The organism is Streptomyces sp. ID05-39B (assembly GCF_033794725.1).
GTDB lineage: Bacteria > Actinomycetota > Actinomycetes > Streptomycetales > Streptomycetaceae > Streptomyces > Streptomyces bobili.
In genome coordinates this window covers 1-40,485 of sequence record NZ_JARGEF010000049.1, presented here as the reverse complement: position 1 = coordinate 40,485, position 40,485 = coordinate 1, and the positions used below count along the sequence as shown (strand labels likewise).

Genomic DNA, 40,485 nt, shown 5'->3' with positions numbered 1-40,485 from the left:
CTCCCCGCTTCCCCTCGTACACGCAAAGGACCCATCGCCATGCGCAAGTCATCCCTCCGCCGCGCCTGCGCGGCCCTCGCCGCCGTCACCTCCCTCGCGCTCGCCGCCACCGCCTGCGGCGGCACCACCAAGGAGGACGTGAAGAGCGAGAGCACCGGCGCCGCCGCCTCCGGCGGCAAGGCCGACCCGAACGCGGCCACCAAGAAGGGCCTGACCGTCGGCTTCCTGCCCAAGCAGGTCAACAACCCCTACTTCACCTCCGCCGACAAGGGTGGCGAGGCGGCCCTGAAGGAGCTGGGCTCCAGCTACAAGGAGGTCGGCCCGTCCAGCGCCACCGACACCTCCGGCCAGGTCAGCTACGTCAACACCCTGACCCAGCAGCAGGTCGACGCGATCGCCGTGTCCGCGCAGGACCCGGGCGCCCTGTGCACCGCGCTCAAGCAGGCCATGAGCAACGACATCAAGGTCGTCACCTACGACTCCGACACCAACCCCGAGTGCCGCAACGCCTTCGTCTCGCAGGCCTCCGCCGAGGACCTCGGCCGCACCGAGGTGCAGTTGCTCGCCGAACAGATCGGCTACAAGGGTGAGATCGCGATCCTGTCCGCCGCGCAGACCGCGACGAACCAGAACATCTGGATCGACTTCATGAAGGAAGAGCTGAAGGACCCCAAGTACAAGGACATCAAGCTGGTCAAGGTCGCCTACGGCAACGACGACGCCCAGCAGTCCTTCCAGCAGACCCAGGGCCTGCTCCAGGAGTACCCGAACCTGAAGGGGATCATCTCCCCGACCACCGTCGGCATCAAGGCCGCCGCCCAGTACCTGTCGGGCTCCAAGTACAAGGGCAAGGTCAAGCTGACCGGCCTCGGCACCCCGAACGACATGCGGGGCTACGTCAAGGACGGCACCGTCGAGGGCTTCGAGCTGTGGGACCCGTCCAAGCTCGGCGCGCTCGCCGCGCAGACCGCGGTGGCCCTGGTCTCCGGCCAGATCACCGGCGCGGAAGGTGAGACCTTCAAGGCCGGCGGCACCACCTACACCATCGGCAAGGACGGCGTGATCAGCCTCGGCAAGCCGACCGTGTTCGACGCCAAGAACATCGACCAGTTCAACTTCTGACCGTTCGACCACCGATGCGCCAAGGGGTGTTGATGCAACGCGTGTGCTTCCTGCTGAAGGTCCGGGCGGACCGCCTCGACGAGTACCGCGAGCGGCACGCCGCCGTCTGGCCGGAGATGCTCGACGCACTCTCGGCCACCGGCTGGCACAACTACTCGCTCTTCCTGCGCGAGGACGGACTGCTCGTCGGCTACCTGGAGACCGAGGACTTCGCCGCGGCCCAGGCCGGCATGGAGGCCACCGACATCAACGCCCGCTGGCAGGCGGACATGGCGCCGTTCTTCGAATCGCTGGACGGCGCCAGGCCCGACGAGGCCATGAAACCGCTCACCGAGGTCTTCCACCTCGCCTGAACCACCGTTTCCTCCCCACCCGTTCACCTCGTACGACAACGGAGTCCCCGAGATGAAAAGACGCACCCTGCTCGCCGCCGCCCTGGCCGGTGCCGTGGCCACCCCCGCCCTCGCCGCCGGCACCGCACGGGCCGCCGACCCCGGCCCCTCGGTGACGAGGACCGGCACCACCACGCTCGACAGCCAGGCACTCTTCTTCGTCTCCTACGACGGCCTGGTCAACAACAACTCGTTCCAGAAGAACGCCCTGCTGACCTACAAGGGCTACCAGTACGCCGTCTGGTACACCGCCGACCGCAACGCCGTCGTCGGCCGCCGCGTCCTCGGCTCCAGCACCTGGTCCACCGTGAAGGTCGGCCACACCCTGCGCTACAACGACTCCCACAACGTCATCTCCATGGGCCTGTCCAAGACCGACGGCCGCCTCCACCTCAACATGGACTCGCACAGCGACGGCTTCACCTACGTCAAGTCCGTCGCCGGCCTCATGGACGACCCCGCCGGGCTGAGCTGGACCACGAGCCGCTTCGGCGCCCCGCAGTCCACCCTCGACGGGCTGGCGCTCACCTCGCAGTTCACCTACCCGCAGTTCGTCTCGATGCCCGACGGCAAGCTCCAACTGAGCTACCGCGCCGGTATCTCCGGCAACGGCCGCAACGCCATCGCCGAGTACAACGGCACCTCCTGGACCAACCTCGGCGAGTGGACCAGCTCCACCGGCACGTACACCAGCGAGCACGGCTCCAGCACGGCCCGCAACATGTACCTGCACGGCATCGACTACGACAAGAACGGCCGACTGCACGCCTTCTTCACCTGGCGCGAGCAGAACGGCGCCGTCATGTGCAACGGCGGCGGCATCACCAACCACGACACCGGCTACGTCTACTCCGACGACCGCGGCCGCACCTGGCGCAACAACGCGGGCGCCGTCGTCGGCACCACCGGCGGTTCCGACCGGGTCTCCGTCACCGACGCCGGCCTCGTCGTGGACGCGCTCAACCCGGACCACTCCCTGATGAACCAGGAGAGCCAGTGGACCGACTCCGCCGGCCGACCGCACGCCATCATCAGCTACGTCCCCGGCCGCTTCGGCCAGTGCACGACGAACTACGTCGCCAACCGCACGGCCAACGGCCGCGCCTTCCTCGTCCGCAAGAGCTCCTCCGGATCCTGGGCGAAGACCGAGATACCGGTGCCGCTGAACTCCAGCCAGCGCACCAGGCTGGTCATGGACAAGTACGACAACGCCTACGCGATCTTCCCGTTCGGCCGGATCGCCGGTGCCTCGGTGGCCTCCGGACACACCGACTGGCAGATCCTTTTCGACGGCGCCGGGCTCAACGCCTTCGGCGAGGTCGTCATCGACGAGACCCGGATCGCGCAGGACGGCGTCCTGTCCGTCATGTATCAGGAGAAGTCGAGCGGAACCACCCCCTCGGCGCTGCGCGTCACCGAATTCCGGCTGCCCGCCTGACCGGTCCGAAGGGCGGCGGGATGGGGATAGTGTGAAGGCCCCCCGCCGCCCCTCGTCCCTGCTTCTCTGGAGGTCTCTGCCCGATGGCCCAGTCGGTGGGAATCAAGGACGTCGCCCGCGTCGCCGGAGTCTCGGTCGGCACGGTGTCCAACGTCATCAACCGCCCGGACTCCGTGGCCACGGAGACCCGCGCGCGCGTGCTGTCCGCGATCGACCGGCTGGGCTATGTCCGCAGTGAGTCCGCCCGCCAGCTGCGCGCGGGCCGCAGCCGGATCATGGGGCTGCTCGTCCTCGACATGGGCAACCCCTTCTTCGTGGACGTGGCCCGCGGCGCCGAGCGGGCCGCCCGGCAGGCCGGACTCGGTGTGATGGTCTGCAACAGCGCCGAGAGCGCCGGCGAGGAGGCCGAGTATTTGTCCCTCTTCGCCGAGCAGCGCGTGCGGGGCGTGCTGCTCACCCCGGCCGACGCCACCGGCCGCAACATCGCCGCGTTCCGCCGGCACGGCATACCGTTCGTGCTCGTCGACCGGGTCTCCGACGGCACCACCGAGTGCTCGGTCTCCGTCGACGACGTGGCCGGCGGCGCGCTCGCCGTACGCCATCTCCTCGACGCCGGACACCGCTCCGTCGCCTACGTCAGCGGCCCGTCCGGACTCACCCAGATCCGCGACCGCCGCACCGGCGCCCTGAGCGCCCTCGCCGAGGCCGGCCTCGGCCCCGACCGGCTGCGCGAACTGCCCACCGAGCGGCTCGACGTGGCCGCCGGCCGGGACGCGGGCGCCCGTCTCCTGGGCCTCGCCGACCGCCCGACCGCCGTGTTCTGCGCCAACGACCTGCTCGCCCTCGGCGTCCTGCAGGCCATGTACGCGGCCGGCGTCACCGTGCCCGACGACCTCGCCATCGTCGGCTACGACGACATCGAGTTCGCCGCCGCCGCGGCCGTACCCCTGACGTCCGTGCGCCAGCCGGCCGTCACCATGGGCGCGCTGGCCGCCGACATGCTCCTGGAGGAGACCGAGGAGGGACCCGGCGGCGGGACACGCGCGCACGAACACCGGCGGGTCGTGCTCCAGCCGGAACTGGTGGTGCGCAGGTCCAGCCTGTCCTCGCGCTGACCAGCCGTTCAGCCACGGTGACCGGCGGGAGCGCGGCGGCTTGACCGGCCGTTCAGTAGTGTTCATGATCCCCCGGGCTCCGCCGGCGCCCGGACATGTGCTGAACTGGGACGCGGCCCGCACACCGATCGTCACGGGAGCCCCCTTTGTCCGTCAGCTACCGCCAGCCCGGCGTCGTCCTCACCGACCGCCGCTTCACCGTGCCCCTCGACCACGCCGACCCGGCAGGGGAGATGGTCGAGTTGTACGCCCGCGAGGTCGTCGCGAGCGACAAGGCACGGCAGGACCTTCCCTGGCTGCTCCACCTCCAGGGCGGACCCGGCTTCGGCGCCCACCGGTTCGTCGGCCGGCAGGCCTGGCTCGACCGCGCCCTGAAGGAGTACCGCGTCCTCCTCCTCGACCAGCGCGGCACCGGCGCGTCCACGCCCGCCAACCGCCAGACGCTCCCGCTGCGTGGCGGCCCCGCCGAACAGGCCGACTACCTGGCCCGCTTCCGCGCCGACTCCATCGTCCGCGACTGCGAACTGGTGCGCCGCGAGGTCACCGGCGGCGCCCCCTGGACGGTCCTCGGCCAGAGCTTCGGCGGCTTCTGCACGGTCACCTACCTCTCCCTCGCCCCCGAAGGACTCGCCGCGGCCGTGATCACCGGCGGCCTGCCCTCCCTGGACGCCCACGCCGACGACGTCTACCGGGCCGCCTACCCGCGCATGGAACGCAAGACCGCCGCGCACTACCACCGTTACCCGCAGGACGTCGAGCGCGCCCGCCGGATCGCCGAGCACCTGCTCCGGCAGGAGGTGACCCTGCCGGGCGGCTACCGCCTGGGTGCCGAGGCCTTCCAGAGCCTCGGCATCCTCCTCGGCGGCGGCGAGGGCAGCCACCGGCTGCACTTCCTCCTCGAAGACGCCTTCGTACCCACCCCGCGCGGCCCCGCCCTCTCCGACGCCTTCCTGGAGGAGATCCAGGGCATCCTGTCGTACGCCGCGCACCCCCTCTACGCCCTCGTCCACGAGTCGATCTACGGCCAGGACGGCCGGCCCACCGCCTGGTCGGCCGAGCGGGTGCGCGCCGAATTCCCGCAGTTCGACGCGGCCAAGACCCTCGCGGGCGACGGCCCGCTGCTGCTGACCGGCGAGACCGTCCACCCCTGGACGTTCGACCGCGACCCCGCGCTGCGCCCGCTGCGCGAGACCGCCGCACTCCTCGCCGCCCGCACCGACTGGACCCCCCTGTACGACCCGGCCCGCCTCGCCGCCAACGAGGTCCCGGTCGCCGCCGCGATCTACCACGACGACCTCTACGTCGACACCGCGCACTCCCTGCATACCGCCCGCGCCATCCGCGGCCTGCGCACCTGGGTCACCGACGAGTACGAGCACGACGGCGTCCGCGCGGGCGGCCCCCGTGTCCTGGACCGTCTCCTGGCCCTCACCCGCGACGAGGCCTGACAGCGGACGGGGCGCCGTGGGGTACGGACCATGACCGAGCCGACGCCCCCCGGCGCACCCCCGTGCCCGAGGAGTGTGCCCGGGACCCGGTGGGTCCCACCGCCCGTCCTTCGGGCAGGAGTGCACCGCTGCCGCCTTCTCGTCGCCCCCTTCTCGCCTCCGCTCGCCCCATGGGAGCGCCCCGCACCGGTGTGCGGACCAGGACCGCAGGTCAGTAGGGTGGACGGAATGGGAGACGAGACGATGGACCGCGGCGACCTGCGCGGCGACTGCGGCAACTGCTTCGGACTGTGCTGCGTGGCCCTGCCCTTCGCCCGCTCCGCGGACTTCGCCCTCGACAAGGACGCCGGCAAGCCCTGCCCCAACCTGGCCGAGGACCACCGCTGCGGCATCCACACCCGGCTGCGGCAGAAGGGCTTCAACGGCTGCACGGTCTACGACTGCTTCGGCGCCGGCCAGAAGGTCTCGCAGCTCACCTTCGGCGGCCAGGACTGGCGCACGGCCCCCCGCGACCACACCCGCCGCATGATGGAGGTCTTCCCGGTCGTCCGGCACCTCCACGAACTGCTCTGGTACCTCACCGAGGCCCTCGCCCTGCCCGCGGCCCGCCCCATCCGTCCCGAGCTGCGCCGGGCCCTGGAGCGCACCGGCGAACTGACGCGGGGCACCCCGGAGGAACTCGCCGCGCTGGACGTGCCGGCCCACCGCGAGGACGTCAACGCCCTGCTGCTGCGGACCAGCGAACTGGCCCGCGCGGGCGGGTCCGGCCGCAGGAAGGAGCACCGCGGGGCCGACCTGATGGGAGCCCGCCTCAAGGGCGCCGACCTGCGCGGCGCGAACCTGCGCGGAGCCCTGCTCATCGCCGCCGACCTGACCGGCGCCGACCTGCGCGGTGCCGACCTCATCGGGGCCGACCTACGCGACACCGACCTCAGCGACGCCGATCTGAGCGGCGCGCTCTTCCTGACCCAGCCGCAGCTCACCGCGGCCCGGGGGAACGCGGGGACCAGGCTGCCGGGGTCAGTCGCCCGGCCCGCGCACTGGACAGCGGGGGACTGAGGCGGGCTCCTCCGTCTCCCGTTCCACCACCGTGGTTGCCGTCGGGGTGCGCCGCTCCAGCCGTAGCCGCAGCCCTTCCGGCATCAGCGTCAGCCGTTCGGCCACCCGCAGCCGGTAGCCGGGGTCGGGCAGCAGCTCGTAGCGGCGCAGCAGCAGGCCGAGCACCAGCGTGGCCTCGTGCAGCGCGAACTGCCGCCCGATGCAGGCCCGCGCCCCGGTGCCGAACGGCTTGTAGGTGTGCGGGGCACGCGCGCGGACCGCCCCCGCCTCGAAGCGGTCCGGGTCGAACTCCTCGGCGTCGGCGCCCCACACCTGCGGGTCGCGGTGCAGCATCGTCGTCAGCACCAGCGCCCAGGCGCCCCGCCGCATCGGATGCTCCCCGGCCAGCACGGTGTCCGTGCGGGCCTCACGGGCGAACGCGGGCGCCGTCGGCCACAGCCGCAGCGACTCGTCGAGGACCCGGCGCACGTAGCGCAGCTTGGCCACCTGCTCGTATCCCGGCACCGGGTCGTCGCCCCACACCCGGTCCACCTCGGCGCGGGCGCGGGCGGCCACGTCGGGGTGGAGGGACAGGTAGTGCAGGGCGAAGGAGAGCGCACCCGAGGTGGTCTCGTGGCCGGCGACCAGGAAGGTGATGACCTGGCGCCGCACGTTCCGCGCCGACAGCCGCTCCCCGGTCTCCGGGTGGGCCGTCTCCAGCATCCTGTCCAGGAGGTCGCCGTCGCCGCCGGGACCCGCCCGGCGGGTCCGCACCAGCTCGTCGACGGTGCGGTCGAGGTAGGCGATGTCGGCCTCGTTGCGGCGCGTGGCCCGCCACAACAGCCCGGGAGACGGCACGGTGTTGAGCCGCTGCGCGTAGCTGAGCGTGCCGACCATCGCCGTCACGAAGGGGTGCGGCCGGGACCGCTCGAACGAGCCGAAGTCATGCCCGAAACCGGTGCGCGCGATCGTCTCCAGCGTCAGTCTCGTCATGTCGCCGGGCACGTCCACACCGTCCCCCGAGGCCGCCGCGCGGTCCCAGCGACCGGTCAGCCGGTCCGCCACGTCCGCCATCATCGGGTGGTAGGTCTCCATGGCCTCCCGGCTGAACCCGGGCGCCAGCACGTCGTGCGCCAACTGCCAGTTGGGTTCGTGGTTGTACGCCGTGAACAGCGCGTCCCCGACCACCGGCCGCAGGTTCGCGACCCCGAGCCCCACGTGCTTGGCGAACCGCTTCTCGTCCGCCAGGTCGGCGGCGAGCCGCGCACCCCAGACGAAGACGAACTCCCGGCGAAAGACGCGCCGCCGGAAGATCGGTCCGAGCCGGCGGCCGTACGCCAGGGAGTCCTGCACCGGCGTCCGGCGGCTCGCGCCCAGCACGTCCCCGAGCAGCGGCAGCCGGTACGGCGGGTGCGGGATGCGTCCCAGCTCGGGCCACCCCAGCTCGGCACTGCGCAACCCCTTGGGCAGCGCGGCCCCCGTCTCGGTCCCGGCCCCGGTCGCGGCACCGGCCGTCGTCTCCGCCATGACGCGATCTCCCTTGACCCAGCGGCAGGTTGAGCGTGGTGAACATCGTGTTGTACGTGGGTTCAATAACGCGTCCAGTCTCGTCCCGGCGTCGAACCGGCGTCAAGTAAAGTGCCGCACATGGCCGCCAACCCGGGGGAGCGCGCGCGGCGCCGCCTCAGCACCGGAGAGCGCCGCGAGCAACTCCTGTCGGTGGGCGCGCGCCTGTTCTCGGAGAGCCCGTACGACGAGGTGTGGATCGAGCAGGTCGCCGAGATCGCCGGAGTCTCGCGGGGGTTGCTCTACCACTACTTCCCGACCAAGCGGGACTTCTTCGCGGCGGTCGTCGAGCGGGAGAGCGAGCGGATGCTGCGCCTGACGGCGGCCGTCCCCGGCATCCCCGTCCGCGAACAGCTCACCGCCGGCCTGGACACCTACCTGGAGTACGTCCGCGCCCACGCGCACGGCTATCGCGCCTTCCACCGGGCGGACGCGGCCGGTGACCAGGCCGTGCGACGCGTCTACCAGCGGGCGCTGGCCGCCCAGGAGCGCCAGATCCTCGCGGCGCTCGCCGCCGACCCCGAGTTCGGCCCGCTGTTCGGGGAGCGTGCCGAGGTGCGTCTCGCGGTGCGCGGCTGGCTGGCGTTCACCACGGCGGTCTGCCTGGAGTGGCTGCGCGGCTCCGACGACGCGCTGTCGCGCGAGCGGGTACGGGAGTTGTGTGCGCGGGCGCTGCTCGGGGTCATCGCCCGCTGACGGTGCCGCACGGGTCGGGTCCCTGGCCGGTGACTCCGGGCCGGTGGTCCTGGTTGGCGTACGCCCCGATCTCCGATAGGTTAGGCAAGGCTTACCTAAGGAGGTTCGGATGGGTGACAACGACGGCTGGGCGGCCGCGCCCGGCGTGGCGGAGCGGGCCCGGTCCGTGCTCGCCGCGTCGTGGTCCTGCGCGGTGACCGCGGACGGCGGGCGCGAGGAGTTCGTCGGCGCGCACACCGTCGGCGAGGACGGGCAGGTGTTCCTGCACGTGCCGCAGGACAGCGCGCTGCAGACGGCCGCGATCTTCGCGCCGCGCGGGGAGCCCTCCGCCGTGCTGGAGTTCGCCGACGTCGCACCCGTTCCGGTCCGGGGCCGCATCCGCGCGCGGCTCTGGCTGGCCGGCTGGTTCGTCCCCGAGGACGGCCACCTCGCCTTCCGCGCCACCCGCGTCGTGCTGAAGGAGCCCTCCGGGGCGGTCGTCGTCGCCCTCGACGAATTCGCCGCCGCCGAGCCCGACCCCCTCGCACTGGCCGAGGCGCAGCTGCTCACCCACCTCGCCGACGCGCACCCCGACGCGGTCGAACGGCTCACCCGGCTCGTCCGCACGGAGAACCTGCACGGCGCCGTCCGGGTCAGACCGCTCGCCGTCGACCGGCACGGACTGACGCTGCGCATCGAGCGGGCCCGCGCCCACGGCGACGTACGCCTGCCCTTCCACGCTCCGGCGGACGACGTCGGGCAGCTCACCGAGCGCATGCACGTCCTGCTCACGCAGGCCGCAGCGGCTTCCTGCCCCCGTGCCCTACAACGGCAGCGCACAGACGGCGACGGGTGACGCGAACGGCTCGCCCGCCCGCCGCAGGGCGCCGTCGCGGCCGTCCACGTGGAACACGCCGACGGTGCCGGAGCGCTGGTTCGCGGTGAACAGCAGGCCGCCGTCGGGGGAGAGGGCGAGCTGCCGGGGGAACTCCCCGCCGGACGGCACCGTGCCCAGCAGCCGCAGGCGCGCCCCGTCCGCCTCGACGGCGTAGCGCGCGATCGTGTCGTCGCCCCGGTTGGCGAGGAAGGCGTACGCGCCGTCCGGCGTGACCGCGAACTGCGCCGGGTAATTGGTGTCCGCCTTCGCTCCCGTCGACTGCGGCCGGCCGATCGTCAGGCGGCCGGACGAGGGGTCGTAGGAGCAGACCGAGACCGTGTCGTCGACCTCGCCGGCCAGGTACGCGTACCGGCCGCCGGGGTGGAACGTGAGGTGACGCGGACCCGCGCCCGGCCGGGTGTGCGCCCGCGCGACCTCGGTCAGCGTGCCTGCCCGCTGGTCCAGGCGGTACGAGTACACGGTGTCGGTGCCGAGGTCCACGGCGAGGACATGACCGCCGTCGGGTGTGGTGACGATCTGGTGCGCGTGCGGGCCCTCCTGCCCCGGTCCGGGCGCCGGACGGCTGTGGGCGACCAGGGCGGTGCGCTCGCCGAGCGCCCCCGAGGCGTCGATCGGGTGCACGGCGACCGTGCCCGAGCCGTAGTCGGCGCTCAGCAGCCAGCGCCCGCCCGGATGCACCGACAGCTGACAGGTGTGCGCCCCGCCCGTCGCCCGGCTCCCCAGCACCTTGCGGTCGGACGTGCGCACGGCGGTCACGGCCCCGCGCTCGCGCTCCTGGACGGCGTACAGCGTCCGGCCGTCCGGGTGCACGGCGAGATACGACGGGTCCGGGACGCCGGTGATCGTGCCGGAGCCCGTGGTCCGGCCCGACACGGGGTCGTACGCGGCGACGCCGATGCCCTCGCCGCCGCCCTCCACCGAGGTGTAGGTGCCGAGGTAGAGCGCCCGGGGGCCGGACGGCTGCTTCGCGGCCGGGGCGGAGGCGGAGGCGGAGGCGCCGGCCGCGGTGGAGGCGGAGGGCCGGGCACGGGTGCCGCCCGCCGTCCCGCCGTCCCCGCAGCCCGACAGGACCGAGGCCCCCGCAGCCGCGCCGAGCGCCCCGACGAAACGCCGCCTGCTCCAGCCACTGTCCATGTGCCGCACCTCGGGTCCTCGTCCGTCGCCGTCGTGACAGCCACCCTGACCCGCGAGGACCGCCGAACGCAAAACCGAACGCGAGGCCGGGCGCGAGGCCGCACGCGCACGTGAACGTGCGATCCGGCCCGCAACCTCCGCTCATGAGTCCCTTGAACGACGCTTGCCCGCACCCCTGCGGTTTCGCCGCAGCCGGTCGGGGACCCGCAGCCGCCGGTGGATGCTCTCGCGCAGGCGCGGCAGCCAGGGCAGCCGGTCGCCCTGCTCCCGCGTGGCCCGGTCCAGCTCCTCCAGAAGACGGCGCGAGCGGTGCTCGGTGTCCAGCTCGTCGAGCATGCGGTTGACCTCGGTCAGCACCGCGCCGTGCAGCTGCCACTGGCGGGCGTCGTGCTGGAGCTGCTCCAGCAGCAGCTGGGCGAGTTTGTCGCGGGTGGCCGCGGCCTGCCCCAGCTGGGAGGTGAGGCGCTCCTCGGCGGACTCGGCGTTCTCACTGACGTGCGTGGTGACCAGTACCGCGAAGCTGACCACGGCGTCGGCGATCTCCGACAGCAGCCGCTCCAGGGCGGCGCTGGTCTGCGCCGGGAACAGCGCCGCCGGCTCGCGCTCCTTCGTCAGGTCGGTGAGGGTGCGGGCGAGGACCCTCAGGACGACCGTGCAGATCTCCAGGGTGTCCAGACCGGTGCGCAGGACGACCCGGTGCAGCACGCCCTCGCGCACCCGGGGGTTGAGCCGCAGGCTGTCCTCCGCCTGCCGCAGCGCCGCGTCCACCTCGACGATGTCGTGGTCCAGGCGGCGCGCCTCGTGCAGCCGGGCGGCGGCCTGCTCGGAGGGCATGCGGCCGGCGGCCTCCTCGCCGATCCGCAGCATCAGCTGCCGCACCCGCCGGGCCAGCCCCTCGATGGACTCGCCGGCCTCCTCCACCCATACCGGGGGCGGCAGCAGCAGGTTGATGCTGAGCCCGACCACGGCCCCGATCAGGGTCTCCAGCACCCGCGCCCAGGCCGTGTTCCCGACGGTGGTGACGCCCAGCACCAGCATGGCGCTGATCGCCACCTCGGGCACGTACTCGTCGACCCGGACCAGATGGCCGACCGCCAGCGCGGCCATGATCAGCAGGCCCAGGCTCCACCAGGTCAGACCGACCAGCAGGCTGAAGGCGATGGCGACGAACACGCCCGCGACCACCGCGTTGACCCGTCGCACCCCGTTGGTCAGGGTCGCGTACAGGGTGACCTGGACGACCAGCAGCGCGGTCAGCGGCGCCGTGAGCGGGGCGGCCTCGGGGCTCAGGTGCAGCGCGACGACGTAGGCGATCGTCGCGGCCGCGGAGGATCGGAAGGCCTGGACGACTGCCGGTTCGCGGTGACGCCGCACGAACCGCAGGAGCGGTGCGGCACGCTCACGTACATCACGCATCCCTTGGCCAGTTCCCGTTCCTCACCTGCCTCGAACGTTTCTCCCGTCACCCACTTCGAACGGAGGCGCCGAACGGAGGCGCCGAACGGAGGCGCCGAACGGAGGCGCCCGCGTGAGCGGAGAGCCCCGGACCTACGCGAACAGCTTGTCGACGAAGGCGGACAGATTGCCCGTCGTCCGCGCGATCTGCTCCTCCAGGGTGAGGCTCTCCTCGAACCGGCTCCCCGACTCCGGCACCTTCCGGCCGCGCACATAGAGCGAACAGGCCAGGTCCGTGCACATGTACAGGCCCACCGAGTTGCCCTCCCGGCCCGCCGCGCCCGCCTTGCGTGCCGTCATCAGTGAGACGCCGCCGCCGGGATGGGTGGTCAGGCACAGCGAGCACATGCTGCGATGCAGAAAGCCGCGCTGCGAGGCCGGGAACCGCAGGGTCACCCCCACCGGGCGCCCGCCCCGCTCGGTCACCAGGTAGCTCCGGTCGGGCGCCCCCGGATCCCGCCACCCCAGAAAGTCGAGATCGCCCCAGGGCCGCGACTCCAGATCCCGGGGCACCGCCAACCGCTTCGCCTCCCCCTTGGAGCAGTTCACGAAAGAGTTACGGATGTCCTGCTCGGTGAGTGTTCTCATCGGGGAAGTCTCCTGGGTCACGCGGCCCGCGATGCTCGGCGGGCAGGTCGACCGTTTCCTTGGGGCTCTAGGTTATGGCCTAAGAGTAGAGGGTGCTGCCGAGAGAGAGCCAACTAATTACCATAAGGTGACGCCTCGCACCCCTCGGCTCCACGGCGTCACCCCCGCACCGGATGCGCCCCCTGCCAGGCCAGTCTTCGGTCCGCGTCCTCGCCGATGTGGGTGAGGACCTCGTCCAGGGCCAGGAACTCCTCCCAGGGCGGGTGGCCGCCGGCTCGGGAGAGGGCGGTCACCAGCAGGTCCTCCAGGTCCGGCACGCGTTTGTTCTTCCATGCCTTGTCGGCGAGGCTCACCAGGAGATCCTCGATGGCCGTCCCCGTGTCCCAGCCGGCGTGGCCGGCCGCGAAGCGGGCCAGGTCCGGAGGTATGCCGCGGGCCAGCAGGAGGTCGCGGCCGGCCTCCTCGTGCCGGGAGCCGGGGCCGGACAGTTCGGCGGGGTGCAGCGTCTTGCCCACGTCATGAGTGGCGGCGCCGAACAGCACCGCCGCGCCGTCCACCGCCAGCTCCGGGCGGTGCGCGCCGACCCACTCGAGGAGCTGCGCGGCGGCGTCGTGCACCGCCCGCAGGTGGGCCACCAGCCGGGGCGGCGCACCGACGTCCCTCAGCAGGCGGGCCACCGCTGCGGGCAGCGGCCGTAGCGGCGGATCGTGGGTTTCGTCCAGTGCGATCGACAGCGGGCTCGGGCCGGTGGTCATCGGGACAGGGTAGGCAGTCGGTACGGTCCGTTCGGCTCCGTCTCTTAGCTCACATCGTGAACTAAGGGTTGGGCGAATGTCGCGCGGACCCTGTCCGCACAGGTATGTTGCAGGTCGGGCAGGGTTCGAAGGGGGCCGACATGGCGGAGCGCAACGGGCGTACGGTACGCGATCTCAGGCGGGCCAACCGCACGGCGGTCCTGCAACGGCTCTACTTCGACGGCCCCCTCAGCCGCTTCGAGCTGGGCCCGGTCACCGGTCTCAGCTCCGGCTCGGTCAGCAATGTCGTCGCCGACCTGGTCGCCGACGGGCTCGTGGAGGAGGCCGGCAGCGTCGACTCCGACGGCGGCCGCCCCCGCACCCTGCTGCGCGTCGCGCCCGCCAGCGGCCACATGATCGGCGTGGACGTCGGCGAGACCCGCGTGCGCGTCGAGCTGTTCGACCTCACGCTCACCGAACTCGCCCGCGCCGAACGCCCCTTGGAGCAGCGCCGGTACGAGGTCGAGGGCATCGTCGGTCACATCCGCGACAGCATCGCCCAGGTGCTCGACGCCGCGGGCGTCGCCCCCGAGCGGCTGCTCGGCGTCGGCATCGGCGTGCCCGGCATCGTCGAGCGCGGCCCCGAGCACGGGGCCGTCGTGCACGGCCAGACGATCGGCTGGGACGCCGTCCCGCTGGAGGAACTGCTGCGGGCGGGCTCCCCGCTCCCCGAGAGCGTCCCGTACTTCATCGACAACGGCGCCAAGACCCTCGGCCAGGCCGAGATGTGGTTCGGCGGGGGCCGCGGGGCCCGCAACGCCTGCGTCGTCCTCTTCGGTTCGGGCGTCGGCGCCTGCCTCGTCACCCCCGACGTGGAGAACGGCCGGGCCGTCGAGTGGGGGCACCTCACCGTCCGGGTGCGCGGACGCCGCTGCCGCTGCGGGGCGCTCGGCTGCCTGGAGGCGTACGCGGGCGCCGAGGCGCTCCTCGACCGCTGGCGCGAGGAGGGCGGCGAGCCACCCCGGGACACCGACGAGGAGACCGCGCTCACCGCGATGCTCGCCGCCGCCTACCCGGCCGACGGCGCCGGAGCCGACCCGGTCGCCCTCGCCGTCCTGGAGGAGACCGCCGAGTACCTGGGCGCCGGGCTCTCCGACCTGATCAACCTCTTCCAGCCCGAGCGCATTCTCATCGGCGGCTGGGCCGGCCTCCAGCTCGGCAGCCGCTTCCTGCCCGCCGTACGCAGCCACGCCACCGCGTACGCGCTGCGCCACCCGGCCGAGAAGGTCACCGTCGAACTGGGCCGGCTCGGGCCGGACGCGGTCACCGTGGGCGCCGCGATCCTCCCGCTGGCCGACTTCTTCGCCCGGGGCGGCCGGCGCCCCGAGCCCCTCGCGGCGGGACCGGCGCCCGCCTGGCGCACTGCGCTGGAGGAACGCGCCCCGCACTGAGGTTTCGCCGGTCACCGCGGAGGTACTCGCGTCCGACCGCGTGCGACACGACCTCGAAGGGAGGACGTCGTGGTGGACCATCGCCTCGAAGGACCCGGAGAGAACGGCACGCCCGTCCCGCGCGACCTGCCCGACCAGCAGGCGGACGCCGGCGAGGACCCCTGGGAGGTCGCCCCCGCGAGGGCGGCGGAGAACCCCGGCAGGAAGGCCGGCTCCGCTGAACCGGACGACTCGTCCGATGCCGACGCCGACGCCCCTGACATGGACGTCCCCGACACGGACGAGGCGGGCACGGGCCGCCAGGGTGCACCCCGCCCGGCCACCGTCAACCCCGATCACCCCACCCCCGACGAGTCGACCGGCTGACCCCAGGCCCTGGAGGCCCTGGCGCTGACGGTCCGGCCTCCCCCGACCGTCCGGTGGTCCGGCCTCCCCGACCGTCCGGTTCGGTACCGCCCGTCTGACCGTCCGGTTCGGGTACCGTCCGTTGACCGTCCGGTTCGGGTACCGTCCGTCCGGTTTCGGCCGTCAGCCCACCTCGGCCGTCAGCCCACCTTGCGTCCGCGCAGCGGCGCCGTCCGGGAGCCCGCGCCGGCGCGCATCCCGTGCAGGAACTCCTCCAGCACCTCCGTCGCCGTACGCTGCGGGCGCCAGCCGAGTTCGACGCGGGCGCGGGTGCAGTCCAGCAGCGGGAGGCGCAGGACCGCGTCGAAGAGGTGCGGTGAGGCGGGCAGCAGGTGCAGGCGCCATGCGGCGGCGATCGCCGAGCGGGCCGCCGTCCGGGGCAGCCGCACCGGGCGGGCGTCGAACATCTTGGCGAGCAGCGACGCGTCGAGGGGCGGATCGGCCGCGAGGTTGAACGGCCCGCGCACCTCGGTCCGCACGGCGAGCCGGTAGGCCTGCGCCGCGTCCTCGGTGTGCAGCGCCTGCACCCGCAGCCCCGGCACGTCCGGCAGGAACGGCAGCAGTTCGGGCCGGGCTACCTGCCCCGGCAGGAACCGCCCGCCGAAGATACGGCGCTGCTCGCTCGCTGATTCCCGCTTGAAGAGGAACGCCGGACGCATCCGCACCACGCGGGTCCTCGGGTGATCGCGCTCGAAGGTGTCCAGGGCCCGCTCCAGATAGGCCTTCTCCCGGCAGTACGCGGCGTCCGGCCAGCCGTGCGTGGGCCACGACTCGTCCACCGCGCGCTCGCCCTCCGGCCCCGGCGAGTACGCGCCCACCGACGAGGCGTGCACGAGCGCCGGCACGTTCGCCGCGGCCACCGCCTCGAACACCCGCAGGCTGCCCAGCACATTGGTCCGCCAGGTCGTCGCGGGATCGTGCGTCGGCTGGAACGCCCACGCCAGATGCACCACCGCGTCCGCGCCCTCGAACACACCGGCGAGACCGGCCCCCTCGGCCCCCAGATCGACCGTCGACCACTCGGTGCCCGGCGGTGTCCGGTCCGGGAACCGCCGGGCCAGCCCCACCACCGACTCCACCTCGGGATCCTCCGCCAGCAGCCGCACCACACTCGTGCCGACATTGCCGGTCGCCCCGGTGACCACGACCCTCTTGCCCGACCCGCTGTTCACCTTCGACTCCTCTCACCGCCACCGGCTGGGGCGCGACGAGTACCCCCGTTCGGCGCGGGCCACGCGAACACCGGGGACGGGCCGAAGGGGTGCGGGACGATCACCGTATGACCGGGACAAAGAGGAAGCCCCGGCCGTGACGGGGGAATCACGGCCGGGGCGGTCCGGGTGTGGGTGCGGATGGCGGTCGCCTCTCGGCGAAAGGCTCCACAGGGCTTCAGCCGAACGATCGTCCCTGTGGGCAAAAGGTGAGGCCCGGGGACACTGTCCCATCCACACCCACGCTCTGTTCAACGGCGAACCATCAGTGGGTGTTCCCCGCTCCACCGCGGCCTCCGGTGATCTGTGTCACCGGAGGCCGCGGTCCGCCTCGCGGGCGGCGGGGAGGAGCTCGGCCCAGAGGTTCTCCGCCTGGAGCAGCAGCGTCCCCAGGACCGCCGTGTGCGCCGCGCCCCGTGCGGCGTGGTCGCGCAGGCTGTCGTGGAGGCGGTGCCGCAGTCCGTCCAGTTCCGTCGGCTCCGTCGGCCTTTCTGGGCGGTCCGTCGCGGCGCCCCGGAGCCGTTCCGCCTCGGCCCGGCAGGTGTCGCCGAGGAGTTCGAGCAGGCGGGCGTACGTCCGCAGGTCCGCCGCCTCGGGCGGAGCGGGCGTGCGGTCGCCGTCGGCCGCCACGGCGAGCGTGCGGGTCAGGGCCGCGACATGGGCGGTGACCCGGCCCCAGCGGCCGTCCTCCGACTCCGGCGGCACGTCCAAGGGGACCCGGTGCAACGCGCGCAACGGGCCCGAGGTCAGCCGCAGGCTCTCCCGGCTCCAGCCGCGGGCCGAACACAGCCCCTGCCGCCGCCGTTCCAGCCGGGCGGACGCCTGCGACCACCCGGCGGCCGTCGCCGCGTCCCACTCGCCCTCCCGCAGCCCGCCGGCGACCGCGTCCAGCGCCTCGCCCGTCTCCCGGGCGAGCGCCACCAGGTTCTCCCGTACGTCCCGCAGATGCACCGGCGGCAGCACCAGCGCGTTGACGGCGACCCCGATCACCGCACCGAGCGCCGCCTGCCCGACCCGGTGCCCGACCGCCGACGCCGACACCGCTCCCGAGGCGAGGGTGAACACCGCCGTGGTGGCCGCGTAGACGCCCTGGTCGCCGAACCGCGGCCAGTTCGCCAGCAGCATCAGCACCGGCAGGCACAGCGCGAGCGCGCCCAGGGTTTCCCCGGTGACGGCCTGCGCCCCGGAGGCCAGCAGCGTCCCCGCGCAGATCGCCGTCCACTGCTGGGCGGCCTGCCGCAGCGAGCCGTACACCGTGGCCTGTACGAGGACCAGCGCCACCCAGGGCGCCATCAGGGCCATCGGGTCGCCCAGCCAGCGGTCCGCCAGCAACCACGCCAGCAGGGCCGCCCCCGCCGCCTTCAGCGACTGCACGACCAGGTCCCGTTCCCTGCCGGGCCCGGCGCCGGCCGCCCGCGCGGCCCCGGCGACGGCACCCGCCTCCCGCCGTACCGCCTCCGTCACCCGTGTCCCGTCGCGGAGGCTCATGCCAGCGGGCTGTCCTCCAGGCCGGCCAGCAGGGCGGCCGGATCGGCGTAGACCGCCTGGGCGCCCGCCTCCTCCAGGTCGGCGCGCGCGATGCCGCCGCACAGCAGCGCCACGCACCGGACGCCGGCCCGGCGGCCCGCCCGCATGTCCCACACGGTGTCGCCGACGAACACGGCCCGCTCGGCGGGCACCCCGGCCAGCTCCAGGGCGTGTTCGACGGGCTCGGGGGCGGGCTTGCCCTCCTCGACGTCGTCCGCGCTCGCCGTGGCGGTGATCGCCTCGTCCGCGTCCAGGGCGCGCCGCAGCGCCGACAGCTCCGCACCGCTCGCCGAGGTCGCCAGTACCACCCGACGGCCGTCGCCGTGCAGCCGCCGCAGCAGCGCGCCGGCGTCCGCGAGCGCGGGCAGCCGGTCGAAGTACTGGCCGTACAGGGCCTTGTGCGCGGCGCTCAGCGCGGAGTCCTGGTCCTCGTCGCGGTCCTCGCCCAGCACGTGGGCGATCAGGTCGGTGGAACCGAGGCCGATCGCCCGGTGCACGGCGTGCATGGGCACGTGGTGGCCCGCCTGGCGGAAGGCCTCCCACCAGGTCACGACGTGCAGGTGGTTGGTGTCGACGAGGGTGCCGTCGACATCGAAAACGGCGGCGCGTTCCATCCGGGGTCCGTCCTTTCGTCGGCTCGCGTCGCAACTCTCGTGCGCGAGGCCCGCACCGAGTACCACGCCGGCCGCCCGTCACGCCGGTCACCCACGTCCGTACGCCACGCCGGTCACATCATGTCCGTCAACTCCACGCCGGTCACCCCACGCCGGCCGGTACCCGGCCCTCCCGCGTCCAGGCCAGCAGGTTCTCCAGCGGCCACGTGGTCACCACCCGCTCCGGCGGCACCCCGCACTCCTCCGCCCGCTCGCAGCCGAGGATCTGCCAGTCCAGCTGTCCGGGCGCGTGCGCGTCGGTGTCGAGGGAGAACAGCACGCCCGCCGCCACGGCCCGGCGCAGCAGCCGCCGGGGCGGGTCGAGCCGCTCGGGCCGGCTGTTGATCTCCACCGCCGTACCCGACTCGGCGCAGGCGGCGAACACCTCGTCCGCGTCGAACTGCGACTCCGGCCGCCCCCGCCCGGTCACCAGCCGCCCGGTGCAGTGGCCGAGCACGTCCGCGTGCGGATCGCGTACGGCGTTCACCATGCGGCGGGTCATCGCGCGGGCGTCCATGCGCAGCTTGGAGTGGACGGACACCACGACCACGTCGAGCCGTTCCAGCAGTTCGGGCTCCTGGTCGAGGGAGCCGTCGTCGAGGATGTCGCACTCGATGCCGGTCAGCAGCCGGAACGGCGCCCAGGTCGCGTTCAGCTCCGCCACCACGTCCAGTTGCCGGCGCAGCCGGTCCGGGGACAGTCCGCGGGCGACCGTCAGACGTGGTGAGTGGTCGGTCAGCGCCGCCCACTCGTGTCCCAGCGCCGCCGCCGCGAGGCCCATCTCCTCGATGGGGCTTCCGCCGTCCGACCAGTCGGAGTGCAGATGGCAGTCCCCGCGCAGCAGTGCCCGCAGTCGCGCGCCACCGCCGGTGAGCGGCTTGCCGGCCTCCTCCTCCAGCTTCTCCAGGTAGGCGGGGGTACCGTCGGCGAGCGCCTCGCGCACCACCTGCGCCGTCTTGGGGCCGACCCCCTTGAGGGACTCCAGCGTCCCGGCGTCCGCCCGCTCCCGGATCTGCCCGGCGGGCAGCCGCGCCAGCACCCTGGCCGCCGTACGGAAGGCGCGCACCCGGTAGGCCGGCGCCAGGGACCGCTCCAGCAGGAAGGCGATCCGCTCCAGGGCCTCGACGGGTTCCATCGCCACCTCCTGGCTCCAGGGTTCCCCACCCGGGCCGGGCCCGCACGACGGCGGCGCCGGTTTGTCCGGTACCCACCCGGGTACTGCGACGTCCCGTCGACCGCGTCGACCCCGCCGTTCCCGAGGAGGCCGCCGATGTCCGCCCCCACCGTGCCCCACCCCGAGGTGGCCCTGATCACCGGCGCCGACTCCGGCATCGGCCGCGCCACCGCCGTACGCCTCGCCGCAGCGGGGATGGACATCGGGATCACCTGGCACAGTGATCTGAAGGGGGCCGAGGAGACCGCCGAGGAGGTCCGCTCGCACGGCAGGCGGGCCGCCGTCGCCCAGCTCGACCTGACCCGGCTGCCCACCGCCGCCGACACCGTCGACGAGCTGTGCGACCGGCTCGGCCGCGTCGACGTCCTCGTCAACAACGCCGGTACGGGCACCATGACGCCCTTCCTCGACCTGGAGCCGGACGAGGTGCGACGGGTCCTGGACGTCGACCTGATCGGCCCGTTCCTGTGCGGGCAGAAGGCGGCCCGGCACATGATCCGGCAGGGCGACGGCGGCCGGATCGTCAACGTCACCTCCGTCCACGAGCACCAGCCGCGCGTGGGCGCCGCCCCGTACTGCGCCGCCAAGGGCGGCCTGGGCCTGCTCACGCAGGTCATGGCCCTCGAACTCGCCGAGCACGGCATCACCGTCAACGCCGTCGCGCCCGGCGAGATCGCCACCCCCATGACCGGACAGGAGGACATCGACCCGCACACCGAGAGCCGCCCCGGGATCCCGCTGGGCCGCCCCGGCGACGCCCGCGAGGTCGCCGCCGTCATCGCCTTCCTCGCCGGGCCGGACGCCGGTTACGTCACCGGCGCCTCCTGGAGCGTGGACGGCGGCATGCTCCGGATGGGCCCGCAGGCCGGATCGCACCTCACCGGCGACGACTGGCGCAGGCCATGAACGGCCGGCCATGAGACTGCGGACCAGTTCCTGCGACGGCCCCGGCCTCACCCGCCTGCGCCACGGCCGGGGATCCCGTTACCGCGACCAGTACGGCCAACCCCTCACCGACCCCGAGCAGCTCGCCAGGATCCGCGCCCTGACCATCCCGCCCGCCTGGCGCGACGTATGGATCTGCCCCTGGCCAAACGGCCACCTCCAGGCCGTCGGCACCGACGACGCGGGACGCCGCCAGTACCTCTACCACGAGCGCTTCCGCGCCCGGCAGGAGCAGGCCAAGCACGCGCACGTCCGCGAGGTCGCCCTCGCCCTGCCCGAACTGCGGGCGCGGGTGCGCGCCGACCTCGCCGGCCGCGGCCTGAACCGGAGCCGGGTCACCGCGTGCGCCGTACGCCTGCTGGACCTCGGCTTCTTCCGCATCGGCAGCGACCGGCACACCAGGGTGAGCGAGACCTACGGGCTGACGACGATGCTGCGCGAGCACGTCACGTGCGGGCGCGGCGAGCTGGCGTTCTGCTTCCCGGCCAAGGGCGGCACGGAGCTGGTCAGGGCACTCGTGGACGAGCAGGCCCATGCCGTGGTCCGCGCCCTGCTGCGGCGCCGCCGCGGCGGGGAACGACTGCTGGTCTGCTGGGAACGGGGTGCCTGGCACGACCTGCGCGGCGGCGACCTCAACGACGCGCTGCGCCGGCTGGCCGGGACCGAGGTCACCGCCAAGGACTTCCGCACCTGGCACGCCACCGTGCTTGCCGCGGTGGCCCTCGCCGTCACCACCAAGCAGGCCCGCGCCACCCCCGCCGCCCGGCGCCGGCAGGCCGCCCGCGCGGTGCGGGAGGTCAGCCGCTACCTCGGCAACACGCCCGCCGTGTGCCGGGCCTCCTACATCGATCCGCGCGTCTTCGAGCTGTTCGACCAGGGCCGGACGATCGCCCCCGCGCTCACCCGGCTGGGCGAACACGGGACGTTCGGGCGGCCGGCCACGCAGGGTGCCGTCGAGGCGGCAGTGCTGGACCTGCTCAACGGCGGGAGAGGACGAGCCGACGGCGGAACCGGATGATTCGATGCCGGATCGATGATTCGATGTCGGAATCAGGTGATTCCTTCCCGACCGTCGCGATTTACGCTCTATGACATGACCGAAATCGCGAGCCCCCACATCTCCCGACCGCGGATCACGGTGCTCGGGGTGCAGCCGGGCGAGTCCCCGTTCCGCATCGTGGAAATCGACGGAGAGGTGGTCGGTGAGGCCAGGGCCGTCACCGACGTCCTCGAGACAGCCGCCGCGTTCGGCATCACCATCCACGACCTCGACGACCCGGACGTGGTGCGCTGGGTGGGCGGCGACCGCTACACCTGGAAACCCCGGAGTCGTTAGCGCCCGCCCCCGCGCGGTCACACCCGGCGCTCCCGGGCGTGCACGGCCCGGCCCATCCGCCGGCCCACGAACAGGTAACCGACCAGCGCGCCCGCCGTGTTGAGGATGACGTCGTCGACGTCGAAGGCGCGCCCGGTCACCAGCGCGCCCTGGGCGAACTCCACCAGCAGCATCACGCTCGCGGTCAGCAGCAGGACCCGCACCAGTCCGCGCGCCCGGGGCGCGAGGACCGGCACCAGCACGCCGAACGGCACCCCGAGCAGCAGGTTCCCGCCGATCTGTTTCACCGCGTCACGCAGTTCCGGCTGATCCAGATACGCCCGCAGTGACCGGCCGGGCCGCAGATTGGAATGCACCAGAGCCTCGGAGGCGGGGGAGGGCTCCAGGGTGAGCCGGGCCAGCACGACGGCGAACGCCACCATGAACGCGAAGGCGAACAGCATCGCCAGCAGCCGCAGGGGGAACGGCAACGGCCGGCGCCCGCCCCGCTCGGCGTCGCGGGTCCTCGCGCTCCTGCCCCCCTTGGCCGGCTCGGCCTTGACGGGTGGTTCCGGCTGGGTGGGCGGTTCGGGCTCGGTGGTGCGCAGGCGAAGGGCGGCGCGCACGCGCAGTGCGGCGGCACGAGGACGTAGGGCTGCACGGTCCATGCGGTTCTCCAGTCGTCAACTTCCCTGCGTGGTAGGGCGGTTACCCCCGAACAGCGGGAGAACGCGCCGCCCGCGGTCCGGGCACCTCGGGACCGCGTGGCCTGGCTGCCGGTCGGCACGGCCGTGCCGACCGTGCCGACCGTGCAGGCCGCCCTGGCCCTGCCGGGCGTGCCGGGGCTGTGAGACGCGTGCCGTCCGGTTCACGCGCCGTGTGAGGCGGGCGCCGCCGTCATGCGCCGTAGGTCACGCGCACCTCCTCGAAGCCGAGGGAGCGCAGCAGGCCCTGGAGCATGGTGGTGGTGTTGGTCTCGGCGCGCGCGGTCAGCTCGCTGTCCTTGGCCGCGTCGCCGATGTGCCGGGCCGCGAGCTTCTGCACGGCCTGCTCGCCGTTGGGGTTGTCGGAGAAGAGGTCGCCGAGCCGGTCCAGGAGACCGCGTTGCTTGGAGACGGCGTAGGAGCGGCCGGGGTCGAGGGCCGGGGTGCCGAGTGCGGCGTGGGGCAGCCTCAGAGCGGCCGACGTGCGGTCGGCGTCGACCGTCACGTCCTTGTCGCCGACCTGACCGAGGTCGACGTAGGCGTCCACGGTGCCCGCCCCGACGTACAGGGTGCGGGTGCCGCGGAGCGCGTCGGGGAGGTATTTGGCGTCCTTCTCCAGGTCGACGACGACCTGGAAGTTGCCGGAGGCGGCCTCGTAGCGGCTCATGTCCTGGATGGACCTGAGGAGTGCGGGCCCTGAACGGTCGTGGGTCTCGGTGCCGAAGAAGTCGCGCAGCCCCGGCAGCAGGCTGAGCCGGATCCCGGCGAACATCACGACGAGTACGACCACGACGGCGGTGAGCACCTTGGCCCAGCCGGGCATGCGCCGGGGGAGGCGCTTGATGGAAGTCGTCATCGACGGCCCTCCTTCCTGAACACCTCTTGCCCGCCAAATCCCCTCACAGGCCCGCTTGTTGAGGAGTTGTGCCGGTGGCCCGCGGACCGGGGCCGGGCGGCGGGCCCCGCCGGACGGCGTACGGGTGAGGGTGACGGGGCGGCTGAGATCGGCCAGCATGGGAGACCCCGCCGGACCAGGGTCATCCGAGGAGCCCTCAGTGCGAGACATCTCCGTGTTCAGCGGCAGCGCCCACCCCGACCTCGCCGCCGAGGTCTGCGCCCACCTCGGCGTGCCTCTCAGCCCGTCCCGGCTCAGCAGGTTCGCCAACGACTGCCTGGAGGTCCAGCTGCAGGCGAACTGCCGGGAACGCGATGTCTTTCTCGTGCAGCCCCTGGTCAAGCCGGTGCAGGAGCATCTCGTGGAGCTGCTGCTGATGTGCGACGCGGCCCGCGGGGCGTCGGCGGGCCGGATCACCGTCGTCATGCCGCACTACTCCTACGCCCGCTCCGACAAGAAGGACGAGCCCCGCATCTCCCTCGGCGGACGGCTGGTCGCCGACCTCATGGCGGCGGCCGGCGTGCACCGGGTCCTCACCATGACCCTGCACTCGCCGCAGGTGCACGGCTTCTTCTCGGTCCCCGTCGACCATCTGCACGCCCGCCGGGAACTCGCCGCCCACTTCCGCCGCTACGACCTCACCCGCACGACCGTCGTCTCACCGGACCTCGGCAACGCCAAGGAGGCCGCCGCGTTCGCCCGGATGCTCGGCGCCCAGGTGGCGGCCGGCGCCAAACAGCGGTATCCCGACGACCGGGTCAGCATCAACACGGTGATCGGCGAGGTCACCGGACGGGATGTGATCGTCCTGGACGACGAGATCGCCAAGGGCAGCACAGTCCTGGAACTCCTCGACCGCCTCCGGGAGTCGGAGCCCCGGTCGATCCGGGTGGCCTGCACGCACGGACTCTTCGCGGCCGGCGCCCTCAAGCGGCTCAGCGAGCAGCCGGACGTCCTGGAGATCGTGTGCACCAACACCGTGCCCGTGGCCGCGCAGGAGCACACCGACAAACTGCGCGTGCTGTCCATCGCCCCGGCCCTCGCCGAGGCCGTACGGCGCATTCACAACGGTGAGTCGGTCAGCGCGCTGTTCGACGCCGACCGTGCCGGATAGCCCCCGGCCCGGTCGCAGGGGTCGGTCATAACGAGCCGGAGGCGGCCCCGGGCCGTTCCAGAGCAGCGTCCAGGCTGGGGGCGGGCGGCAGCAGCCGGGACAGGCCGGTGGCCCGCAGGATGCGCAGGGTCAGCGCGTGGGTGCAGACGAGGTGCAGGTCGCCGCCGTGGTCCAGGACCCGGCCGCGGGCGCGGTAGAGCAGGCGCAGGCCGGAGCAGTCGAAGAACTCGATCCCGCTCAGGTCGAGCACCACGCGCGGGGCGGGACCGGCGGTGGCGCTGTCCAGCTGCGAGCCGATCTCCGTCGCGGCAACGATGTCGATCTCGCCGCGGAACTCCAGCACCGTGTATCCCCGGTCCACGTGGACACGCAGATGCGGGGTGTCCGTGGCGGGTTCCTGCTGCACGACGACATCGCCTCCCACACAGCTCCACCGGTTCGGGAGCCTCCAACGGCGGGGGCGCGCGCGGCAGTTCCCCACCCCAGCAAGCTACCCCCGATGGGGTGAATTCCAGCATGTTCGATTGACATATGTCTTCGAAATGAGGACGTGTCTCGACCGAGTTTTTTCGGATCGTGAACGAAGTGGTGAAGAATACCCTGCGGCCGGGGGTCCATGCGCGGGAGAACGTGCCTGCCTGTCTACGAAAGGGCCTGCCAGGCCTTGGACAGTGCCAGCCGGAACTGCTCGGCCTGGTGGCCGGTGAGGTCGCGCACCATGCGCTCCTCCAGCTCGCGGACCGGCCCGGCATGCCGGTCGAGGACCTCCCGCCCCTCGTCGGTGAGCAGGATCAGCAGCTCGCGCCGGTTGCGGGGGTTGCGCTCGCGCCGGATCAGCCCCCGGCTCTCCAGGGAGCGCACCACGTCGGCGATGGACTGGGCGGTGACGAAGGAGTCCCGGGCCAGCTGGGCGGCCGACAGTCCGTCGTGCCGCTCCAGCACGGTGAGCGCCGTGTACTGGAGTGCGGTGATCCCGGACGGCCTGACCAGCTCGTCCAGGTGGGAGCGCACGACCAGCTCCACCTGCTTCACCATGTAGAGAAGGGACGGGGGTGCCTTGGCTGTGTGAGTGCCGACCATGAAACCGGAGCCTAGAGCATTGACAGGAAACCTGTCCGTAATGAGACTGCGGACCAACAGGAATCCTGTTTGTTGAACACTTGGCAAACTTGGCGACGATGCTGAGGAGTGGCGATGACCACCTTCGAGACCGACCCGACCGGCCCCGGCCGGCTCTTCATCGGGGGACAGTGGCGCGAAGCCGCCGACGGAGCGCGCACCGAGGTGGTCGACCCGTCCCGGGGCACGGTCGTGACCACCGTCGCGGCGGCCGGCCCCGCCGACGTGGACGCGGCCGTGCGGGCCGCCCGGGAGGCCTTCGACTCCGGACCGTGGTCCGGGCTCAGCGGCCGCGAGCGGGGCCGCGTCCTGCACCGGGTGGCCGAGCTGATCCGGGCGGAGGCCGACGAGATCGCCCGCCTGGAGAGCCTCGACGTCGGCAAGCCGATCACCCTGGCGCACGCCGTGGACGTCACCAACGCGGCGAACGACTACGAGTACTACGCCGCCCTGGCCCACACCCTGGACGGCTCCACCCGCGACACCCCGCTCAACGCCCTCGCCTACACCCAGCGCGGCCCGCTCGGCGTGGTCGCCGCGATCACCCCGTTCAACTTCCCGCTGATCCTGGCCGGCTCGAAGATCGCCCCGGCGCTGGCGGCCGGGAACACGGTCGTCCACAAGCCCGCCGACGAGACCCCGCTCTCCGCCCTCTACATGGCGGGACTGTTCCAGCGGGCGGGCGTTCCCGACGGCGTCGTCAACGTGGTCACCGGCACCGGCCCGGTGGCCGGCGAGGCGCTGCTGCGCCACCCCGGCGTCGACAAGATCGCCTTCACCGGCTCCACCGCGGTCGGCCGGCACGCCGCGAGCGTCGCCGGCGAGAACCTCAAGCCGGTCACCATGGAACTGGGCGGCAACGCGGCGCACCTCGTCTTCGAGGACGCCGACCTGGAGAAGGCCGTCGGCGCGGTCATCAAGGCGTTCGTCTTCAACACCGGCCAGTTCTGCATGGGAGGCCCGCGCCTGCTGGTCGCCCGCACGGTCCACGCCACCCTGCTGAAGATCCTCGCCGAGGCCGTCCCCGGCGTCCCGGTCGGCGACCCGAGGCTGCCGGAGACCGTCGTCGGCCCGATGGCGGGGGAGCGGCACCTGCGCAAGGTCGAGGAGTACGTCGCCCTCGCCCGCAAGGAGGGCGCCCGGATCGTCTGCGGCGGTGAACGTCTCGGCCTCGACGGCGGCTACTACTACCGGCCCACCGTGATCGCCGACCTCGCCGCCGACTCCCGCGTGATCCAGGAGGAGGTGTTCGGCCCGGTCCTGACCGTCCAGGCCTTCGACAGCGAGGACGAGGCGATCGCCCTCGCCAACTCCACTCCGTACGGCCTGGCCGCGGGCGTGCAGACCGGGAACCTGGCCCGCGCCCACCGGGTCGCCGACCGGCTCCAGGCCGGGATCGTCTGGGTCAACGACTGGGCGATGCTCGACCCCGCAGTCCCCTTCGGCGGCGTCAAGGAGTCCGGCTTCGGGCGCGAGTACGGGCCCGAAGCGCTCGCCTCCTACACCAGGGTCAAGTCCGTGGTCGTCTCGCTCGACTGAGCGCCGTAGCAAAGGAGTTCGCCGTATGTCCCTCATCACGCGCGCGGCCGTCGTCGAGTCCGGCGGAGCGCCCTTCACCCTGTCCGAGGTCGTCCTGGACGACCCCGCCCCGCACGAGGCCGTCGTCCGGCTGGTGGCGGCCGGGCTGTGTCACACCGATCTGAGCGTGGCGAGCGGCGGGCTTCCCTTCCCGCTGCCCGGAGTCCTCGGCCACGAGGGCGCGGGGGTCGTCGAGGCGGTCGGGCCTGCCGTCACCGGCGTGGCCCCCGGCGACCACGTCGTGCTGTCCTTCACCTCCTGCGGCGCGTGCCGCGAATGCCACGGCGGGCACCCCGCCTACTGCGCGTCCTGGCTGCCGCTGAACCTCCTCGGCGGCCGCCGCGCCGACGGGACCGCCACCGTCAGCCGGGACGGGGTGGCGCTCGGCGGCCACTTCTTCGGCCAGTCCTCCTTCGCCGAACGGGCGTTGGTGGACGAGCGCAGCCTCGTCAAGGTCGACCCCGAGGTGCCGCTCACCTCGATCGCCCCGCTGGGCTGCGGAGTGCAGACCGGCGTCGGCGCCGTGTGGAACGTACTGAAGCCGTCGGCCGGCGGCACGGTCGTGGTGCTCGGCGCCGGAGCAGTCGGTCTGTCGGCGGTGATGGCGGCCGTCCTCAGCCCGGCGACCACCGTCGTCGCCGTCGACAGGGTCGCCGAACGCCTCGACCTGGCCAAGGAGCTGGGCGCCACCCACACCGTGAACGCGGGCGAGGCCGAACTGGGCGCCGCCGTGGCCGAGATCACGGGCGGCCGGGGCGCCGACGGCATCGTGGAGACCACGGGCAGCGTCGCCGTGCTCCGTCAGGGAGTCGACGCGCTCGCCGCGCGCGGCACCCTGGTCGTCGTGGGCGCCCCGCCCTTCGGCACCGAAGTCGCCCTGGACGTCAACGGGTTGCTGAGCGGCAAGCGGATCGTCGGCCTCACCCTCGGCGACAGCGAGACGCAGACCTTCATCCCGGCCCTGGTCCAGCTGGTCAAGGAGGGGCGGCTCCCGCTGCACCGCCTGGTCGGCACCTATCCGTTCCAGGACATCGACCGGGCGGTGCGGGACATGACCGAAGGCCGGACCGTCAAGCCGGTCCTCACCTTCGGGGACTGACGAACCGTCAGTCGACGGTCAGGACCAGCTTCCCGGTGGTCCGGCCGGTGTCGCCGAGCCGGTGCGCCTCGGCGGCATCGGCCAGCGGGAACGTCCCGGCGATCGTGGCGCGCAGGCTGCCCGCCTCGACCAGCTCGGCGATCCGGCGCATCCCGGCCCGGTCGGCGTCCACCAGCATCCGCACCGCGCGCACGCCCAGCGCCTCGGCCTCGTCGAAGAACTTGCGGGAACCGACCGGCAGGATCGACACCACGACGCCACCCGGACGCAGCACCCGCAGTGAACCCGTCGAGGTGCTCCCGCCGATGGTGTCCAGCACCACGTCGAGGTCCTTCACGGCCTCGGTGAAGTCGCTCTCCCGGTAGTCGATCACCTCATCGGCGCCCAGTTCGCGCAGGAAGTCGTGCTTGGCCGCGCTCGCCGTGCCGATCACGTACGCGCCGCGCTCCTTGGCGATCTGCACGGCCACATGCCCGACACCGCCGGCCGCCGCGTGGATCAGCACCCGCTGGCCCGGCTGGAGATCTGCGACCTCGCCGAGCGCCTGGAGGGCGGTCAGCGACACCAACGGCAGGGCGGCGGCCTGCACATGGTCGATGGAGGCGGGCTTGTGCCAGAGGGCGCGGACCGGGGCGACGACGTACTCGGCGTGCGAGCCGTGGCCGTGCGGATAGGGCAGCATGCCGAAGACGTCGTCGCCGGGCGCGAAGGCGGCGACGCCGATGCCCACCTTCTCGACCGTGCCGGAGACGTCCCAGCCCAGGGTGAACGGCGGCTTGCCGAGGAAGCCGCCCGAGGCGCGGTGCTTCCAGTCCGTGGGGTTCACTCCGGCGGCGCGTACCCGCACCAGTACCTCGTTGGGGCGCGGTTCGGGCCGCTGCACCGTCTCCACCTTGAGAACCTCGGGCCCCCCGAGGGCATCCTGTCCGATGACGCGCATCGTGCGCTCAGTACTCATGAGGCCACAGCCTGCCAGGGTCCGGGCACCCAGCCAATGGCATGATTGCCACTCTTCGATAGGATCGTGCCATGCGTGGCAAGCAGCGGCACCCCGAACGCGTGGTCGTCCTCGCCCTCGACGGCGTCTATCCCTTCGAACTCGGCATGCCGAGCCGCATCCTCGGCGCGGCGGACGGCCGTTACGAGGTGCTGACCTGCACCGTCGACGGCGCTCCGGTGCGCACCGACGCGGACTTCACGGTCGGCGTCGAGCACGGCCCCGAGGTGCTGGAGACCGCCGGCACCGTGGTCATCACCCCCGTGTCCGCCTCGCGGGTCACCGCGGACCTCCCCGACGAGGTCGCCGCCGCCCTCGCCCGCATCCGCCCCGGCACCCGCATCGTGTCCATCTGCACCGGCGCCTTCGTCCTCGCCGCGGCCGGTCTCCTGGACGGCCGCAGAGCCACCACCCACTGGCAGCTCGCCGACGAGTTCCGCCGGATGTTCCCGCGCGTCGACCTCGACCCGGACGTCCTGTACGTCGACGACGACCCGGTGCTGACCTCCGCGGGCGCCGCCTCCGGCGTCGACATCTGCCTGCATCTCATCCGCAAGGACCACGGCAGCGCCCTCGCCAACACGGTGGCCCGCCGCTGTGTCGTCCCGCCCTTCCGGGACGGCGGGCAGGCCCAGTACATCGAACGTCCGGTGCCCGAGGCGGGCGCCACCAGCACGGCGGCCACCCGCGCCTGGGCCCTGCGGCGCCTCGGTGAACCCCTCACCCTGGCCGACCTCGCGGCGCACGCCCGGATGAGCCTGCGCACCTTCGCCCGCCGATTCCACGACGAGGTGGGCCTCAGCCCCGGCCGCTGGCTGATCCAGCAGCGGGTGGCGCACGCCCGGCACCTGCTGGAGTCCAGCGACCTCACGGTGGACCAGGTCGCCGGCCGGGTCGGCTTCGCCACCGGAGCCTCGCTGCGCCAGCACCTGCACGCGGCGATCGGTGTCTCGCCCCAGGCCTACCGCAAGACGTTCCAGACGGCCCGCTGAACGTTGCGGGCCGCGCCCCGTACGAGCCCGACGTCCCGCTGCCGGCCGGCGCGCGCGACACCGGATACCGCGACGGCGACCGGCAGTTGTGGCTGACGGACGACCGCGGGACGGCGTACGTGCGCACCCCCGGCGGCGTGGAGGCCTGGCCCTCGGCGACGGACGGGGGGGGCCTGCCTGTGAGGGATCAGCGGCTCGCGTGCAGGGCGACCAGCAACTGCCACACCTGGTCGGCGATCTCGGCGGGACCGGTGTCCAGGAGGCCGTGCAGCCAGTCCGCGAGCACCCCGGCGAACGTGGCGGCGACGGCCGAGGCGACCAGCGGCGCGTCCGCCGCGCCCGCCCGCTCGCGCTCCCGCAGGCTGTACGCCCGCAGGTCCCGGTGCAGCACCCGGCCCAGCGGCCCGCCGCCGCCCGGCGTCAACAGCGCCCGGTACAGCGCCGCGTGCGGGGTCAGCGACGCGAAGAACTCCCCGAGCGCCGCCGGGGCCCGCACCGGATCGGGCCGCCCCTGCCAGGAATGCAGCGCCTCCACCGCCTCGCGTACGACGTCCGCGCAGGCGTCGACCGCGAGGGCCTCCAGGTCGTCGTAGTGGACGTAGAAGGTGGCCCGGCCGACACCGGCCCGGCGGACCAGCGCGGCGACGCCGACCTCCGCCAGCGGCCGTTCGGCGCACTCGTCGAGGAGTGCGGCGCGCAGCCTCGCCCGGGTGCGGGCCGCCCGCGGGTCCTCGGGCCCGCCGCGGGTCACCGCGCGATCAGGACGGCGGCCAGGGCCAGGGCGCCGGGCAGCGCCTGTGCGACCAGGATCCGCCGGTTCGCCGTGACGGCGCCGTAGACGCCCGCGACGATCACGCAGGACAGGAAGAACACCTGCGCCCGGAAGCCGGTCGGGTCGGCGGCGATCAGCCCCCAGACCAGGCCCGCGGCGAGAAACCCGTTGTAGAGCCCCTGGTTGGCGGCCATCGGGGCGGTCGCCCGCGCCATCTCCGCGTCGAACCCGTGGAACGAGCGGCCCTGCTTCTTCTGCCACAGGAACATCTCCATCACCAGGATGTAGAGATGCAGCGCGGCGACGAGCCCCACGAGAACAGCGGCGACGGCTTCCATCGTCTTCCTCATTTCTTGGACAGGTGTCCACTATAGCTGGACAGGTGTCCAAGAAGTCCAGCGGAGGACGCTGCCGGTGGCCGCCGCCGGTCCTCGGCGCATGTCCGTGCGCCGCTCCCTCCAGCCGAGGCCTCCAGCCCCGTGAGTCCCTGCGGGAGTGGGGCCGGGCGTTCAGACTGGGATCATGACCTCAGCACTCGCACGCTCCCCGCAGCAGCGCAAGCACGACACCCTGCACCGGCTGGAACACGAAGTCGACGCCTGGGTCGCCACGGCCGCCGAGACCGGCGGAGCCCCCTACCTGATCCCGCTGTCCTTCGTCTGGGACGGCGCCACCCTGCTCATCGCCACCCCGGCCGCGAGCCGCACCGCGCGGAATCTGAGCGACACCCGGGTCGCCCGCCTCGGGATCGGCCCGACCCGTGACGTCGTACTCATCGAGGGCTCCGCCCTGGCCGTGGAACCCGCCGACCTCCCGGAGGAGGACGCCGAGATCTTCGAGGCCAAGACCGGCTTCGACCCGCGTGCACTGCCCGAGCCCTACCTGTACTTCTACGTCCGGCCACGCCGCATCCAGGCCTGGCGGGACACCGACGGGCCGCAGGGACGCGAGCTGATGCGGGACGGCGAGTGGCTGGTGGCCGGCTGAATCCGGGGTATCCGCAGGATTCGGGGGGCGGCACGGGTCCGTCCCGCACCGGACCTCGCAAAGGAGAGACATGGCACTGGTGAAAGCGGGCATCGTGGTGCTCGACTGCGCAGAACCCGAGAAGCTCGCCGAGTTCTACAAGGGCCTGCTGGACACCGCTGAGACCGACGCGAACGCCAACCTCGTGGAGATCACGGGCGCCGCCGGCACCCGGCTCGCCATCCGGCGCGACGCCAACGCGACCCCGCCGAGCTGGCCCCGCCCCGAGAGCTCGCTCCAGGCCCACCTGGAGTTCCTGGTGGAGGACCTCGACGAGGGCGAACGCCGGATCGTGGGCCTCGGCGGACGCGCCCTGGAGACCAGGGGCGCCCACGGCCCGCTCGAGGAACGTCAGTACGCCGACCCCGCCGGGCACTCCTTCACCCTGCGCCTACGGCCCTCCACCGCACCCAAGCATGAGTGACCGAGCCGCGCGGTGCCGCTCCTGGCGGGGCGGCACCGGCCCGCGCCCGTCAGTCCCGGCCGCCCTTCTCCTTCGTGGGCCACACGCCCGTGGACCGTTCGATGGCCTTCGCGCCCGTACGGTCCGCCGCGCTGCGCACCGCGGCGAAGATCGCCCCCTGGATGGCCGCCGCCAGGATCACCTCACCCCAGCCACGGTCCCGGTCCAGCGCGTCCGGCGCGTCGTCCTCGTCGCGGACCGCCTTCCAGATCTTGCGGAAGGCGAGCCCCGCCAGCGCGCCGCTGGCCCAGCCGAAGACGAAACCGACGGGCTGGTAGACGATCGGGAGCTTCTGCTTCTTGCCCACGTGTACCTCCTGGGTGTGTAGGGGAGTCAGGGCCGGCCCCGCGGCGGGACCTCCTCGCCCGGCCGCACCGGGCCGGGCGGCGTCCCGTCGCCGAACGGCCGCCCGCCGAGCCGTTCGCGGTGGTGCGGGCTCAGCCAGCCGGACAGGTCGGGTCCGAGGGGGACGATCCGGGTCGGGTTGATGCCGGTGTGGACCTGGTAGTAGTGGCGCCTGATGTGATCGAAGTCGACGGTGTCACCGAACCCGGGCGTCTGGAAGAGGTCGCGGGCGTACGCCCACAGGACGTCGTTCTCCGTCAGCTTCCACCGGTTGCACTTGAAGTGGCCGTGATACACGGCATCGAACCGCACCAGCGTGGTGAACAGCCGGATGTCCGCCTCGGTGATCGTGTCGCCGACGAGGTACCGCCGCCAGGCCAGCCGGGACGCCAGCAGCTCCAGCCGCCGGAAGACCGCCGCGCAGGCCTCCTCGTACTCGGCCTGGCCGTTGGCGAAGCCCGCCCGGTACACGCCGTTGTTGACGTCCGCGTACACCTCGGCCATGACCTCGTCGATTTCGCCCCGCAGCGGCTCCGGGTAGAGGTCGGGCGCCCCTTCCCGGTGCAGTGCGCTCCACTCGGTGGCCAGGTCCAGGGTGATCCGCTGGTAGTCGTTCGTGACCAGCTCGCCGTGGGTGACGTCCACGATCGCCGGCACGCTCACCCCGCCGGGGTGGTCCTTTTCGCGCCGGTCGTAGGCCTCGGCGAGGAAGCGGATGCCGAGCACCGGATCCCGGCCGTCGGGGTCCAGGGTGAAGCGCCAGCTGCGGTCGTCCTGGATCGGGTCGGCGATCCCCATCGACAGCGCGTCCTCCAGCCCGAGCAGCCGCCGGGAGATCACGGCTCGGCTCGCCCACGGACAGGCCCGGCTGACGATCAGGCGGTAGCGGCCGGCTTCGACGGGCCGTCCGTCGCGGCCGTCCGCGGTGATCCGGTCGGCGAAGTGGCTCCTGGACCGCTTGAACGCCTTGTGCCCGTAGGCGCTGTTGCCGTCGTCCCGGCCCGCCATGATTCCTCCCGGTCCTGGTGCGTACGGGTCTCGCTCACCCACCGCGTTCCCCGATTTCCGCGGACGGCACGGGATGAGCCGGAACGGCCGGGGCAGCCGACGGAGGTGACCGGGACATCCCCGAAGGACGGCCCGCCCTCGCGGAGCGCGACCTCACAGGGCACTGCCGGGTCAACGACGGGGGCATGACGAAAGCCCCGCCGCGACGGGGGAACGCGGCGGGGCCTGACATTCGAGTGCCCGGCACGGAGACGTCCATGCCTTGCGCGGACAGATTTTTCTACGGAATCTCGCGGCGAACGCCGGCCCAGGTGGTCAGTGCGGCTGGTCGGCCGGCTCCAGGACGAAGACCGGAATCTCGCGCTCCGTGTTCTTCTGGTACTCGGCGTACTGCGGGAACGCGGCGACCGCGCGCTCCCACCACTGCGCCTTCTCCTCGCCGGTCACCTCACGGGCCCTCATGTCCTGCTTCACCGGCCCGTCCTGGAGCTCCACCCGGGGGTCGGCCTTCACGTTGAAGTACCAGACCGGATGCCTGGGCGCCCCGCCCAGCGAGGCGACCGCGGCGTAGCGCCCCTCGTGCTCCACCCGCATCAGGGGTGACTTGCGGATCTTCCCGCTCTTCGTCCCCAAGGTCGTCAGGACGATCACGGGCATCCCGGTGTCCTGGAGCGTGGTCCCCTTGGTGCCCCCGGAGCTCTCGTACAGCTCCACCTGCTCGCGTACCCACTGGGTCGGACTCGGCTCGTACTCGCCCTTGAGAGGCATGACACCGTCCTCTTCGTCACATCGTCGTCGACTGGCCTTCGCCTTCAACACTGGCACCGGCGCGTTTCATCCGCCGTCCGACGCACGGTCAACCGGCCATGCGCACGGCCAGCACCGTCATCACCCCGCTCGACACCAGCGCCGTCACCAGCCGCCCCCGGTGACCGGTCAGCGCCCGCCCCAGCAGGGCGCCGCCCCCGGCGAGCAGCACCTGCCAGCTCGCGGACGCGGCGAAGGCCGCCAGGACGAACACGCCCTGCTCGACGGGGCGTACGGCGTCCGCGGTGCCGGTGCCGAGGACGAGCGCCGCGAAGTAGACCACGGTGGTCGGGTTCAGGAGGGTGAGCCCCAGCAGACTGATGAAGGCCCGCGCGGGGCTCGGCGGGGGAGGGGCGATGCGGGTCGTGAGCCGGTGGGCGCGATGGCTGCGTACGGCCGTCGTCGCACCCCAGGCCGCGAGGGTCAGCAGGACGAGGGCCGAGGCCCAGCGCAGCGGACCGAGCACGGGGCGCAGCGCGGCAGCCACGGCCGAGCCGCCGACGGTGGCGAGGAGGGCGTAGATCCCGTCGGCGGCGGCGACGCCGAGCGCGGCGCACACACCGGTGCGCAGGGAGGTGCGGGCGGTGAGGGAGACGAGGTAGGTCCCGACCGCGCCGACGGGTACGGCGATGCCGTACCCGGCGACCAGGCCGGCGACGAGCGCGGCCGTCACGGGCGCGTGGGCTCGGGCCTTCGGGGGACGCCGGGCTGCTGCTGGACCCGCGCCGCGGGGACGGCGGCGGACAGCGGCGGCAGGAAGGCGATGAGCGTAGGCATGGGCAGATCCTGCGGGCCGGCACCGCGGCCCGGCAACGGGATTTCCGGGCCGCGGGGACGGCGGCCCGGGAGCCCCGCCTCCGTCCGCTAGCGCAGCAGCGCGCAGACGAAGTCCTCCTGGATGGCCCGCATCCGCGCCAGCTGGGCGGGAGCCTGGGCCTGGTTGATCTGGGCGGTGACGGTGAACGTCAGCGAGCGGCGGCCGTCCGGCGTCGCGGCGATCAGCTGCGTGTAGCCGGGGAAGTTGCCGGTGTGGCCGAGCACGACGCCGCACCGGGTCGCGTAGCGGAAGATCGCCAGCCCCGCCAGGTTGCGTCCCGGACCCGCGGGCTCCGACGCGCCGACGATCCACCGGCGCTGCTCCCGTACGAGACTGCGGTCGTACAGCGCGCCGGACGCGTAGCCGCGGACGAAACGGGTCATGTCGGCCGGCGTGGAGATGATACCGCCGGACGCCCAGACGCCCGAGGCGCTGAGGATCTCGCTGACGTCCTGCGGGGGCGGCGGCGTCACGTCGTAGCCGTGCAGGTAGGGCTCGGGCATCCGGTAGCCCAGCGGCAGGCTCGTGTCGCGCAGCCGCAGCGGCCGGTACACGAGGTCACGCAGCAGCCGCTCGTACGGCGTGCCGGTGGCGGCCTCCGCCATCAGCGCGACGGCGATGTTGTCGGAGTTGGAGTACAGGTACCGGCTGCCGGGCCGAAAGCGCAGTGGCTCGTCGGCCACGTAGTCGAGCAGGCGGCGCGGGTCGAAGCGGTGCCGCGGGTCGGCCGTCACCACGCGAAGGAATCCGGCGTCCCGCGTGTAGTCGGGCAGCCCGCTGGTGTGGTTCAGCAGCTGCCGGAGCGTCACCGCTCCCCAGGCGGCGGGCAGCCGGGGCAGCCGCTCGCGCAGCGTGTCGTCCAGGTCCAGGGCGCCGCGGTCGGCCAGGCTCAGCGCCACCGCGCCGCTGAAGGCCTTCGCCGTGCTCGCGATCCGCATGTGGTCGTCGGGCCGGGGCGGGCGGCCCGACTCCAGGTCGGCGACGCCCGCCCGCAGGACCCGGGTGCCGGACTCCCGCCGCAGCACGGCGATGACGCCGGGCGGCCCGCCCGGACCGCGGACGAACTGCTCGATCCGGCGCTGCAGCGAGCGGTCGGTGTCCGGACCCCCGGACGCGACGGCGGGGGCGACGGCGGGGGCCAGCGCTCCCAGACACAGGACGAGCACGGACACGGGCCGCAGCCTGCGGCGGCGGGGTGGTGCGCAGGGCAGGGACATCGGGGCTCCCGGAGGCGGGTGGACAGTACCGGTGATCCAGCCTTCCGGCGCCGCGCGGCTCCCGCCCGCCGCGTTGCTGCACCCGGCCCAGCACACCGGTCGCCGAGGGGCCGTCCGGACGCCTTCAGTAGGGTGCGGACGTGAGCGCTCAGGACGAGAACCCGCCCTTCCTCTACGTCGTCGTCTGCGCCGCCGGCATCGCCGCGGACGTCGGAAAGCTGATCACCGCCGCACAGCGGCGCGAGTGGCACGTGGGCGTCATCGCGACGCCCGTCGCCATGAACGGCTTCTTCGACACCGCGGCCGTCGAGGCCCAGACCGGCCGGCCCATCCGCTCTGCCTGGCGGCGGCCCGGCGAACCCCGGCCGTTCCCCGATCCCGACGCGGTCGTCGTCGCCCCGGCCACCTTCAACACCGTCAACAAATGGGCGGCCGGCGTCGCCGACACCCTTGCCCTGGCCACCCTGTCGGAGACGGCCGGCCTCGGCGTCCCCATCGGCGTCCTGCCCTGCGTCTCCGACGCGCTGGCCGGCCACCCCGCCTACCAGGAGAGCCTGATACGGCTGCGCGGGATGGGCGTGCGGTTCGGATACCCCTACGACGGCGCCGAGGGAGCGGAGTCCGGCTGGGAGCGGGTGCTCGACCTCGTCGAATGAGCCGGACGGCGACGACCGCCCCCGCCCCGCCCGTGCGGAAAGACCGAGATCGACCACAGCCTGAGCCGACTCGGCACCGACCACGTCGACCTCTACCAGATCCACCGCTTCGACCCGCACACCCCGGTCGAGGAGACGATGGAGGCCCTGCACGATCTCGTGACGGCCGGCAAGGTGCGCTATCTCGGGGCGAGTTCGATGTACGCCTGTCAGTTCTCCAAGATGCAGTACACCGCGGAGCGGCACGGCTGGACGAAGTTCGTCTCCATGCAGAACCACTACAACCTCCTCTACCGCGAGGAGGAGCGAGAGATGCTGCCGCTCTGCGCCGACCAGGGTGTCGGCGTGCTGCCGTGGAGCCCGCTGGCCCGTGGCCGGCTGTCGGAGGAACTGGAGCAGCCGTACACGCCGCACGCCGTCTCGGGTCACTGACGGCGCGGACGCGGCGCCGGGCCGCGGGCGGGGCGGAATACGCCCCGCAATCACCTCCCGAAAAGGGACACCATTACCGCGACCCCCGCGAATGGCGAACCATCATTGACATTTTGTCAAAACCATTGCGGCGCTAGGCAATGCACGAAACCACGAGATCACTTGTTCTGCCTGGTCCGCCTGTGCGAAGGTGGGCTCCGTCGGCGCACGGAGGTATTTCCTCGACCGTGCGCGCGAGGCATCCCGTCCAACTCCCCATGCTCCAAAGGGCCGCCGCACCCTGCGGGCGTTCGGGATGTCGAACATCGAACGCAAGGATCCCCGTCGTTGCGAGGGCGGGCTCACCCGCTCATTTGGTACAGACTTTATCCCGCATGTTCCCGGGAGGAATGCACCCGTGAAAGACGCAGGCCTGTCGAATTCCCCTTCGGCGCGCCGCTTCGAGGTGACGGACGAACAGCTGAGCGCCGAGCTCAAGAACTGGACGGGCACCTCGCCCGCGCTGCACCCCGTCGGTGAACTGCTGGACCGGCACTGGGAGGCGGCGTTCGCCTACGCCCGGCTGTGCTCCGACGGGGAGCGGGCGGCCGGCATGCTCACCACGGCGGCCTTCACCCGGCTCTTCGGCGAGACCCTGCGACAGAACGGGCCGACCTCCGCATGGCGGCCCCACCTCCTGCTCACCGTGCGCCGCATAGCCGCCGAGTGGGACTCCGACGGCCGCCGGGATCTGCTCCACCCCGACCTGCTCGCCGCCGAGGGCGAAGGCGAACGGCCTGCCGCCCGGCTGCTGCCGCCCGTGCACCGCCGCTTGCTGTCCCGGGCCTTCCAGCGGCTGTCCCAGTCCGCGCGCTGCCTGCTGTGGCACACCGAGATCGAGGCCGAACCCCTCGCCGTTCCGGCCGGACTGCTCGGCCTGGACGAGGAGGGCGCCCGCGTCGAACTGCGCCGGGCCCGCGAACGGCTCCGCGAGGAATGCCTCCAGGTCCACCGCGAACTCGCCACCGACGAGGACTGCCACCGCTACCACCGCCTCCTTGACGTCATCTGCCGCCGCGGCGGCATCGATGTCGACCCCGACCTGCTCACCCACCTCGGCCACTGCCGGCACTGCGCGCACACCGCCGACCAGCTCAACCAGTTCGGCGCGGGACTGGGCCTCGCCCTCGCCGAGGGCGTCCTGGGCTGGGGCGCCGCCGCCTACCTCCGGGCAAGGACGGAGCCCTGCCCCGTCGAGGCGTCCGCCGCGGCGCCGCCCGTCCGGCGTCCGGTCTCCGTCGGCGAGGCGTTCACCGATGAGGCCTTCACCGACGGGACGGCCCGCAAGGCACGCCTCAAGGCGACCGGAACCCGTGAGCACGAGCCCGCCGCGGTCCCGGCACCCGGCACGGAACCCCAGGACGGCTCCCGACCTGGCTCCGGCTCCGGCTTCCGCTCCGGCCAGGACGCCCGTCCCGGCTCCCGCCGTTCGGCGAACAAGGCGGCCCGCCGTGTCCGCCGCCGCAACCTCGCCGTCGCCGTGTTCACCGTCAGCGGGCTGGTCGTCCTTCCGCTCGTGCTGTGGTCCGCCCTCTCCGGCGGTGACTCCGCCTCCTCGGGCGACGACACCGCGGCCCCCGCCCCGGACACGGACGCCTCCGCCGCCGACCCGTCCTGGGTCGGCGCCGGCGAGCAGACCCAGGGCACCCTGCGCGGCCGTCTGCACAACGTGGCCTCCGGGCTGTGCATCGGCATCGTCGGCACGAAGGCCGCAGAGGGCGCCGAGACCGAGCTGGCCACCTGTACCTCGGACGCCGGCCAGCAGTGGTCGTACGAGGCCGACGGACTGCTGCGCAACGCGGAGAACCCGGACCTCTGCCTCGACTCGCACCTCGGCTACTCGATACGGCTGGCCGCCTGCACGGGCGCCTCGCAGGCCGGCGCCAGAAACGTGCGCTACGACTTCACCCTCCAGGGCACGCTCGTCCCGCGCTCCAACCAGAACCTCGCGCTCGCGCCCGCCGCCACCGACGGCTCCGGTGCCCTCGTCCTGAAGAACCGCACGGACAGCGGCGCCCAGCGCTGGGTGATCGACACCTCGCAGCCCGACCCGCAGATGCAGGTCGTCAACTGGGGCGCCGACAGCAACCTCGCCGAGACGAAGGCCTCGACCCCGCCCCC

General features: G+C 73.0%; 42 protein-coding genes and 1 pseudogene. 22 read left to right on the top strand and 21 right to left on the bottom strand.

Translation table 11 applies throughout. From position 1 onward, the window contains the following. Positions 1 to 39: 39 nt before the first annotated feature. The 6 genes from rhaS to P1P75_RS13910 all read left to right on the top strand — a co-directional run bounded on the left by rhaS (position 40) and on the right by P1P75_RS13910 (position 6,574). Positions 40 to 1,122, top strand: a complete 1,083-nt coding sequence (gene rhaS, locus P1P75_RS13935) for a rhamnose ABC transporter substrate-binding protein (protein WP_319255110.1) — start codon at positions 40 to 42, stop codon at positions 1,120 to 1,122. A gap of 32 nt (positions 1,123 to 1,154) precedes the next feature. Beyond that, entirely contained in the window at positions 1,155 to 1,475 is a 321-nt protein-coding gene (locus P1P75_RS13930) for an L-rhamnose mutarotase (RefSeq protein WP_086769425.1), read from the top strand. A gap of 52 nt (positions 1,476 to 1,527) precedes the next feature. Beyond that, positions 1,528 to 2,952: a BNR repeat-containing protein gene (locus P1P75_RS13925; RefSeq protein WP_319255107.1), complete on the top strand. Its 1,425-nt coding sequence runs from the start codon at positions 1,528 to 1,530 to the stop codon at positions 2,950 to 2,952. 83 nt (positions 2,953 to 3,035) lie between these two features. Next, positions 3,036 to 4,067: a LacI family DNA-binding transcriptional regulator gene (locus P1P75_RS13920; protein ID WP_319255105.1), complete on the top strand. Its 1,032-nt coding sequence runs from the start codon at positions 3,036 to 3,038 to the stop codon at positions 4,065 to 4,067. A gap of 146 nt (positions 4,068 to 4,213) precedes the next feature. Then, positions 4,214 to 5,515, top strand: a complete 1,302-nt coding sequence (locus P1P75_RS13915; protein ID WP_319255103.1) for an alpha/beta fold hydrolase — start codon at positions 4,214 to 4,216, stop codon at positions 5,513 to 5,515. 228 nt (positions 5,516 to 5,743) lie between these two features. After that, positions 5,744 to 6,574, top strand: coding sequence for a pentapeptide repeat-containing protein (locus tag P1P75_RS13910; RefSeq protein ID WP_319255101.1), 831 nt, complete (start codon positions 5,744 to 5,746; stop codon positions 6,572 to 6,574). Here P1P75_RS13910 and P1P75_RS13905 read toward each other — a convergent pair. After that, the gene (locus P1P75_RS13905) at positions 6,536 to 8,080 is read right to left on the bottom strand and encodes a cytochrome P450 (RefSeq protein WP_319255099.1); all 1,545 of its coding nucleotides are present in this window, start codon (positions 8,078 to 8,080) and stop codon (positions 6,536 to 6,538) included. The two genes, P1P75_RS13910 and P1P75_RS13905, sit on opposite strands and share 39 nt — an antisense overlap. A 120-nt stretch (positions 8,081 to 8,200) precedes the next feature. Here P1P75_RS13905 and P1P75_RS13900 point away from each other — a divergent pair, with 120 nt between their 5' ends. Beyond that, complete coding sequence (locus tag P1P75_RS13900) at positions 8,201 to 8,815, top strand: TetR/AcrR family transcriptional regulator (RefSeq protein ID WP_319255097.1); 615 nt, start codon at positions 8,201 to 8,203, stop codon at positions 8,813 to 8,815. 109 nt (positions 8,816 to 8,924) lie between these two features. Next, positions 8,925 to 9,650, top strand: coding sequence for a DUF2470 domain-containing protein (locus tag P1P75_RS13895; RefSeq protein WP_319255095.1), 726 nt, complete (start codon positions 8,925 to 8,927; stop codon positions 9,648 to 9,650). Here the strand turns inward: P1P75_RS13895 and P1P75_RS13890 are convergent. The 4 genes from P1P75_RS13890 to P1P75_RS13875 all read right to left on the bottom strand — a co-directional run bounded on the left by P1P75_RS13890 (position 9,618) and on the right by P1P75_RS13875 (position 13,624). After that, positions 9,618 to 10,826: a lactonase family protein gene (locus P1P75_RS13890; RefSeq protein ID WP_319255093.1), complete on the bottom strand. Its 1,209-nt coding sequence runs from the start codon at positions 10,824 to 10,826 to the stop codon at positions 9,618 to 9,620. The genes P1P75_RS13895 and P1P75_RS13890 overlap by 33 nt on opposite strands. A gap of 141 nt (positions 10,827 to 10,967) precedes the next feature. Continuing rightward, positions 10,968 to 12,242, bottom strand: a complete 1,275-nt coding sequence (locus P1P75_RS13885; protein WP_319255091.1) for an aromatic acid exporter family protein — start codon at positions 12,240 to 12,242, stop codon at positions 10,968 to 10,970. 132 nt (positions 12,243 to 12,374) lie between these two features. Beyond that, a complete protein-coding gene (locus P1P75_RS13880; protein WP_319255089.1) occupies positions 12,375 to 12,869 on the bottom strand; it encodes an FBP domain-containing protein in 495 nt (164 codons plus the stop codon). Positions 12,870 to 13,027: 158 nt separating this feature from the next. Continuing rightward, on the bottom strand, positions 13,028 to 13,624 hold the full coding sequence (locus P1P75_RS13875) for an HD domain-containing protein (protein ID WP_319255087.1): 597 nt from the start codon (positions 13,622 to 13,624) through the stop codon (positions 13,028 to 13,030). A 140-nt stretch (positions 13,625 to 13,764) separates the two neighbouring features. Between P1P75_RS13875 and P1P75_RS13870 the strand changes: the two genes are divergently transcribed. After that, on the top strand, positions 13,765 to 15,054 hold the full coding sequence (locus P1P75_RS13870) for an ROK family transcriptional regulator (protein WP_319255084.1): 1,290 nt from the start codon (positions 13,765 to 13,767) through the stop codon (positions 15,052 to 15,054). A gap of 69 nt (positions 15,055 to 15,123) precedes the next feature. Then, entirely contained in the window at positions 15,124 to 15,420 is a 297-nt protein-coding gene (locus P1P75_RS13865; protein ID WP_319255082.1) for a hypothetical protein, read from the top strand. Positions 15,421 to 15,599: 179 nt separating this feature from the next. Here P1P75_RS13865 and P1P75_RS13860 read toward each other — a convergent pair whose 3' ends face one another. The 4 genes from P1P75_RS13860 to P1P75_RS13845 all read right to left on the bottom strand — a co-directional run bounded on the left by P1P75_RS13860 (position 15,600) and on the right by P1P75_RS13845 (position 19,985). Beyond that, positions 15,600 to 16,631, bottom strand: coding sequence for an SDR family oxidoreductase (locus P1P75_RS13860; protein WP_319255080.1), 1,032 nt, complete (start codon positions 16,629 to 16,631; stop codon positions 15,600 to 15,602). Between the two features lie 348 nt (positions 16,632 to 16,979). Then, positions 16,980 to 18,158: an aromatic acid exporter family protein gene (locus P1P75_RS13855; protein WP_319255078.1), complete on the bottom strand. Its 1,179-nt coding sequence runs from the start codon at positions 18,156 to 18,158 to the stop codon at positions 16,980 to 16,982. Continuing rightward, complete coding sequence (locus P1P75_RS13850) at positions 18,155 to 18,811, bottom strand: HAD family hydrolase (protein ID WP_319255076.1); 657 nt, start codon at positions 18,809 to 18,811, stop codon at positions 18,155 to 18,157. Before P1P75_RS13850 ends, P1P75_RS13855 begins: the two co-directional genes overlap by 4 nt. A gap of 142 nt (positions 18,812 to 18,953) precedes the next feature. Then, entirely contained in the window at positions 18,954 to 19,985 is a 1,032-nt protein-coding gene (locus tag P1P75_RS13845; RefSeq protein ID WP_319255074.1) for a PHP domain-containing protein, read from the bottom strand. Between the two features lie 135 nt (positions 19,986 to 20,120). Between P1P75_RS13845 and P1P75_RS13840 the strand changes: the two genes are divergently transcribed. The 3 genes from P1P75_RS13840 (at position 20,121) to P1P75_RS13830 (ending at position 22,305) form a co-directional block, all read left to right on the top strand. Further along, entirely contained in the window at positions 20,121 to 20,930 is an 810-nt protein-coding gene (locus P1P75_RS13840; RefSeq protein ID WP_319255072.1) for an SDR family oxidoreductase, read from the top strand. Positions 20,931 to 20,940: 10 nt separating this feature from the next. Beyond that, on the top strand, positions 20,941 to 21,987 hold the full coding sequence (locus P1P75_RS13835; RefSeq protein ID WP_319255070.1) for a DNA topoisomerase IB: 1,047 nt from the start codon (positions 20,941 to 20,943) through the stop codon (positions 21,985 to 21,987). 75 nt (positions 21,988 to 22,062) lie between these two features. Further along, positions 22,063 to 22,305 (top strand): hypothetical protein, encoded by a 243-nt coding sequence (locus P1P75_RS13830; RefSeq protein ID WP_319255069.1) that lies wholly within the window; start codon positions 22,063 to 22,065, stop codon positions 22,303 to 22,305. A gap of 17 nt (positions 22,306 to 22,322) precedes the next feature. On the opposite strand, the gene P1P75_RS13825 is transcribed toward P1P75_RS13830, so the two are convergent. Further along, positions 22,323 to 22,952, bottom strand: a complete 630-nt coding sequence (locus tag P1P75_RS13825) for a VanZ family protein (RefSeq protein WP_319255067.1) — start codon at positions 22,950 to 22,952, stop codon at positions 22,323 to 22,325. Between the two features lie 229 nt (positions 22,953 to 23,181). After that, on the bottom strand, positions 23,182 to 23,844 hold the full coding sequence (locus P1P75_RS13820) for a DUF4230 domain-containing protein (protein ID WP_319255065.1): 663 nt from the start codon (positions 23,842 to 23,844) through the stop codon (positions 23,182 to 23,184). A gap of 199 nt (positions 23,845 to 24,043) precedes the next feature. Here P1P75_RS13820 and P1P75_RS13815 point away from each other — a divergent pair, with 199 nt between their 5' ends. Next, a complete protein-coding gene (locus tag P1P75_RS13815; RefSeq protein WP_319255063.1) occupies positions 24,044 to 24,997 on the top strand; it encodes a ribose-phosphate pyrophosphokinase in 954 nt (317 codons plus the stop codon). 25 nt (positions 24,998 to 25,022) lie between these two features. Here the strand turns inward: P1P75_RS13815 and P1P75_RS13810 are convergent, their stop codons facing one another. Together P1P75_RS13810 and P1P75_RS13805 are read right to left on the bottom strand one after the other, a co-directional pair. Then, positions 25,023 to 25,403: an anti-sigma factor antagonist gene (locus P1P75_RS13810; RefSeq protein WP_319255061.1), complete on the bottom strand. Its 381-nt coding sequence runs from the start codon at positions 25,401 to 25,403 to the stop codon at positions 25,023 to 25,025. A gap of 236 nt (positions 25,404 to 25,639) precedes the next feature. Continuing rightward, entirely contained in the window at positions 25,640 to 26,077 is a 438-nt protein-coding gene (locus P1P75_RS13805; RefSeq protein ID WP_319255059.1) for a MarR family transcriptional regulator, read from the bottom strand. 114 nt (positions 26,078 to 26,191) lie between these two features. Between P1P75_RS13805 and P1P75_RS13800 the strand changes: the two genes are divergently transcribed. Continuing rightward, complete coding sequence (locus P1P75_RS13800; RefSeq protein ID WP_319255057.1) at positions 26,192 to 27,655, top strand: aldehyde dehydrogenase family protein; 1,464 nt, start codon at positions 26,192 to 26,194, stop codon at positions 27,653 to 27,655. Positions 27,656 to 27,680: 25 nt separating this feature from the next. Beyond that, on the top strand, positions 27,681 to 28,793 hold the full coding sequence (locus P1P75_RS13795) for an NAD(P)-dependent alcohol dehydrogenase (RefSeq protein ID WP_319255055.1): 1,113 nt from the start codon (positions 27,681 to 27,683) through the stop codon (positions 28,791 to 28,793). 7 nt (positions 28,794 to 28,800) lie between these two features. On the opposite strand, the gene P1P75_RS13790 is transcribed toward P1P75_RS13795, so the two are convergent. Continuing rightward, positions 28,801 to 29,751 carry an NADP-dependent oxidoreductase gene (locus P1P75_RS13790; RefSeq protein ID WP_319255052.1) on the bottom strand — a complete coding sequence of 317 codons (951 nt, stop codon included), beginning with the start codon at positions 29,749 to 29,751 and terminating at the stop codon, positions 28,801 to 28,803. 71 nt (positions 29,752 to 29,822) lie between these two features. Here P1P75_RS13790 and P1P75_RS13785 point away from each other — a divergent pair, with 71 nt between their 5' ends. Next, complete coding sequence (locus P1P75_RS13785) at positions 29,823 to 30,782, top strand: helix-turn-helix domain-containing protein (protein ID WP_319255049.1); 960 nt, start codon at positions 29,823 to 29,825, stop codon at positions 30,780 to 30,782. Positions 30,783 to 30,969: 187 nt separating this feature from the next. Here the strand turns inward: P1P75_RS13785 and P1P75_RS13780 are convergent, their stop codons facing one another. Together P1P75_RS13780 and P1P75_RS13775 are read right to left on the bottom strand one after the other, a co-directional pair. Next, on the bottom strand, positions 30,970 to 31,533 hold the full coding sequence (locus P1P75_RS13780) for a TetR/AcrR family transcriptional regulator (RefSeq protein WP_319255047.1): 564 nt from the start codon (positions 31,531 to 31,533) through the stop codon (positions 30,970 to 30,972). Continuing rightward, on the bottom strand, positions 31,530 to 31,892 hold the full coding sequence (locus P1P75_RS13775; protein ID WP_319255045.1) for a DUF1304 domain-containing protein: 363 nt from the start codon (positions 31,890 to 31,892) through the stop codon (positions 31,530 to 31,532). The genes P1P75_RS13780 and P1P75_RS13775 overlap by 4 nt, the downstream gene beginning before the upstream one ends. Before the next feature lie 184 nt (positions 31,893 to 32,076). Between P1P75_RS13775 and P1P75_RS13770 the strand changes: the two genes are divergently transcribed. After that, positions 32,077 to 32,541 carry a pyridoxamine 5'-phosphate oxidase family protein gene (locus tag P1P75_RS13770; protein ID WP_319255043.1) on the top strand — a complete coding sequence of 155 codons (465 nt, stop codon included), beginning with the start codon at positions 32,077 to 32,079 and terminating at the stop codon, positions 32,539 to 32,541. Between the two features lie 70 nt (positions 32,542 to 32,611). Further along, positions 32,612 to 33,004 carry a VOC family protein gene (locus P1P75_RS13765; protein ID WP_319255041.1) on the top strand — a complete coding sequence of 131 codons (393 nt, stop codon included), beginning with the start codon at positions 32,612 to 32,614 and terminating at the stop codon, positions 33,002 to 33,004. Positions 33,005 to 33,053: 49 nt separating this feature from the next. Here the strand turns inward: P1P75_RS13765 and P1P75_RS13760 are convergent, their stop codons facing one another. The 5 genes from P1P75_RS13760 to P1P75_RS13740 all read right to left on the bottom strand — a co-directional run bounded on the left by P1P75_RS13760 (position 33,054) and on the right by P1P75_RS13740 (position 37,237). Continuing rightward, positions 33,054 to 33,350 carry a DUF4235 domain-containing protein gene (locus P1P75_RS13760; protein ID WP_086771872.1) on the bottom strand — a complete coding sequence of 99 codons (297 nt, stop codon included), beginning with the start codon at positions 33,348 to 33,350 and terminating at the stop codon, positions 33,054 to 33,056. Positions 33,351 to 33,376: 26 nt separating this feature from the next. Next, positions 33,377 to 34,396, bottom strand: coding sequence for a glutathione S-transferase C-terminal domain-containing protein (locus P1P75_RS13755; RefSeq protein WP_319255038.1), 1,020 nt, complete (start codon positions 34,394 to 34,396; stop codon positions 33,377 to 33,379). 315 nt (positions 34,397 to 34,711) lie between these two features. Continuing rightward, positions 34,712 to 35,164 carry a nitroreductase family deazaflavin-dependent oxidoreductase gene (locus P1P75_RS13750; RefSeq protein ID WP_319255036.1) on the bottom strand — a complete coding sequence of 151 codons (453 nt, stop codon included), beginning with the start codon at positions 35,162 to 35,164 and terminating at the stop codon, positions 34,712 to 34,714. Between the two features lie 88 nt (positions 35,165 to 35,252). Further along, the gene (locus P1P75_RS13745) at positions 35,253 to 35,876 is read right to left on the bottom strand and encodes a LysE family transporter (RefSeq protein WP_319255034.1); all 624 of its coding nucleotides are present in this window, start codon (positions 35,874 to 35,876) and stop codon (positions 35,253 to 35,255) included. Positions 35,877 to 36,067: 191 nt separating this feature from the next. Then, positions 36,068 to 37,237, bottom strand: a complete 1,170-nt coding sequence (locus P1P75_RS13740; RefSeq protein WP_319255032.1) for a serine hydrolase domain-containing protein — start codon at positions 37,235 to 37,237, stop codon at positions 36,068 to 36,070. Positions 37,238 to 37,377: 140 nt separating this feature from the next. Between P1P75_RS13740 and P1P75_RS13735 the strand changes: the two genes are divergently transcribed. The 3 genes and pseudogenes from P1P75_RS13735 to P1P75_RS13725 form a co-directional block, all read left to right on the top strand. Next, positions 37,378 to 37,893 (top strand): flavoprotein, encoded by a 516-nt coding sequence (locus P1P75_RS13735; protein WP_319255030.1) that lies wholly within the window; start codon positions 37,378 to 37,380, stop codon positions 37,891 to 37,893. Positions 37,894 to 37,935: 42 nt separating this feature from the next. Then, positions 37,936 to 38,287, top strand: a pseudogene (locus P1P75_RS13730) (aldo/keto reductase); the annotation flags it as partial. A gap of 435 nt (positions 38,288 to 38,722) precedes the next feature. Continuing rightward, the coding region (locus tag P1P75_RS13725) for an RICIN domain-containing protein (RefSeq protein ID WP_319255028.1) at positions 38,723 to 40,485 on the top strand (1,763 nt) is incomplete at its 3' end.

Bases quoted from the DNA above. Each gene is read 5' to 3' on its own strand.
- P1P75_RS13930 (WP_086769425.1), top strand. From the start codon at position 1,155: ATGCAACGCGTGTGCTTCCTGCTGAAGGTCCGGGCGGACCGCCTCGAC.
- P1P75_RS13910 (WP_319255101.1), top strand. From the start codon at position 5,744: ATGGGAGACGAGACGATGGACCGCGGCGACCTGCGCGGCGACTGCGGC.
- P1P75_RS13820 (WP_319255065.1), bottom strand. From the start codon at position 23,844: ATGACGACTTCCATCAAGCGCCTCCCCCGGCGCATGCCCGGCTGGGCC.
- P1P75_RS13805 (WP_319255059.1), bottom strand. From the start codon at position 26,077: ATGGTCGGCACTCACACAGCCAAGGCACCCCCGTCCCTTCTCTACATG.
- P1P75_RS13835 (WP_319255070.1), top strand. From the start codon at position 20,941: ATGAGACTGCGGACCAGTTCCTGCGACGGCCCCGGCCTCACCCGCCTG.
- P1P75_RS13885 (WP_319255091.1), bottom strand. From the start codon at position 12,242: ATGCGTGATGTACGTGAGCGTGCCGCACCGCTCCTGCGGTTCGTGCGG.
- P1P75_RS13785 (WP_319255049.1), top strand. From the start codon at position 29,823: ATGCGTGGCAAGCAGCGGCACCCCGAACGCGTGGTCGTCCTCGCCCTC.
- P1P75_RS13755 (WP_319255038.1), bottom strand. From the start codon at position 34,396: ATGGCGGGCCGGGACGACGGCAACAGCGCCTACGGGCACAAGGCGTTC.
- P1P75_RS13770 (WP_319255043.1), top strand. From the start codon at position 32,077: ATGACCTCAGCACTCGCACGCTCCCCGCAGCAGCGCAAGCACGACACC.
- P1P75_RS13845 (WP_319255074.1), bottom strand. From the start codon at position 19,985: ATGGAACCCGTCGAGGCCCTGGAGCGGATCGCCTTCCTGCTGGAGCGG.
- rhaS (WP_319255110.1), top strand. From the start codon at position 40: ATGCGCAAGTCATCCCTCCGCCGCGCCTGCGCGGCCCTCGCCGCCGTC.
- P1P75_RS13765 (WP_319255041.1), top strand. From the start codon at position 32,612: ATGGCACTGGTGAAAGCGGGCATCGTGGTGCTCGACTGCGCAGAACCC.
- P1P75_RS13750 (WP_319255036.1), bottom strand. From the start codon at position 35,164: ATGCCTCTCAAGGGCGAGTACGAGCCGAGTCCGACCCAGTGGGTACGC.
- P1P75_RS13880 (WP_319255089.1), bottom strand. From the start codon at position 12,869: ATGAGAACACTCACCGAGCAGGACATCCGTAACTCTTTCGTGAACTGC.
- P1P75_RS13900 (WP_319255097.1), top strand. From the start codon at position 8,201: ATGGCCGCCAACCCGGGGGAGCGCGCGCGGCGCCGCCTCAGCACCGGA.
- P1P75_RS13905 (WP_319255099.1), bottom strand. From the start codon at position 8,080: ATGGCGGAGACGACGGCCGGTGCCGCGACCGGGGCCGGGACCGAGACG.
- P1P75_RS13855 (WP_319255078.1), bottom strand. From the start codon at position 18,158: ATGAGCCTCCGCGACGGGACACGGGTGACGGAGGCGGTACGGCGGGAG.
- P1P75_RS13875 (WP_319255087.1), bottom strand. From the start codon at position 13,624: ATGACCACCGGCCCGAGCCCGCTGTCGATCGCACTGGACGAAACCCAC.
- P1P75_RS13895 (WP_319255095.1), top strand. From the start codon at position 8,925: ATGGGTGACAACGACGGCTGGGCGGCCGCGCCCGGCGTGGCGGAGCGG.
- P1P75_RS13775 (WP_319255045.1), bottom strand. From the start codon at position 31,892: ATGGAAGCCGTCGCCGCTGTTCTCGTGGGGCTCGTCGCCGCGCTGCAT.
- P1P75_RS13795 (WP_319255055.1), top strand. From the start codon at position 27,681: ATGTCCCTCATCACGCGCGCGGCCGTCGTCGAGTCCGGCGGAGCGCCC.
- P1P75_RS13800 (WP_319255057.1), top strand. From the start codon at position 26,192: ATGACCACCTTCGAGACCGACCCGACCGGCCCCGGCCGGCTCTTCATC.
- P1P75_RS13825 (WP_319255067.1), bottom strand. From the start codon at position 22,952: ATGGACCGTGCAGCCCTACGTCCTCGTGCCGCCGCACTGCGCGTGCGC.
- P1P75_RS13890 (WP_319255093.1), bottom strand. From the start codon at position 10,826: ATGGACAGTGGCTGGAGCAGGCGGCGTTTCGTCGGGGCGCTCGGCGCG.
- P1P75_RS13925 (WP_319255107.1), top strand. From the start codon at position 1,528: ATGAAAAGACGCACCCTGCTCGCCGCCGCCCTGGCCGGTGCCGTGGCC.
- P1P75_RS13790 (WP_319255052.1), bottom strand. From the start codon at position 29,751: ATGAGTACTGAGCGCACGATGCGCGTCATCGGACAGGATGCCCTCGGG.
- P1P75_RS13920 (WP_319255105.1), top strand. From the start codon at position 3,036: ATGGCCCAGTCGGTGGGAATCAAGGACGTCGCCCGCGTCGCCGGAGTC.
- P1P75_RS13840 (WP_319255072.1), top strand. From the start codon at position 20,121: ATGTCCGCCCCCACCGTGCCCCACCCCGAGGTGGCCCTGATCACCGGC.
- P1P75_RS13850 (WP_319255076.1), bottom strand. From the start codon at position 18,811: ATGGAACGCGCCGCCGTTTTCGATGTCGACGGCACCCTCGTCGACACC.
- P1P75_RS13830 (WP_319255069.1), top strand. From the start codon at position 22,063: ATGACCGAAATCGCGAGCCCCCACATCTCCCGACCGCGGATCACGGTG.
- P1P75_RS13740 (WP_319255032.1), bottom strand. From the start codon at position 37,237: ATGTCCCTGCCCTGCGCACCACCCCGCCGCCGCAGGCTGCGGCCCGTG.
- P1P75_RS13870 (WP_319255084.1), top strand. From the start codon at position 13,765: ATGGCGGAGCGCAACGGGCGTACGGTACGCGATCTCAGGCGGGCCAAC.